The sequence below is a fragment of the Niallia sp. CD-39 genome (genome assembly GCF_059874745.1).
This window is the reverse complement of sequence record NZ_JCBCPS010000003.1, coordinates 173,015-230,685: the sequence shown is the minus strand read 5'-3', so window position 1 is coordinate 230,685 and position 57,671 is coordinate 173,015. Positions and strand designations below refer to the sequence as shown.

The window sequence follows — 57,671 nt, the reverse complement described above, 5'->3', positions numbered from 1 at the left end:
TTACTTTTTCCATGTTTTCGAGCCATTCATTCATGGGTACGGAGGAATCTGACACAACGCTATGATAGAGAACTTCAGCAGTTCCTCTAGCTGTATCAATTGTTTCAAGCATCTGGTTGCGGATTACAGCTTTAGTTTGATCCATCTGATCATCTGTAAAATTACCATTTCTCATCTCTTGTAATTGCTCTTCAATAATCTTAACTGCTTGATCATATGCATTATTGTCTATACCTGACATAACCATCATTAACCCTTTATGACTCTCTAAACGACTTGCGACATAGTAGGCAAGGCTCGCTTTTTCTCGGACATTTATGAATAGCTTCGAATGAGAAAATCCACCAAAAATACCATTCATCAATTGCAATGCATAGTAGCCTTCATCCCCATAGTAAATATTAGTTCGATATCCTATATTCAGCTTCCCTTGTTTTAAATCTTGCTCTTCACGTACAATATGTGGAGTTTCTTTCTTTTTCAGATAGGATGTTGCCTTTTCTCTCTTTTTCACTTCATTCCTAAAGATGAACAACTCTTTCGCATATTCTTCCACTTCTTTTACATCCACGTCTCCAATGACGTAAAAGTCAATCTGGTCGTTAGCTAAGGAATCTTCGTAATAGGAGAATAGATCCTCTGTAGTAATACCATCCACCTCATCGAAATTTCCATTAACGTGTAATGCATATTCTTCTCCTTGACACATTTCTTCAACGAGGCGAAAGTTTGCATATCGCATTTTGTCATCTTGCAACGCTTGAATTTTTTGCTTTAACGTTCTCTTTTCTTTTAAAACGGTTTCTTCGTTAAATGCTCCATTTGCTGCATTTGGATTTAACATAATTTCAGATAAAAATGAAAATGCTCGCTTTAAAAGCGGTGTTGTATCAGACAAGTATTTTTCATTTGCGATTTCTACACTTGCTGATAAAATATGTTCTTCACCTTTTTTTGAAAGGTCAGTGAAAAAAGATGCACCATAGCATTCATCTAAGTATGATCGTAATGAGGCTGTAGTCGGATACTTTAAACTATTTGCTTGTAATACCTGTGTTAATAATGCTCGCTTTGTCACATTTTCGTGATTTAAAGGGGCGCGCATTTTCCATACCAATAAGTTGGTTTTATACTTCTTCGTATCAATTACATGTAGAGTTAGTCCATTCGCTTCTATAATTGTTTCATTCAACAATGACATCTGCCATCCTCCTTTTCATCCTTCCGTATTATTATATGAAATAACGGTCATCCTTATTTTTCACATGTTCAATTCATTTCAATCATATGCTAGCCATTCCCAGCAATCAAGCAAATAGTTTTTTGGAAAATTGATTATGATTCTCTTGTAAACAATATGTAAAAGCAATTCAACTACCTTTGATATTTTCAGTTGTTACTGTCTGAATAGAATTCAACAATACATAGATTAATAACCTATAAAATAACTCTTTGACCATTCCACAACTATACTATGGACTCTTGTCGATTAAAAAAGACCTTAGACGGTTTGTCTAAGGTCTTTCAAAAATTAACGGCTTCCTTTAATGTATGGTACACCGGATGCTTTTGGAGCATCTGCTCGTCCGATAAAGCCTGTCAATGCGATGATTGTTAACGCATATGGTGCAATGTGCAAATACACATTCGGAATATTTTGTAAGAAAGGCAATCCCGAACCGATTATACTTAGACATTGAGCAAATCCAAAGAATAACGCTGCTCCCATAGCTCCAAGTGGATGCCATTTACCAAAAATCATTGCTGCTAAAGCCATAAAACCTGAGCCGCTGATCGTTGAATGTCCAAAGAAGGAAGAAATCGCTTGTGCGTAAATTCCGCCACCAATTCCACCAAGAGCTCCAGAAATGATAACAGCTATATAGCGCATTTTCGTTACATTTATTCCCATCGTGTCAGCAGCCATAGGATGCTCTCCGACAGCCCTTAAACGAAGTCCAAATGGCGTTTTGAAAATCACATACCATGCAACAAACGCTACAGCAATCGCAAAGAATGATGTATAATACGTGTTCGAGAAGAACATTGGTCCTATAATTGGAATGTCACTTAAAAATGGCACATCAACTTTTCTAAAGCTATATTGAATGTTGTCTGTTTGGCCTTTACCGAAAATTAATTTAACTAAAAACATTGCTAAACCGACAGATAAAAGGTTAATTACAACACCTGATACCGTTTGATCTGCCCGGAATGTAATCGCTGCAACAGCATGAATTAGTGAGAAAAGTGCACCGACAACCATTGCTGCAAGTAAGGCAACCCAAGGGGTCATACTTCCAAAAGTACTTGCAAAGAAGAGGTTAAACACGATTGCTGTAAATGCGCCGATTACCATTAATCCTTCTAATCCAATATTAACGACACCTGATCGTTCAGAGAAGGTACCACCTAAAGCTGTCAGTATAAGTGGAGCTGCCCAAAGTAAAGTGGCTGGTACAATTAAGTATAAAACTTCCAAGAAGCCCACTTACTTCACCCCTTTCTTGCTAATGCGCTGAATAAAGAGACGAATCATATAACTTGCTGCAACGAAGAATACGATAAGTGCAATAATGATATCAACTAGTTCATTTGGAACACCCGCATGTAATGGCATATTTAACGCCCCTACTTTTAAGCTTCCAAAAAGAATCGCTGCCAATACAATTCCGATTGGTGCATTTGCACCTAGTAAGGCGACGGCAATCCCATCAAACCCTATTCCAGTAAATCCACCTTTGACAGCTGCATACCCGAAGGTTCCAAGACCTTCCATAGCACCAGCTAATCCCGCGAAACTACCAGCAATCACCATTGATAAGACAATATTTTTCTTAACATTCATACCTGCATATTGAGAAGCATGTTGATTGAATCCGACCGCTTTCAACTCAAAACCACGTGTCGTTTTCTCCAATAGGAACCACATAATAAATACACAGATAATGGCAATGAGAATTCCCCAGTGCAATCTTGAATAATCTGTTATGCTCTCTAAAAATGGAGAGCGAAGTGAAGCCGTTTCTTCAATCCGACCAGTACGATCGCTTCGATCAGAAAGAACTGTTCGGATCAAGTAATTTGTTAAATGCAATGCAATATAATTCATCATGATGGTTACAATTACTTCGTGCACTCGAAACTTCGCTTTTAAAATACCAGGAATAAATGCCCAAAATGCTCCAGCAAGTGCAGCCGCTAAAACAGCCATCGGCAGGTGAATAAGCTTCGGTAAATCGTCAAAAGCTACACCAACCCATACAGCAGCTAACCACCCAACAATTAGCTGACCCTCAACACCAATGTTAAAGAGGCCTGTACGAAATGCAAATGCCACAGATAGCCCTGCTAAAATATATGGGGTAATCTGACGAATGGTTTCACCAGTGAAATACGAATCTCCAAATGCTCCATCCCATAAGGCAGAGAATGCAGCTATTGGATTATATCCTGTTACAAGCATAATAATCGTTCCTGCGACCATCCCAAGGACAACAGCAATGAGCGGTATTAGTATATTGGTTAATCGATTAGACATGTTCTTTTTCACCTTCCTTATGTGTCGAACCAGCCATAAGTAGCCCTAATTCTTGTTCTGTAGTTTCTTTAGGATTAACGATCGCTACGATTTGTCCTTCATAGATCACGGCAATTCTGTCACTTATATTCATAATTTCATCTAATTCAAACGATACGAGCAGAACAGCTTTCCCTTTGTCTCGTTGTTCAATTAAACGTCTATGAATAAATTCAATTGCTCCTACATCCAATCCACGAGTAGGCTGTGCTGCTATTAAAAGGTCCGGATCACGGTCAACTTCCCGCCCAATAATTGCCTTTTGCTGGTTTCCACCTGAAAGTGCACGTGCCTTTGTGAATTCACTTGGTGTACGTACATCAAACTCTTTAATTAAGCTTCTAGCTTTCTCATAAATTTCTTTGTAATTTAATATTCCTGACTTAGCAAATGGTTTTTGATAATAAGTCTGCAGAACCATATTTTCAGCCATTGGATAATCCAATACAAGTCCATGTTTGTGTCGATCCTGAGGAATATGACCTACCCCTGACTCTGTAACTTTTCTCGGAGAAAGGTGAGTAATTTTTTTACCATTCATTTGGATAGATCCACTTTCCACTTTACGTAGACCTGTAATAGCTTCAATTAATTCCGATTGACCATTGCCATCTACCCCTGCAATTCCGACAATCTCACCAGCTCTAACATCTAAATTTAAGTCGTTTACAGCTGTTACACCACGAGAGTCCTTTACATTTAAACCTTTAACAGAAAGTACTTCTCCTTGAGGTGTTGCATCTTTTTTCTCTGTTTTGAAGAGGACTTCGCGTCCAACCATTAGGCTCGCAAGTTCATTTGGATTCGTTTCTGGAACATTCACCGTCCCAATACCAACACCCTTGCGAATGACTGTAACGCGGTCACATACTTCCATGATTTCTTTCAATTTATGTGTGATCAAAATAATCGATTTTCCCTCTTTGATCAATGTGCGCATAATTTGGATTAACTCTTTGATTTCTTGCGGAGTTAATACAGCCGTCGGCTCATCAAAGATTAGTATTTCAGCACCACGATATAACGTTTTTAAGATTTCTACCCTTTGTTGCATCCCAACTGATATGTCTGCTATCTTTGCCTGAGGATCGACTTTCAAGCCATATCGTTCAGAAATTTCACGAACATCTTGCTCCGCTTTTTTTAAATCAATCTTTCCTTTAGATGTCGTTTCTTTTCCTAGAATAATATTTTCAGTCACAGTAAATTTCTCTACTAACATAAAGTGCTGATGGACCATTCCAATACCCAGATCATTGGCAACATTCGGGTCAGTAATATGAACCTTTTGGCCATTAACTTTAATCTCTCCTTGCTCTGGCTGGTAAAGACCAAAAAGAACGTTCATTAAAGTAGATTTTCCAGCACCGTTTTCACCTAAAAGCGCATGGATTTCACCCTTTTTTAACTGCAACGTAATATTATCATTTGCAACAATGCCCGGGAATTCTTTACGAATATTTAGCATTTCAATTACATAATCCATCTCTACACTCCTCCATCCATCGATTAGGGGATCATTCTTATAGGTAGTAAGAGGTCAGACCTCTACTACTCTTATAAAAGCTCGGTATTCACCAAGCTGAAGTTTCTTTTAAATTTAAACTTCTACTAAAAGAGCAAATGCTTTTCTTTGCACCTTTAGTAGGAGTTTAAGATTTCTTCAAATATTAACGAATCATCAAGTAGCTTTAATACACCCTTGTCTTTAAAAAAAGAATAAGGGGTTAATAGCACACCCCCTTATTCCTTTGTAATATTACTCAGCTGAGAAAGTTTCAAGTTCTGCAAGAGTTCCAGGTGGTTCTAAACCGCCTTTGATCTTTTCAATCCACTCATTTACAGCTGTTTCGATGTCTGCTTTGTTACTAACTTGATCGTTGATTGGTGCAAGGCCTACACCTTCATCATTCAATGTATAAACGATCGTTTCGCCACCAGGGAAGTCGCCGTTTAATGCTCTAGTTGAAATATCGATTACTGCATTGTCAACACGCTTTAATGCAGAAGTTAACACTACATTATATTCTCCGATTACACCTTCATCTGTTTGATCAGAGTCAACACCAATTGCCCAGATGTTTTGGTCAGGATTCATTTCCTTACGGTCTTTTGCTTCTTTAAATAATCCGCCACCAGTACCACCTGATGCATGGAAGATTACGTCAATTCCTCTTTGGTACATTACGTTTGCAATTGCTTGTCCAGCAGCTTCGTCTTCAAAAGATCCAGCATATTGTACATCAACTTCAATTGAATCATCGATAGCTGCTACACCTGCTAAGAAACCTGCTTCAAAACGCTCGATTACTGGAATTTCCATTCCACCAAGGAAACCTATTTTCTTAGACTCACTAGCTAATGCTGCTGCTACACCTGCTAAAAATGCAGCTTCTTGCTCTTTGAAAAGAACGCTTGCAACGTTATCCTCTTCAACAACTCCATCAATAAGTGCATAGTTTGTATCTGGTTGTTGTTGTGCAATTTCTTGGATTGATTCTTCCATTAAGAAACCTACACCAAATACTAAGTCAAAGTTTTGACGAGTTAAGTTGTTCAAGTTTGTAGCATAATCTGCATCAGATTGAGATTGTAAGTAATGGTATCCACCTACACCTTGGTCTAAACCATTGTCTTTTCCAAATGCTTGAATTCCTTCCCAAGCAGATTGGTTGAATGATTTATCGTCAATTCCACCAACATCAGTTACCATCGCAACAGAGAATTCTGCAGATTCATTGCTGCCTTCATCTCCGCCACCGTTGTCTGTGCTGTTATTATCATTTGATCCACATGCACTTAAAAACGTACCAGCTGCTAGCATTAAAGATAATGCTAAACCAAATTTGCGCTTTTTCAAGGTATTAACCCCCTAAAGTTTTTGTTTGCTAACACTTAGTAGGTTAAGCGTTAACAAATGATTGAATGCATACATCAAAAATATCTATACTCTTTTACGCAATACATGGAAGCTGAACTTATCCGCACGAAAGTAATTTACTGAGTAAAGAATCGGTTCATCCATCTCATCGAAATGCATTTGCTTTAAAACGAGGAGCGCTGTTTCAGGATCACATTGTAAGATTGGTGACACTTTTTCGTGATAACCAATCGGTTCAATTTGAGCAACAGCATATGTAATTTTTCTCCCCGCTGTCTCACTTAGCAAATCGAGTAACGATTCTTTATCTCTTGAAAAGCTTTCTGGCAAATAGCTTTCAGGAACTTTATCAACACAGTATACAACAGGCTCACCATTTGCTGTTCTTACACGTTCGATCACGGCAAATTCTTCTTCCACATCACATGAAAACCGCCTGCTGTCATCTTCAGTTGGTCCTTGCGTAAAAGAACTCAAGAAAATTGTACCGGGCTGCATTCCAGCTTGTTGAATCATGCTAGTCACACTATTCAACTGCTCAATGCCAGAAGTAAATAACGGCTTTGCATTTACAAACGTCCCTACGCCGTGCCGACGAATGATGATATTCTCTTCTTCAAGAATTCTCAATGCCTCACGTAAAGTAGCTCTGCTTACACCAAGCAATTTCGCAAGATCGAATTCTGAAGGAAGTTTTTCTTTTTCTTTATAAACTCCTGCTTCAATATCTTGCTTCAAGTGATCGATGACTTGTAAATATAAGTGCCGATTATCTGACTTAATGGACATTATGTGTTCCCCCAACCCGTTATTCAAGAGATCAGACCTCTGATGTTCAATCATTCCTACTAATCGAAAATACTATAACACTTTTTACCCAATTTTGAAATAGGATTTAGATAAAATGTCGAAAAAAGATATTTTTAACATAATTATCTGAATCATCCATTGGGCATAAAGTGAAATAATGTAATTTATTTATAATGAAAGCGTTTTCTATATCATTCACCCAATTAAAGCGTTAATTTTCCGAATGAAAACGTTTTTAATTGTATAACACATTTCATTTAAGCAGTTTTCTTTGAATTAAAGGAGTAATCTTCACTGAAGAAGGAGTGAAACATTATCGATTTCACTCCTTCTGAGTCTTTCGTGCTTCAGCTCTTAGTATCCGCAACCGTAGATTCACTCTAATAATTTATTTCATAAGAATAAATGTATCCAACTTATCGATTTCAACCTTCTTACTCTCCATACCTCAAAAAATGCTGACCGATTATCGGTCAGCATTTATGCTTAATTCATTATGATGTTTGTTCATCTGTTGCATTTTTCCCAACGAGTACAGCACGTGGTTTACTTCCTTCATAAGGGCCTACTACACCACGAGCCTCCATTTCGTCAATGAGACGAGCTGCTCGTGTATAGCCAACTCTAAAACGGCGCTGAAGCATTGATACAGATGCTGTTTGCATTTCAATAACTAACTCAACCGCGTCATCATATAATTCGTCTTCGACTTTTTCTGTTATTTCTGGAATATCATCTGGAATCATCTCTTCCTGATATTGTGCCTTTTGTTGCCCAATGACAAAGTTCACAATTTCCTCAACCTCATCATCCGATAAAAACGCACCTTGTACACGTATAGGCTTAGAAGCTCCAACAGGAAGGAATAACATATCCCCACGTCCTAATAGCTTTTCTGCTCCACCCATATCAAGAATAGTTCGTGAATCAGTCATTGAGGAGACAGAGAATGCAATTCTGGAAGGAATATTTGCCTTAATGACTCCTGTAATTACATCGACTGATGGACGCTGTGTGGCAATAATTAAATGGATTCCTGCCGCACGAGCCATTTGAGCTAGGCGCATGATCGCATCCTCAACATCAGATGATGCAACCATCATAAGGTCAGCAAGCTCGTCCACAATTACAACAATATATGGGAGCAAGGGCTGTTGTGCTTCACTTTCAGCGTTTTGTCGCTTTATAAATTCATTGTACCCTTCGATATTACGAGTTCCGGTATGTGAGAAAAGCTCATATCGTCTTTCCATTTCACTAACAACTTTTTTCAATGCTTGTGATGCTTTCTTTGCGTCGGTTACAACAGGTGCTAATAAATGGGGCACTCCATTGTATACATTTAGCTCGACCATTTTTGGGTCAATCATCATTAATTTTACTTCATGAGGCTTCGCTCGCATTAAAATACTTGTAATGATCCCATTTATACACACACTTTTTCCACTCCCGGTTGCACCTGCAACCAAAAGATGGGGCATTTTATTAAGCTCAGCTAAAACCGCTTCACCGGTAATATCACGTCCTAATCCTATAAGCAACTTTGTGTCCGGACGATTATTCGCTTTTGCCTCAAGCACCTCTCTTAAAGAAACCATTGCAATTTCTGTATTCGGGACTTCGATTCCAATTGCTGACTTCCCAGGAATTGGCGCTTCTATTCGAATATCTTTTGCCGCTAGTGCAAGCGCAAGGTCATCACTCAAACTTACAATCTTTGAGACCTTTACTCCAACATCTGGATGCACTTCATATTTAGTAACAGCTGGCCCCAAGTGTACTTGAGTAACCTTCGCTTTCACCCCGAAGCTTTGGAACGTTCTTTCAAGCTTAGCTGCATTCGCATGGATCAGCTCATACTCACCGCTTTGATCCGTCTGAAAAGGTACTTTAAGAAGCTTAATTGGTGGGAGTTTATAATCTTTATTCTCAACTTCCGTAAATGTGATTGGCGGTACAGGCTCATCCTCTCCCACATTTTTTTCTGAGTCATTTACTTTTTGTTTCTCTGGAAATTCCTGTCGATCTTCCAAATAAACTCTTTCTGTAAAGCTTGAAATAATCGGTTCCCTTTGATCGTCAGGTTCAATAACCTCAGGTTGATTATGTATTGGAACGATCGTGTCTTGTTCTTGATTTTGCAGCTTCTCTTTTTCTTTTTCATTTTTGCGTTCTTTGCGACGATCGTTTTGGCCAATTAGCCATTGTTTCATATCAGAAAGAAAAGCTTTCCATTGCCCTTTAACAAACTTTCCAATCGATGCTAACATTTTACCTGCTGTTTCACCAAACGTCTTACCTGTCATAAGAACAACTCCGACAATGACAAGCACGAATGCAACTATTGGTGTTCCAAGCTCTCCAAATAAAAAGTAGAATAAAGCGAAGAGAACCGCACCAATCATTCCGCCACCTAATTGATTAGTCGTTGTCTCTCCTCTCGCTTCCATCCAAAACATTTGCCATGTATTCAATACAACACTTGGATCACTAACTGCGTCTTTGGCAACGAGGTTTTCAAAGATTGTAATATGACTAAATAACAGCAATGCTGAAACGATAAAATAAAGACCAATCATTGGTCGATAAAATAAATACGGTGTTTCACGCTTCCACATCAAATAAACTGCAAATGCAAACAATCCAATCAAGCAAAGAATATGCCATTCTCCCATAAAGAAACGGAAAAAAGACACTGTTGCCTCCCCGACTGCACCTAAACGTGCCATAGACAAGACAGAGAGCGTAATCAATGTTAAGGCTATCAATTCATATTTTAACGTTTTTTTCATCGATTCTTTTGATCGTTTTTTTCTTCTTTTCCTTTTCACCATTACTATCACCTAATTAATTTAAAAATAGATCAACTTGAACGAAGAAAGCAGCCGTATTGGCTGCCTAAACTACGTTACCGTTTATTATAACATAATCCACATCTGGTAAGTCATGCTAGAGGAATTTTTGTTCCTGGTGGAAAACGATTGTCTAAGAAGTGTGCTGGATCGGTACTTATCACGCGCTGGACAGTCCATTCTTGACGCGACTGTCTCTCCACTAATAATGGCACTCCTTCATGTACAATAACCTGCTGAGTCTCTTCATAGCTCTTATCATATGGAAAAACCAGCTCTTCAGGCATCATCGTATAAATAATCATTGAACTAAACCTTCTTTGTCATTCTTATTTACCTCAATTAATTCATTTAGTTTCTTCATTGCTTGTCCAATACCACCAACTGCGTCAATTAAACCATATTGTACCGCATCTGATCCAACAACATTTGTTCCAATATCACGAGTTAAATTACCTTTAGCAAACATTAAATCTTTAAATTTCTCTTCACTTATATGTGAATGCTTTGTAACAAAGTTTATTACTCTTTCTTGCATCTTATCTAAGTATTCGAATGTTTGTGGTACCCCGATTACAAGCCCTGTCAAACGAATTGGGTGGATTGTCATCGTTGCTGTTTCTGCCACAAAGGAATAATCACAAGAAACTGCAATTGGTACTCCAATAGAATGTCCACCACCTAAAACTATCGAAACTGTAGGCTTTGAAAGAGATGCTAGCATTTCAGAAATAGCCAAACCTGCCTCAACATCGCCACCAACTGTGTTTAAGATAACGAGTAGTCCCTCAATCTTTGGATTCTGCTCAATCGCCACTATTTGAGGAATCATATGCTCATATTTCGTTGTTTTATTTTGGGGTGGAAGTTGCAAATGCCCTTCAACTTGCCCGACAATAGTTAAACAATGTATTTTCGAATCTTGAGAAAGCTGCGGAACATTCGTTTGTCCAAGTTGCTGAATCTTTTCCATGAGAGGTGACGGTTTATCATCCTTCGGCATTTCTTGAGGTTGCTCATTGCTTTCTAAATGTTCCATAAGTAATCCCCCTATTTAAAAAATCTCTATAGGTAGTATTAACAGTGTATGGCTTTTCATTCAAAACAGCTCTACAAATCCCAAAACAAAAAACGATGAGGATAGAAGAATATCCGCATCGTTTGATTTTTAAGCTTCCATGATGATTGGTAAAATCATCGGTCTACGCTTTGTTTGTTCATAAACAAATTGATTTAAGCTTTCACGCATATCTTGTTTAATTGATGACCAATCAAATGAATCCTTTTCTAGGTTTTTTTGAACAACGTCTCTGACGATATTCACAGCGCGATCGAGAAGTTCTTCTGACTCGCGCACGTAAACAAAACCTCTCGTAATGATTTCTGGTCCTGCAGAGATCTTCCTCTCCTTTTTACTCAATGTTACAACGACAAGTAGGACCCCGTCTTGTGATAAAAGCTTTCGATCTCGTAATACAATATTTCCGACATCTCCGACACCACTACCATCAATTAGAACATTACCTGCAGGGACTTTCCCAGCTGGTCGTAATCTACCTTCAACGAGCTCGATCGTTTCACCCTTGTCGGGGATATGGATGCTTTCATCAGGTAAACCACAGCTTTTGGCTAATTTCGCATGAGATTTAAGCATGCGGTATTCACCATGGATAGGCATAAAGAATCTCGGATTCATTAAATTGATCATAAACTTTAACTCTTCTTGTGAACCGTGGCTTGAAACATTAAACTTCCCTTTGCCTGAAATCACAGTAGCTCCTGCCCTATAAAGCATATCAACTGTTTTTCCAACAAACACTTCGCTACCGCGTATTGGTGAAGTAGTCAGAAGAACTGTATCGCCTTGTTGTATATTCACTTGACGATGCGTTCCTTTCGCCATTTTTTGTAGTGCTTCGATCGGTTCACCTTGTGAGCCAGTAGCTAAAATGACCACCTCGTCATTAGCAAAGTTTTCAATTTCTTTTATTTGAATGATAAGATCCTCATATACTTCAAGATATCCTAATTGGACGGCAATATGGTATACCTGTTGCAAACTTTTTCCAACAACAGCAATCTTCTTCTTCGTATTTTTTGCAGCATCAAAAATATGTTGTAATCGAATTAAATCCGATGCAAAAGAAGCAGCTATAATTCGCCCTTTAGCAGTATAGAAAACTTTGTTTAGCTCTTGGGAAACCAATGCTTCTGATTGAGTATATCCTGGCTTCTCAGCTTCTGTACTATCTGATAACAGACATAGGACGCCTTCCTCACCAATTGCTGCCATCTTACCAATGTCAGCCTTGTATAGTTTACTTGCTGCTTGATCAAACTTAAAGTCTCCTGTAAAAACAATGTTTCCTTCAGTCGTATGTATACAAATACCCACACTATCAGGTATGCTATGATTCGTACGGAAAAATGAGAGCGTGACATCGCCAAATTCTAATCTTGTATCAGAATCAACTTCTACTAAGCTTGTCTTCTTTAATATTCCTTCTTCCTTTAATCTCACTTCAGCTAAAGCTAGAGTAAGCTTCATACCATACACCGGTACATTTAGATCCTTTAAAATATATGGAAGTGCTCCGATATGATCCTCATGCCCATGAGTTAAAAAGATGCCTTGTATCCGTTCTTTATTCTGTAGTAAATAGGTGATTTCAGGGATTACGATATCAATCCCCAGCATTTCATCTTCTGGGAACATTAGTCCCGCGTCGATGATAAAAAGATCTCCGTTCACTTCTACTACATGCATGTTTTTACCAAGTTCTCCTACTCCCCCAAGTGCGGTTAACTTGATATTTTCATTCTGTCTGTTCAATGTATGTTTCCTCCTAAGTATCGTTCAGCCGATCAAGATCAGTTATCCATATTATACTTGAACAATGAAATCAATGACAACCAAATTTATGCAAAGCTTTTCGAAATGAAACATTGGTTGTGTATCAATTTTCATTATGAAGCTTTGCATATTAAAAAAATGACTGGAAAATGTATTCCAAGTCATTTTTTCTATTTATGAAAGTCCAAGTAAGGTTGAAAGCTCCAGGCGTTCATTTTCAGTTAGCGGCACCATTGGTAGACGAATGCTTCCAACATCTAATCCTTTTAATTGTAAAGCAGTTTTTACAGGCACTGGACTTGGCGCTTTAAACAGACCTTCCATGACCGGCAGAATCTCTTGGTGAAGCTTTGCTGCCTTCTCACGGTCTCCTTTTAAGTATGCCTCGATCATCTCTTGCATTTCATCACCGATAATATGTGATGCTACAGACACAATACCAGTACCTCCAATTGCCATGACCGGAAGTGTTAGTCCATCATCCCCACTGTAAACATCAAAATTATTATCCGTTCCTGCAATAATTTTAGTCATCGCACTTAAATCTCCACTTGCTTCTTTTGCTGCGACAACATTAGGGATCTCAGCTAAACGAATTATCGTTTCAGGTTGAATGTTTACTACTGAGCGTCCAGGAATATTATACACCATTACAGGCAGCTTTGTGCTTTCAGCAATTGCTTTGAAGTGAAGGTACAATCCTTCTTGATTTGGTTTGTTATAATATGGCGCAACAATCATAATTGCGTCTACACCAATTTGCTCTGCCTTCTTCGTTAATTCTATTGAAGCATACGTATCATTTGAGCCTGTTCCAGCTATCACGGGAACGCGCTTATCTACAACCTTTACCACATGCTGAAACAATGCAAGCTTTTCTTCTTTTGATAATGTAGGAGATTCGCCCGTTGTTCCTGCAACAACTAATGAATCCGTACCATGTTCGATTAAATGGTTAATTAATTGTGTTGTTTTTACAAAGTCAATATGTCCTTTGCGATCAAATGGTGTAACCATTGCTGTTGAAACTCGGCCAAAATGTGCCATTCTTCCACTCCTCCACACTATAGTCCTTTGCGATCAAATTCAATACTTTCTTTTTCTAAATGAAATGCATCATGTAGTGCATTTACCGCTTTTTGTAGATCCTCTTGCTTCACTAAAACCCAGATTGTCGTATGACTATCTGCCGATTGTAAAATTCGTATGCCTTCTTCTGATAATGCTGTAACAATTTTTGAGGCAACTCCTGGCACTCCTTGCATCCCTGCTCCGACAACCGAAACTTTTGCACAGCCCTTTTCAATAATAGGCTCATGGCCTAAGTCACGTAATATTTCTACAGCTTTTTCAGTCATTTCTTCAGTGACTGTATAGTTGACTCCATTAGGATAAATATTGATAAAATCTACACTAATGCCATCGTTAGCCATAGCTTTAAACACTTCTGCTTGTAAGTTGTATTGATCTTTCTTAGCAAGCACTTTAATTTGGGTTACATTCGGAACATGTGCAATTCCTGTTACCGGTCTTTCTTTAATATCGACTCCACGACTATCTTTATTAAGCGTTGTCACTAACGTACCAAGTCCATCACTATACGTTGAGCGAATTCGGATGGGAATCTTCGATTGCATTGCAATTTCCACCGCACGTGGATGAATCACTTTCGCACCTTGGTAGGCCATATTGCATACTTCTGTGTATGTGACGACTGACAGAGGACGAGCATTTTCAGCAATGCGAGGATCGGCAGTCATGATCCCCTCAACGTCTGTAAAAATATCAATCCATTCAGCATTCAAAGCTGAACCAAGTGCTGCTGCTGATGTGTCACTTCCACCTCGTCCTATTGTGGTCATATCCCCATTTTTAGCCGCTCCTTGAAAACCAGCAACAACAACCACATCATGGTATTGAAGCTCTTTTAAAAGACGATCACATTTCATTTCAACAATTTTTGCATTCGTATGATCATAATTTGTTTTGAACCCAGCTTGGGCACCTGTTAACGATGTAGCGGAGATATTATTTTCTAGTAGCATATTCGTGAATACGACACTCGATATAATCTCTCCAACAGATAATAGTAGATCTGTTTCTCTTTTATTAATTTTACTTTTTGTATGATTGATCAGCGAGAGGAGTGTATCCGTTGCATAGGGGTCACCTTTTCTTCCCATTGCTGATACGACAACAACTACCTTGTAGCCTTCATGTACCGCTTTTTGAATGTGCTTAAAAGCGTGCAAACGGCTTTCTTCATCTTTTACTGAAGTTCCACCGAATTTTTGTACGACGATTTTCATGAAAACACCTCAAATACTCTCTTGAAATTCTAGGAGGTTACCTACGTTTGTTCTAGGAATCATTTTACAAGTCCAAGCTTGATTAAACTTTCAGCAATTTGTACAGAATTCCATGCAGCACCTTTTAGAAGGTTATCAGAAACAACCCACATATGGAAGCCTTTAGGTTCATCCAAATCCTGTCTAATTCGACCGACAAAAACATCATTTTTACCGACACAATCAGCCGGCATAGGGTAAATTTGTTGTTCTGGTATATCCTGTAGAACAACACCTGGAGCAGATTTTAGCAATGCTTGAATGTCAGATACGCTTGCACCTAATTGTCCGATTTCGATGTAGAGCGATTCTGAATGCCCGGTTGCTACAGGTAAACGAACACAAGTTGCAGCTACCTTTAGTGATTCGTCATGCATAATTTTCTTCGTTTCATTGATCATTTTCATCTCTTCAAATGTATAACCGTTTTCTGTGAACAAGTCAATTTGAGGAATCGCATTAAAGGCAATTTGATAATGTTTTTTGTCCCCTTTAACCGGCAAAAGTGCTGGTGTAAAGTCTGCTTCTTCGACAATTGCCTTGGTTTGAGCATATAATTCTTCAACAGCTTGTGCTCCTGATCCAGAAACTGCTTGATATGTGGATACAACAATTTTCTCTAATCCATACTTTTCTTTAATCGGCTCGAGAGCGACAACCATTTGGATTGTTGAACAATTTGGGTTAGCAATAATACCGTTATGTGTAAGTAAATCTGCTTCATTAACTTCTGGTACAACTAATGGAACATTTTCATCCATTCTAAATGCACTTGTATTGTCAACAACAATTGCACCGCGCTTGACTGCTTCAGGTGCTAATTGCTTTGATACACTTCCTCCAGCGCTAAACAACGCAATGTCTACACCTTCAAATTTGTCAGGAGTAGCCTCCATTACAGTATATTCAGTGCCATTAAACTTGACTGTTGATCCAGCGGAACGAGCTGAAGATAATAATGTTAATTGTGAAATTGGGAACTGTCTAGACTCCAATGTTTTTAACATTTGCTGTCCAACTGCGCCTGTTGCTCCAACGACTGCTACGTGAAATGCTTTCTTCTGATCCATTCTTCATTCCCCTTTTCAAAAATAAAACTCTAGCAAAAGATTTCTTTAATTTTTATTCATTCACATGGAATCGCTCATCGAATTTATCATCCGATGAGCCATTTTTTCAGTTTACCTTCTAAATCATTCCTGTAAGTAAAGGATCCATAAGTAGTGATATATTTCCACGTTTAAAAATCTTCCTCTATTTTATCATATCCTCGACAATTTAAACTAACCTTTTGCTAGAATTAATCTACCTGGATTAATCTTTGTACTTTTCTACTAGAACAGGTTGCAATTGTTTTCCTAGTATTGCTTGTTCAACCGTATCCGATAAAAGACTCATTTTTGCGACCAATGAATTCGGCTTTTTAAATGGATCGTCTTGACCGTATGGAATGAAGTATATATTTTTTGTAGCCATTAACCGCATTAAATTAACTCCGTTTAAGCCTAGTGCATCATTAGTAGAAATCCCTAACACAACTGGCCTTCCATTTCTTAATGTTGCTTTTGCTGCCATCAGCACTGGCGAATCTGTCAATGCGTTCGCAAACTTTGACATTGAATTTCCAGTTAAGGGAGCAATAATCATACAGTCAAGCGGCAACTTCGGACCTAATGGCTCAGCTCCAACAATTGAATCAATTGATTTATAGCCTGTCAAATCTTCAATTCTCTTTATCCAATCTTCCCCTTTTCCGAATCGAGTTGTCGTATTCTTCACCGTAAAAGTAACGACAGGTCGAACCTCAGCTCCTGCATTTACAAGCTTTTCAATCTCAGGAAACACTTCATCATACGTACAATGAGAGCCCGTTAAACCAAAGCCAATTCGTTTTCCGTTTAAATTCATGATGTTTTCCCCTTTCTTAATGTAACATCATCTTGAATAAGCTGTGAAAGAACATTTGCAAGAATTTTACCTGCTGTTTTTGGTGCAACAATTCCAGGTAACCCAGGGGCTAACAATGCCTTCACACCCCTTTTTTCTGCATAACGGAAGTCTGTTCCTCCAGGCTTTGTCGCGAGGTCGATGATGAGTGTATGAACGGGCATTTTTGAAATGACTGAAGCTGTCAACACTAAATGAGGAATCGTATTAATGCAAATATCTGTTTGTTCCACTGCTTTTTCAATATCATTCAAATGAAACGGTGTGAGTCCCATTTCTGTAATTCTTGCTAGATGTTCACTTCTTCTTGCACCAACATTTACTTTTGCACCTAAAGCGTTAAAGGCTCTCGCTGTACTCATTCCTGTTCTCCCTAAACCTAACACCGTAACTTTTGATCCATGGATTGTATAATCTGTATGTTGGATCGCCATCATAATCGCACCTTCAATTGTCGGAATCGAATTGTAGATGGCGACATCATCACGTTCAAATAGTTTTACTAGCTTTCTACCCGTATTCTCAGATAATTGATTTAAATAGTCATTTGAAATTCCAGAATAGATTACACAATGAGGTGGAGTCTTCATCACATCTTCTTCTCTTAAAAACACTTTTTCATTTGAAAAAATTGTCTCAACTTGACCTTCTAAACTTAGACCTGGTACAGGAAGAATAATAACATCTATAACGCTAAAGTCCACTTCATCCATTTTTTCCTTTGAAGCCCCCGAAAAGGCATGATCTAATTGCTCAAAACCAATTAAAGAAAGCTTAGCATCCAACTCTGTCAGCTTTTTAATGATTTCTAGCTGCCGTGCATCTCCGCCGATTACTGCTATTTGTATTTCCGTCAGCATGCAACACTCACCTTCTTTTTATGAACCAAGAAAATGGTTCTTGAACTTGAACTACTTCAACATTCTATGTAAACATTCTGAGATCGGTGAGTTTTCCAAGTGGATTTACCGTCTTAAATAAAAAGAAGAATGTCTAATCATCGATTGACCTTTTTGAAGGACACTTTCACTCTAATCGATTCATTATTTGACAAAATGAATCAAGGAGTGCCCGACACGCTCTAAATAAGCTTCATTTTAAAACAACAAGGTATTCTAGAGGATTTCTATTGGAAGGGAGGTAAATGACATCGTTCATTCTCTCTTAACAAAATGGGCTATTAATGCATAAAGCATAGATTGATTAATACAATGGGCGAAGGCTTCTTGAAAATGCTCTATGCATTTCTTGTGTAATATTTTTTTGCCGATGAATTCCTTCTATTGCTTGAAAGCGTGGAATTACGAGGCTGATGCCTCGAGTTAACGTGGCTCAGCCCATGCCTAAAGGGTTAATATCTTTCCTTCAAATTTAATCGATAAAAGACCGTATACAAACTAAATTAATGGTTTGTATACGGCCTGACCCTCTATTCAAAATAGGTGTTCTTTTAATCCTCTATTTGCAGTTCTTCATAATTACTATAATCCTCAGGTATGTCGACCATGATCATATCGTTGCCGATGGTGTGTATATATTGCCATAGAATAGTCGTTTCCACAGTTTTTTTTCTCAGCCCAAACCATTTTGTTGTTGGTAAATGGATCGCATGCACTTTACCTGACCTCGGATCAAATTCAATATCGGCTTCATCTAATACCCCAATTCGCTCGGCCCTTTTCATATCGACAATTTCTTTTCCAGTCAATTCACTTATACGCATAGAACGATCCTCCCCTTCTCTTAGAGAAAAGGCTCAGCAGATAATCTGCTAAGCCCTTTCTACTTCACTAACAATTTTTTGGTAATTCTCCTGTAGGGCTAATAAGTGAAACCGAATAGTGATCTGTAAAGATTCTTTTTGCCATTTCATCGACGCCTTGTTTGTTCACTGCATCAATTTCTTCGACAATTTCATCTAATGAGCGATGACGGCGTAATAATAATTCATTTTTTCCATTACGACTCATTCGACTATTCGTGCTTTCTAAGCTCAACATTAAGCTTCCCTTTAATTGTTCTCTGCTATTCTTTATTTCCTTCTCCGTAACGCCATCACGTTTTAAGTTTGTTAATGTGTTTTGGATCGTATCATATAATACATCAAGTTGCTTTGCTCCAGTGCCTGCATATAAGGTGACAATTCCACTATCTTGATAAGAGGAATGGTAGGAGAACACTGAATATGCAAGTCCCTTATCTTCACGAACGTCCTGGAATAGTCTACTGCTCATACTGCCGCCCAAGATGTTGTTTAAAATAATTAATTCATAAATATCTTTATGTCCTACCTGTAATCCTTCAAAGCCAATACATAAGTGAGCTTGCTCTGTTTCCTTTTTTCGTGCTAATTGATTTGCATGAAATATAGGTTTTTCAGTTCCTTTAACCTCTTTGCTTGCTTCATATGAGCCGAAAAGCGCTTCAACTTCTTTCATGAAGATATCTTCAACGTTCCCAGCTATTGAGATGACTACGTTCTCAGGAGTATATGCCTCATGCATATATTGCTTTAATGTGTCCCCATTAAATTTCGACAAAGTTTTTTCTGTCCCTAAAATTGGATAGCCAAGTGGATGTTTTTCATATACTGCTTCGCTTAAAAGGTCATGAACAATATCATCCGGTGTATCTTCATACATTTTTATTTCTTCGTATACAACATTCTTCTCTTTTAAAAGTTCTTCATCATCAAATGTTGAGTGAAAAAACATATCGCTTAGCACTTCTAAAGCATAGCTAGCATGAGTGTCTAACACTTTTGCATAATAGCAAGTGTATTCCTTTGAAGTAAAAGCATTGACCTGACCCCCAATGCTATCAAAGGACTCAGCGATTTCTCTCGCTGTTCTTGTTTTTGTTCCTTTAAAGAACATATGCTCAAGAAAATGTGAAATACCATTATTTACTGAATTTTCATTTCGTGAGCCTGTACCAATCCATACGCCAATCGCTACAGATCGAACAGTTGGAATGTTTTCTAGGACGATTCTTACTCCGTTTTGACAAGTATATTGATTAATCAATGATTAGCCTCCTGTTCTACAAAAAGATGCCTTTTACCACTGTAACGAATTCTTCACATTTTAGCAAAAATTTTACTCCATCTCACAGTTTATCCTATTCTGAATGTTTTTCCAAACCTTTGTTGCTATTTTTTGTTCTTTCTTCACTCACGAGCTCTGAAACTGTACCAACGACCAATCCTTTTTCATCCAAACTCGTTAGCAAGGAGTCCATCGCCTTCATTGTTGATTCTGTAGGATGCATTAAAATAATCGCTCCGTTATGCACTTTAGAAAGAACCCGGTTCAATAGCACTTCTGGTGTTGGCTTTTGCCAATCAATCGTATCTACTGTCCACATTACTGTTTTTAAGTTATTTTCTGCTGCAATCTTTACCGTTTCATCACGAAAACTTCCACTTGGAGGTGCAAACCATTCAACCTTCTTTTCAGTTATTGCTTCAATCACTTCATTTGTCTCTCTAATTTCGGATATCGTCTTTTGTGTTGAGATCGATTTCATATCCGGGTGTGAATAGGAATGGTTACCGATTTCATGGCCAGCAGAAGCAATCATTGCGGAAAGCTTTGGGTTATTACGCGCCCATCTGCCTTCTAAAAAAAAGCTTGCGGAAACACGATGATTTTTTAAAGTAGCTAGAATGTTAGGTAAATACTCATTTCCCCAGGCAACATTAATAACAAACGCGACCATTTCTTTATCCGGATGCCCTCTATATACAGGCAAAGGTGGCAAATCATCTAGATGAACCTCCGGCTTAACCTCATCATACGCTAGTTTTTCCTCATTAAATTGCTTTTCTTCCTTCATGTTCTCAAACGATTTCTCTATATTCACCTTTCGTCCATTCAAACCAGGCATCGCTTTCCAAACCCTATCATTCTTCGCATCCATAGGTGGTATGTAATATTGATTTGCTTTATCAGTAATTTCTTTATACAAAGGATCTATTTTTTGAGCGACTGACACAGAATCATTCTTTAACACATTAATATAATGATTCGTAAATGGATTTGAGATGACAATCACGGCGAGCAAAAAAGTGAATAGCAATGGTATGATTTTTTTCATACTAAAACATGCCCCCTTCTTAGTAAAAAATATGTTTTAAAAGGACATGCTAGAACGTCGATAATCGAATTTTAAAAATCAAAATTCATACTTTGCATGGATTTTTCACGACTAGGTTAATGTAGTTAAAATAATCTTGTTTTAAATTTTAAGGGAAAGGAGGTGACTCCGTCTCAGAAAAGTTATAAAACAGTCAAACGGTATCCTCATGATCTAAGTGAACTAGAGAGAAAAACACTTTGATAATAAAAAAAGCGTAGAGAAGGTGAGATCACCATTTTCTACGCTTTTTTCGTTTAAACTTTTTTTACTTTTGAGCACTTTCTTGTTGTTGGCGTTGCTCTTTTATTACGGCTTTTCTTGATAGATTTACTCGACCCTGCTTATCGATCTCAGTAACTTTTACCAATAGCTCGTCCCCAAGTTTCACAACATCTTCCACTTTACCAACACGCTCTTCCGCAAGTTCAGAAATATGAACAAGACCATCTTTTCCATTGAATATTTCAACAAATGCACCGAACTTTTCAATTCGTTTTACTTTACCTAAATACATTTGTCCTACTTCAACTTCACGTACGATGTCTTCAATGATTTGTTTTGCTTTTTGGTTCATCTCTTCATTGGTAGAAGAGATAAAGACTGTTCCATCTTGCTCAATATCAATTTTCACACCAGTTTCTTCAATAATCTTATTGATTTGTTTCCCGCTTGGTCCAATTACATCACGGATTTTATCTGGGTTGATTGACATCATTAAGATCTTAGGAGCATATTGAGAAAGTTCTTTATTTGGCTCAGAAATTGTAGCCAGCATAGATTCTAAAATCTGCATGCGTCCTACTTTTGCCTGCTGCAATGCTTCTTCCAAGATTTCTCTTGAAAGACCCTCAATTTTAATATCCATTTGTAACGCTGTAATACCTTTTGCAGTTCCTGCCACCTTAAAGTCCATATCTCCTAAGTGGTCTTCCATTCCTTGAATATCAGTAAGAATAGAATAATGTTCTCCTGTTTTAATTAAGCCCATTGCAATTCCAGCTACAGGAGCTTTAATTGGAACACCTGCGTGCATCATTGCTAATGTACCAGCACAAATACTTGCTTGTGATGAAGAGCCATTTGATTCTAATACTTCTGATACAAGACGCACTGTGTATGGGAAATCCTTTTCAGAAGGAATAATTGGATCTAAGGCGCGCTCTCCAAGAGCTCCATGTCCGATTTCACGACGACCTGGTCCACGAATCGGGCCCGTTTCACCTACACTAAAGTTAGGGAAATTGTAATGATGCATGAAGCGCTTTTCTTCTTCAATGCCTAAGCCATCAAGAATTTGAACATCTCCTAATGCACCAAGTGTACAAATGCTCAATGCTTGTGTTTGTCCACGTGTAAATAGTCCTGAACCATGTGTACGTGGAAGTATTCCAACTTCTGATGACAGTGGACGAATTGCTTCTAAACCACGACCATCTGGACGTACTTTATCTTCAGTAATTAAACGGCGAACTTCACCTTTAACAATTTTATCTAAAACTTGTTTCACTTGTTTTAAAAGATCATCATCTGCTTCTTGCTCTTCATAATGGGCAAGCACTTTATCTTTTACGACTTTAATTGCCGCTTCACGCGCATGCTTCTCTTGAACTTGGATTGCTGGAATCATATCTGCTTCACATTGCTTACGAACTTCAGCTTCTAGTTCTTGGTCGATTTGATAAAGAACGATATCCATCTTGTCTTTACCAATTTCACTTGCAATTTGTTCTTGGAATGCAATTAAACGTTTAATTTCTTCATGTGCAAACATAATTGCTTCTAACATTGTTTCTTCAGGTACTTCATTAGCCCCTGCTTCAACCATGTTAATTGCATCTTTTGTTCCTGCTACAACTAAATCCATATCACTTTTCTCTGCCTGTTCAACAGAAGGATTAATAACAAAGTTGCCATCAATACGACCAACCGTTACACCAGCAATTGGACCTTCGAATGGAATATCGGATACTGATAACGCAAGTGATGAACCAAACATTGCTGCCATTTCTGACGAACAGTCTTGATCGACACTCATCACCATACTTACTACTTGTACATCATTTCTGAATCCATCAGCAAATAGAGGACGTATTGGACGGTCAATTAAGCGGCTCGCTAAGATTGCTCGTTCACTTGGACGTCCCTCTCGCTTGATAAATCCTCCTGGAATCTTACCAACTGCATATAAACGTTCTTCATAGTTTACTGTTAATGGAAAGAAATCTAAATTCTTTGGTTCTTTTGATGCTGTTGCAGTACTTAAAACTGCTGTATCACCATAACGAACGAGTACTGAACCGTTTGCTTGTTTTGCAAGTTGACCAAGTTCAACTGTTAGCGTGCGACCAGCCCATTCTATACTGTAGACATGTTTATCTTGTCCCATTATTTGTTTACCCCTCTCTGCCATTTCACTTTTAAAGTGGCATCGTTTCATGCTTGTATGATGAATAAAAGCCAAATGCTGAATATTTTAGAATTGATAATACTAGTATGTACACGTTTTCTATGTTATAAAAATAAAATCATTATGTAAATGATATCATTGCACATTATTTTACTCACATAATCTATTTGTATCTGCTTTTTGCGTTTACAATAGGTGAATTCGATGACTGAATTCTTCAATATGAATGTTGAATCAGGGTTCAATTTACACTTTCTGATGCATTAAAAAAGCGGGAAAAATCCCGCTTTCTCTTCTTATCGACGTAAACCAAGTTTGTTGATTAACTCACGGTAACGTTGAACATCTTTGTTACGTAAGTAAGTTAATAGGTTACGACGCTTACCTACCATTTTCAAAAGACCGCGACGTGAGTGGTGATCTTTCTTATGAGTACGTAAATGACCATTCAAATTGTTGATTTCTTCCGTAAGGACAGCGATTTGAACTTCTGGAGATCCAGTGTCGCTTTCATGAGTTTTGAACTCATTGATTAGCTCATTTTTACGTTCTTTTGTGATTGCCATCCGATTCACCTCCTAATCATATATCCCCTGCCACTGAGCAAGCGTCGGTGAAGTCGCATTGCCAAGCGAAGGTTCTTTTTAGTACGTTAATAAGAATACAACTTTTCATTAGAAATTGCAAGGAATAAAGCGTGAATTTTCTAGTTTGACTCGATGAACGTTTCAAAATAATTTATTGTTTCATCCTTGTCGATGCTTATTTGTTTAGTTAAAGCATCAATTCCTGAAAATTTCTTCTCGTTACGTATACGTTTATGCCATTCAATTACAACAGTTTGTCCATATATATCGGCATCGAAATCGAAGATATGAACTTCAACACTCGGCTTTTCCTTCTTTGCCTGAAATGTCGGCTTATATCCAATGTTACACACACCGTTATGCCACTCATTGTTTACATTTATTCTTACAGCATAGACGCCGACTGGTGGTACAATATAACCGTCCTCAACATCGGTATTCGCCGTCGGAAAACCAATCGTTCTCCCTCTTTTATCTCCGTGGACAATCACACCACTTGTTGTATAAAATCGACCGAGTACCGGGGGAATTTTGACAACTTCTCCATTGCGGATATACGCGCGGATATTTGTTGAGCTAATCTTCTCATCTCCACTTTCTAATTTTGGGATGATGCTTTGAGTAAATTTTCCTCTAGAGTGGAATGGCATAGTTTCCATTGTTCCTCTGCCCATTCTTCCATATGAATAATCAAAGCCTGCTGTCACATGCTTTACATGGAGATTGATTAAATAGGAATCAACAAACTCTTGTGGAAGAAGACTAGCAAACTCTTTCGTAAAGTGAACGATGAATACGTAATCGACATTCAACGTTTTCAACTGCTCAATTTTTTGTTCAATTGGTGTAATATACTGAACTTCATTTGCTTTTGAGCTAAGTACAACAGATGGATGCGGATCAAAGGTCATTACCGCACTTTTTAAACCTTTTTCATTTGCCGCTTCAATTGCACCATTGATTACCTTTTGATGCCCTAAGTGGACACCATCAAAAAAACCAAGTGCAAGTGAAAGTGCTGGTAAGTCTTCTTTATGTAAGCGATGAGGATGCTCGATCTTAATTACTTTCATGTTGAATCACCTTTTTCTCTAAACAAGTTCATTCATTACGCAAAACTTTTTTCGGCTTCATCATCCCAGACTTATCAGGATGGTGCTGATAAATCGCTAATGCTTGTTCATTATAATAAACTGCAATTGGATTTGTTTCAGTTTGTAAAAATGCTGGAATAGTTAAGATTGAGCCGTTTTTCACTTTCTCTGCTAATGTATCATTTATTTCATATTTCGGCAAATAGGATATCCCGTATTCTAGTGGATACAATGCGTTTTCAAGTGTTAATTCGTCCATTCTCTTTTCCACTTCATCTAATGTTAAACATTCAGCTTCAGTGAAGGAGGCAGATTGGACTCTAGTTAGTTCAGACATGTGAGCTGGATATCCTAAAGATTCTCCGATCATTACTGCGAGTGTTCGAATATATGTACCTTTCCCACATTCAACATGGAATCGGAACGAAATGGCTTCTCCAAAAAAATCTTCACGATCATCAAGTAATTCGATGTTGTATATCTCAACATTTCTTGTCGGTCTTTCGACTTCAATACCTTTTCTTGCGTATTCATATAAGCGCTTTCCATTCACCTTTACAGCTGAATACATAGGAGGTGTTTGCTGAATTACACCAACAAAACGATTCAACACTTCAATAATTTGTTCACGCGTAAAATGTTCAGTTACTATTTTTTTAGCTATGACCTCTCCTGAGGCGTCTTCCGTTGTTGTTGCAGTGCCAATCGTAACTTCTGCCTCGTACGCCTTCCCAGCATCAGTAATATATTCAGCTACCTTTGTTGCTCTACCTAAACAAATAGGTAAGACCCCATCAACATCCGGATCTAGTGTGCCTGTATGACCAATCCTTTTCATACGGATTATTTTTCGGAGTTTAAATACACAATCATGTGAAGTGACTCCTTTTGGCTTCCATAATGGCAAAATTCCTTCCACAAATCTCACTCCATTTCTTCTTAATAAGCTCTTTTTGCAGAAAAAATGGATAGACATTTGTCTATCCATTATCCTTATCTGTAGAGCGATCTTTTTCATGAATTTGGCTTAGTAATGATTCAATTCTGTTTCCGTAATCAATAGATTCGTCAAACTCGAATAGCAGCTCTGGTGTTTTACGCAAGCGAATACGTTGGCCAATCTCAGAACGGATAAACCCTTTTGCCTTTGCAAGGCCTTTTAACGTATTTTCACGTTGCTCTTCATCACCAAGAACAGAAATGTATACTGTTGCTTGTTGAAGATCACCTGTTAATTGCACATCCGTAACCGTTACAAATCCAATACGTGGATCTTTAATTTTTCGGCCGATGATTTCACCGAGCTCTTTCTTCATTTGCTCACCGATTCGATTAGCTCTTAAGGTCATTTATTGTCACCTCTTTATTACGTAACCCGAGTTGTTTCTACAATCGATTTATAGAAATTCAATCGTTGTTTTTGTGCGCTCGATTTCTGGAAAGGAATCGAGGAAAGATAATGTTTGTTGCAATGTTTGCTCAACTGGAATTTTTGCTGAACCGACTGAGACAATTGCAAGTTCAGTTCTTTGCCATAAATCCTGTGCACCAACTTCTGCGATCGAAACATTAAATTTCTGCTTCATTCTAGTAAGCACCCTTTGAAGAACAGATCGTTTGTCCTTCAAAGAGTGTGCATCATAGATGAAGCATTCACATGAAACAAACCCGATAATCATTTACGTTCTATTTCCTGCATAACGTATGCTTCGATAACGTCGCCTTCTTTTACATCATTGAAGTTTCTAATTGTAATTCCACATTCATAGCCTTGTGCAACTTCTTTCGCATCGTCTTTAAAACGTCTAAGAGCATCAACTTCTCCTTCGAAAATAACAACTCCATCACGAATTAGACGAACACCACTATCGCGAGTGATTTTTCCATCAGTTACATAAGAACCTGCAATTGTTCCTACTTTAGAAACTTTGAATGTTTGACGAACTTCCGCTTGACCAATAATTTTTTCTTCAAATTCTGGATCAAGCATTCCTTTCATCGCCAACTCAATCTCTTCGATTACATTGTAAATAATACGGTGTAATCGAATATCAACATCTTCCGCTTCAGCTGCACGCTTTGCGTTCACATCCGGTCTTACGTTAAATCCGACAACGATTGCATTAAAAGCTGCAGCTAACGTAATATCCGATTCGTTGATTGCACCAGCACCCGAGTGAAGTATTCTGACGTTAACACCTTCAACATCAATTTTTTGAAGTGCAGCTGTCAACGCTTCAGCAGAACCTTGAACATCTGCTTTCACAACAACGTTAATATCTTTCATTTCACCTTGCTTCATTTGTTCAAATAAGTTATCAAGGCTAACACGTGTTTTTTCACTACGCTGAGCTTGTAACGCTTGTGTTGCTCTTGCTTCACCGATTTGACGAGCTGTTTTCTCGTCTTCTAAAACTGCGAAGCGATCCCCAGCTTGTGGTACTTCATTTAGACCAGTGATTTCAACAGGTGTAGATGGGCCAGCTGTTTTAACGCGACGCCCTAAATCATTCACCATTGCACGTACACGTCCAAATGTATTACCAACAACGATTGGATCACCTACATTTAGTGTTCCGTTTTGGACTAGAAGCGTTGCAACAGATCCACGGCCTTTGTCAAGCTGTGCTTCAATTACAGTTCCTACGGCATTACGGTCTGGGTTTGCTTTATATTCTTCTACCTCACCTACAAGAAGAATCATTTCAAGCAATTCGTCAATTCCATCACCTTTAATCGCTGAGATTGGTACGAAAATTGTATCTCCACCCCACGCCTCAGGAACTAAGTTATGCTCAGTTAATTCTTGCATAACACGGTCCGGGTTTGCCGCTTCTTTATCCATTTTATTCACAGCTACGATAATCGGTACTTCTGCTGCCTTAGCATGGTTAATCGCCTCAACTGTTTGTGGCATAACACCATCATCTGCTGCAACAACTAAGATCGTAATATCAGTGATACTTGCTCCTCGTGCTCGCATTGTTGTGAAAGCTGCATGTCCTGGAGTATCCAGGAAGGTAATCTTTTTACCGTTATTTTCGATTTGATACGCACCGATATGTTGTGTGATTCCGCCTGCCTCACCAGCGGTCACTTTCGTGTTACGGATGGAATCAAGCAATGTTGTTTTACCGTGGTCAACATGCCCCATGATTGTAACAACAGATGGACGTTCAACTAATTTTGTTTCATCTTCTTCTGCAAAATAAACTTCTAGGTCTGTCGTATCAATCTTAATTTCCTCTTCTACTTCCACACCATATTCTGCAGCGATTAACTCGATCGAATCCTTATCAAGCTCTTGGTTAATTGTTGCCATAACGCCAAGCATGAAAAGTTTCTTGATGATTTCTGAAGGCTCACGGTGTAACTTCTTCCCTAGTTCTGCAACTGTTAAAGATTCAGTGAACGTGATTTTCTCAGGAAGTTCCTTCACTTTTTTAGGGGCTGGTGGAGTTGATTGTTGCTTGCCTCTATTTTGATTTTGTTTGTTATTTTTATTCTTGTTTTTGTTAAAAGGCTTATTACCTTTTTGATTATTTTGGTTAAAGCCACCTTGTTGCTTAGGAGCATTTGTGTTGCTTTGACCCTTCGGTTTTGCACCTTCCGCCTTTTTTGCAGATGGCGCATTTTGAACTTGAGGTTTCTGCCCTCGATCGTTTTGTTGTGGCGCAGTTGGCTTCGCTGCTTGAGCCTTTTCGGATTTATTGTATAATCCATCAAGCTTAGCAACAGCTGATTCTTCGATTGTTGTCATATGGTTTGAAACCTCGATTTTCATTTCTTTTAATTTCGCAATTACGTCTTTGCTTGAAACATTTTGTTTTTTTGCATATTCGTATACGCGCATTTTACTCATGTTTTCACCCCCGCTAGAATTAATCGAGCAACGTCAACAGCTTCCGAGCAAATCCATTGTCTAAAACGGCGACTACAACACGAGCCTCTTTGCCAATTGCTTGACCTAATAGCTCGCGATTATCGACGATTTTACATGGAACGTTATAAAACTTACATTTATCTGTAATTTTCTTTGCCGTATTATCAGATGCATCATTTGATAATAAGACTAACTTTGCTTTGCCATTTCTTATTTCTTTTACAGTGAGCTCTTCACCCGAAATCACTTTCCGTGCCCGATTGGCTAAGCCAAGCAATGACATCCATTTGTTTGTATTCATTTGGATGACCGTTTCTCCTTCTCTATTAGAGCTAGTAGCTCGTCATAGACTGTTTCTTCTATTTTAACTTCTAAGTGGCTTTCAAGAGATTTCTTCTTTTTTGCCAATTCAATAGTTTCAACTTCTTTGGATAAGTATGCGCCTCTACCCGACATTTTACCAGTAGGGTCAACAGATACTTCTCCTTCTTTTGAGCGAACGATGCGAACGAGTTCTTTTTTCGGCCTCATTTCACCGGTAACAACACACTTTCGCATTGGAACTTTTTTGCGGTTCATCACCATTCACCTCTTCTTACTCATCTTTAAAATCATACGCATCTTCATCGTATTGATCGTCATCATTAAATTGCAGCAGTGATTCTTCACGTGGGTATATATCAGCAGCGCGAGCATCTGTTTCAGATTTAATGTCAATCTTCCAACCTGTAAGCTTAGCTGCAAGTCTTGCATTTTGTCCACGCTTCCCAATAGCAAGTGATAATTGATAGTCAGGTACAACGACTGTCGTTGCCTTTTCTGCTTCGTTAACGATTACATCTAGTACCTTCGATGGGCTAAGTGCGTTCGCAACGAATACAACTGGATCTTGTGACCATTTCACTATGTCAATTTTTTCACCTTTAAGTTCGTTTACAACCGCTTGTACACGGGTTCCTTTAGGACCAACGCATGAGCCAACTGGATCAACATCCTCTTGTTCAGAGTGAACAGAGATCTTCGAACGGTCTCCCGCTTCACGTGCAACAGATTTGAGTTCAACTGTACCATCATAAATCTCAGGAACTTCAATTTCAAATAATCGCTTTAATAATCCTGGGTGAGTTCTAGAAACGTAGATTTGAGGACCCTTCGTTGTTTTTTCTACCTTTGTGATGAATACTTTAATTCGATCATGTGGTTTGTATTGTTCATTTGGCATTTGCTCGTTAGCTGGCAAGATCGCTTCAATCTTTCCAAGGCTTACATAAATAAATTTTGAGTCTTGGCGTTGAACAATACCTGTCATGATATCTTCTTCACGGTCAATAAACTCAGAATAGATAATGCCGCGTTCAGCTTCACGTACTCGTTGCGTAACGACTTGTTTCGCAGTTTGAGCTGCAATACGACCAAAGTCTTTAGGTGTAACTTCAAGTTCTACGATATCTTCGACTTGATAGTTTGAATGGATTTTCTGTGCATCTTCAACAGAAATTTCAAGTCTTGGGTCAAAAACCTCATCGACTACTTCTTTTCTTGCAAATACTCTCATTGTTCCAGTACCTAAATTCAAATCAATACGCACATTTTGCGCTTGATTAAAGTTCCTGCGATATGCGGACACCAACGCTGCTTCAATCGCTTCAATAATAACATCGCGAGAAATTCCTTTTTCTTTTTCAAGCAATGTTAGAGCATCTAAAAGTTCACTGCTCATGAGTAATTAATCCCCCTTTTTTAAAAGTAAAGCAACCCGCACTAAACAATGCGATCCTAAAAGCTTCTTTCTAAAAATCAATAAAGAAATGGCTCCTATTTGCTTGTTTATGAAAATACAATGGCCAGACGAGCACTTGCGACCTTATCATAAGGTAGTTTGAACGTCTTTTTACGTGTTTTAATTTTCACTTCAATTTCTACTGTTTCACCATCAAATCCTACAAGTAATCCTTCAAATGTTTTCTCTCCATCAATTGGCTCATATGTTTTCATAAACACATTCTTTCCAATTGCTTTATGGAAATCTTCACTCTTTTTTAACGGTCTTTCTGCACCAGGTGAAGAAACTTCAAGAAAATAGTTATATGGAATAGGATCAACTTCATCAAGCTTCTCACTTAAACGTTCACTTACAATTCCACATTCTTCAATATCTACGCCACTGTCTTTATCGATAAAGACTCGTAAAAACCAGTCACGGCCCTCTTTCACATACTCAATTTCAACCAATTCTAACTGTAAATCCTCTAGTATAGGGACAACCAGCTGTTCAACCTGTTCTGTAACCTTGCTCATCTAATCCCTCCTTTAATGAGCATTCTTAGAAAAAATGTCCAATTAAGAATACGAAAAAAACGCAGACAATAACGAAAGAGTGGGTTTCCCCACTCTTGTTTGCGAAGTTATCTGTTAGTATTTCCAATAAAATAATACCATAACCAAAATTTTAATGCAAACACGAAAAGCGGATGGCACCTGTCTTTCGGCGACAAGCACAAGAGGAGAGACCAGATGGTTGTTCTTTAACCCTCTGAGCGGATTCACTTATGACCTCGAGCCGATGGTGCATGAAGCTAGACAACACGAAAAGCGGAGGTGGCTTGTACAGCGTCGTATGGCCTGGAGAGTTTTTTCTGAGATATAGGAAACACGATGAACGACAGTGAATCGATGTTGACTTATCGTAGAGAAAAAATCGAAGGGCACTAGACGCTAGTCACCGCAGCTAGACAACACGAAAAGCCGAGGGCACCTGCCTATCGGCGACAAGCACAAGAGGAGACGACCAGATGGTTGTTCTTTAATCTTCTGAGCGGATTCACTTGTGACCTCGAGCCGATGGTGCATGAAGCTAGACAACACGAAAAGCGGAGGTGGCTTATACAGCGTCGTATGGCCTGGAGAGTTTTTTCTGAAATAAAGGAAACACGATGAACGACAGTGAATCGATGTTGACTTATCATAGAGAAAAAATCGAAGGACACTAGACGCTAGTCACCGCAGCTAGACGACGCGAATAGCTAATGGCGTCTGAAACTATCCAAGTACTTAAGGTTATCAATCCTTCTTCGAATAGATCATCATTTTACAATATATCTATTCATTATCACCTCGGTACTGACACCCCTAAATACAACTATCTCTACAAAAAGTGCAGTGACCCAAAGTAGATTTGTATTAGAAATAACTACAACGATTAGATATTGAAAAAAAGCAGGAGATTTCCCCCTGCTTTTTCTATTTAAAACAAGCTTAATTGATTTTGGTCTGGTAAGCCTTCTAGGCATCCGTGGTTATCAAGATATTCAATGATTGTTTTTGATACTTTCCCTCGTTGTTGCAAGTCTTCCTTCGAGAGGAACTCTCCGTCTTCTCTTGCTTTTACGATATTAAGAGCCGCGTTTGTTCCTAGACCTGGAATTGAATTGAATGGTGGGATTAGCGTATCTCCTTCAATTTTAAATTCCTTTGCATCCGATTTATAAAGATCGACTTTTTTAAATTGAAATCCTCTTTCATTCATTTCTAATGAAAGCTCTAATACGGTTAAGAGATTCTTCTCTTTCGTCGAAGCATCCAAACCTTTCTTGTTGATGTCATCAATGACTGCGCGAATGGCTTGTGAGCCTTTTACCATTGCATCGATATCAAAATCTTCCGCACGGACTGTAAAGTAGGCCGCGTAATAGAATAATGGATGATGTACCTTGAAGTATGCAATACGCACTGCCATTAATACGTATGCGGCAGCATGGGCTTTTGGGAACATGTACTTGATCTTCTTACACGAATCAATATACCATTCCGGCACTTCGTTTTTGCGCATTTCTTCTTCCATTTCATCTGTAAGACCTTTCCCTTTACGTACAGATTCCATAATTTTAAATGCAAACGCTGGGTCTAGTCCTTGATAAATTAAATAAACCATAATGTCATCACGACAACCAATTACTTCACTTAAGGTACAGATATTATTGTGGATCAATTCTTGCGCATTTCCTAACCATACGTCTGTACCATGCGATAATCCAGAGATTTGCACAAGCTCTGAAAACGTTGTTGGCTTTGTATCTTCGAGCATTTGACGAACAAATCGTGTACCGAACTCCGGAATTCCAAGTGTTCCTGTTTTACACATAATCTGTTCCTCTGTCACTCCTAATGATTCCGTACCACTGAAAATCTTCATAACCTCAGCATCATCGGTTGGAATGGTCTTCGGGTCGATGCCGCTTAAATCTTGAAGCATCCGAATGACTGTCGGGTCATCATGTCCAAGTATATCTAATTTCAACAAGTTATCATGGATTGAATGGAAGTCAAAATGAGTTGTTTTCCACTCTGAATTGCGATCATCCGCTGGGAACTGGATCGGCGTAAAATCATAAATGTCCATATAATCCGGTACTACAATGATTCCACCAGGATGCTGACCAGAAGTACGCTTTACCCCAGTACATCCAGAAGCCAATCGGTCTATCTCCGCCCCACGCATTTGTAAATTGTTGTCCTGCTGATACGCCTTTACATAACCGAACGCCGTTTTATCAGCAACCGTACCAATTGTACCTGCTCGATACACATACTCTTCTCCGAATAACACTTTTGTATAGTTATGCGCTCGTGGTTGGTATTCTCCTGAGAAGTTCAAGTCAATATCGGGAACCTTGTCCCCTTTAAATCCAAGGAATGTTTCGAACGGAATATCATGACCATCCTTTTTATAAGCGATTCCGCAATCCGGACAGTCTTTATCAGGTAAATCAAAACCAGATCCAACTGATCCATCATCAAAGAACTCAGATTTCTTACATGTTGGACAAACATAATGGGGAGGCAATGGATTCACCTCTGTAATTTCCGTCATCGTCGCAACAAATGACGAACCAACCGATCCACGCGAACCAACAAGATAGCCATCATCTAACGACTTCTTAACGAGCTTGTGGGAAATTAAATAAATAACAGCAAATCCGTGACCGATGATACTTTTTAATTCTTTTTCTAAACGAGCCTCAACGATTTCTGGCAATTCTTCGCCATAGATTCTTCTTGCCATACCATAACTCATTTCACGCATTTCATCGTCAGCGCCTTCAATCTTTGGCGTATATAAATCATCTTTGATCGGCTTAATTACATCAATCATGTCGGCAATTTTATTCGTGTTCGTTACAACGATTTCCTTCGCCTTTTCATCATCTAAAAATGAAAATGACTTTAGCATTTCATCCGTCGAACGGAAATGAACATCAGGTAAATTATGACGATTTAATGGATTCGCACCACCTTGAGAATTCACTAAAATCTTTCGATAGATTTTATCATTTGGATTTAAATAATGCACATTCCCAGTTGCAACAACTGGGATCTCGAGCTTATCCCCTAAAGCGACTACCCTAGAAATAATCTCTTTCAATGCTGTTTGATCTCGTACAAGCTCGAGCTCTAATAAATGAGAGTAAACCTCTTTTGGAAGAACCTCAATATAATCATAAAATCGAGCTGTATCTTCTACTTCCTCGGGAGATTTTTGCATCATCCCCTCGAATACTTCTCCCTTGTCGCACCCTGAACCAACTAAAATTCCTTTGCGATGCTTCTGCAGAACTGAGCGAGGAATCCTCGGAACACGATAGAAATAATCAATATGTGAGATCGAAACAAGTTTAAATAAATTCTTCAAACCTTCTTCCGTTTGCGCAAGGAGTGTGCAGTGGTAAGGACGTGCGCGCTGATAAGCGTTGCTGCTTCCCATATGATCATTAAACTGATCGTGGTATTCAATCTCCTTACCTAGTGCGTCTTTTAACATTTTTATTAACAAATAACCAGTTGCCTCAGCATCAAAAATGGCACGGTGATGCTGCGTCAGTTCAACATCGAACTTTTTTGCTAATGTATTCAATCGGTGGTTTTTCATCTCAGGATACAAAAACCTAGCCAGCTCTAACGTATCAATGACAGGGTTCTCTGCTTTTCCAATACCAAATTTCTTATAACCGACATTAATGAAGCCCATATCGAAGGAAGCGTTATGAGCGACAAGAATTGCGTCTGCTGCCCAAGCTTTAAAATCTTTTAATACTTCTTCAACCTCAGGAGCATTTTCAACTAAATCATCAGTAATTCCGGTCAAATTAATCGTCGTAGCAGAGAGTTTATGATGAGGGTTAGCAAATGATTCAAACCGATCAATGATTTCTCCGTTATGAATTTTTACTGCCGCAAGCTCAATGATCGTATCATAGTATGCTGATAACCCTGTCGTCTCAACATCAAATACAACATATGTATCATCTGTGAGTTTCCGGTGAGCGTCGTTATATACAATTGGTACGCCATCATCGACTAAGTTTACTTCAACACCATATAAAATCTTTACATCATTTTTCTTTCCAGCGCTAAACGCCTCTGGAAACGACTGAACAACGGCATGGTCTGTAATGGCAATCGCCTTATGACCCCATTTTTTCGCTTGTGCTACGAGTGAACTTACTGAGCTAACAGCGTCCATTTGGCTCATCGGGGAGTGTAAATGCAGCTCCACACGCTTTTCGCCTTCTGGTGCATGATCCTGTCTCTCTACCGGCTTGATTTCATTAATATCATTTCCGATCATAACAAGGTCGCGAACGAAAGTATCATTCTGCACACTTCCTCGCACCTTGACCCACATTCCCTTACTCACTAAACCGAATAGGGCAGCATCTTCTTTATCACGTGAAAACATTTTCACCATGATTGAGCTTGTGTAGTCCGTAATCTTAAAGGTTAATAATGTACGACCACTGCGGAGCTCCTTTGTTTCAGCTGAGAAAATATATCCTTCAATGGCAACACGTCGCTCTTCATCAACGATATCATTAAGTCTACGAAATTCATTATCATCCTTAATTGTCAATCCAATCGTAAGTGGACCTTTTGGTAAATCTGGGCCACCAGCTTCGGCTTCAGCTTCCTTCTTCTGCATTTCAATTGCAGCTTGAAGCCCGCGCTCATGATCCTCTTTTCGTTTCGCCTCTAAAAATCTTTCATACTCATCATTTGTTTTGTCAACCGTTGAAGTCGTATCAATCGTTAACGCTGGAAAACCAAAGGATTGATAAATATGATTGATCATCTGTGCATATTTATTTTTTATTGTTAACCCTTCCATGTCATTACGAACTGTTAAAACGAGTTTATTTCCTTGTATAGAAGGTGTTTGTTCGTTTAATAATTTTAAGAGTGGAGGAGCAATCCCTTGCATTTCTTTTATGCAATGATGCCAATAGTCCAATATAAGCTTTTCATCAAATTGCTGATTTCGCACCTCTAATGCAAACGAAACTGTCGCAATGTGAGAAAATGTCTTTTGAAGCTGTTCAGCAAATCTTGTAAATACGGTACATGGGAGAATATTGTCAAAAACGAGTTCAAAATGCCAACGTCGTTCTTTTTTCTCCAATAGTACTTTCTTTATTTCTGCATTTATAAAATATGCTTGCAAAGCATCTTCTGTTAATTGCAATTGCTGAAGCAAGACTTGGAATCTTTCTCTATTTCCATTGTAATCACTCATGCTTCATCCCCCTAACTTTTTCACTCGATCACTTAATCTGCAAGTCCTAATTATATCATAATGGGCATGATCGTTTCAGTGTAATAATTGGTTTTATAGCTTCAAAGATCACTCTTTATCAAATCATAGAGGAAATCAATATTTCCTCGTTCCTATAGAAAAAACTCTCGAGAAGTGACTTACTCGAGAGTTTGGCTATTTATAAGCTTTTCATTAAAGTAGTGATCACATTACTTAGTTCTGACACATGAACGTCTTGTTGGTCACCTGATTGTCGAACTTTCACTTCAACAATACCTTCAGCAGCTTTCTTTCCAACTGTGACTCGGATTGGCAAACCGATTAAATCTGCATCCGCAAACTTAACCCCCGCCCTCTCAGCACGATCATCAAATAACACACCATACCGCTCTTGTTTTAATTGATTATAGATTTCTTCTCCTAATGAAGCTTGCGTGTCGTCCTTCATATTCAAGGAAATGACATGAAGATCGTAAGGTGCTGCCGTTGTTGGCCAAATGAGTCCGTTATCGTCATTGAATTGCTCTGCAAGCGCTGCAAGTAAACGCGATACCCCAATTCCATAGCACCCCATAATCATTGGTTGAGTTCTTCCATTCTCATCTAAGTAAACAGCATTCATCGCTTCACTGTAGCGAGTTCCTAGTTTAAAGATATGTCCAGCCTCTATTCCTTTTGCAAACACAATTTTGCCTATTCCATCAGGAGATGGATCGCCTTCTTGGATCATACGAATGTCTGCATATTGAGAAATAGAAAAATCGCGATCAGGATTTACTCCTTTAAGATGATGGTTTTCTTCATTCGCTCCACAAACCGCATTGACCATCGCTGCTACTGCATGATCGGCAATTACTGTCACATCATTTAAACCAATCGGCCCAACATAGCCCACTTCAGTTCCAGTGACTTCTTTTATTTCATTAGATGTAGCCAATTCAACAGAAGCTGCATCCAATAGATTTTTCACTTTAATATCATTTACTTCATGGTCACCGCGGACGAGAACTGCTACAAACTGATCATCAACTTTGAATAGTAGCGTTTTTATACACTCTTCTTTTGAAACTGATAAATAATTTGCAACCTCTTCAATTGTCTTCTGATTAACCGTTTCTACCTTTTCTAGCAATTGTTCTTCTTCGTCTTTTTTTGTATATGACACTACAACTGGAGCCATTTCAACATTTGCAGCAAAATCAGATTGATCGGAATAAGCGATCGTATCTTCACCAACCTCAGATAAGATCATAAACTCATGTGTATCTTTCCCACCCATTGCACCTGAATCTGCAATAACTGCACGATAATTTAACTTTAAGCGAGAAAAAATGTTAGAGTAGGCTGTATAAAACTTATCATACATTTCATCTAAGCTTTCTTGACTTGAATGGAACGAATAAGCATCTTTCATAATAAATTCACGACCTCGTAAAACACCAAATCGCGGTCTCTTCTCATCACGGAACTTCGTTTGGATCTGATATAATGCTAACGGCAATCGCTTATAAGATTTTACTTCATCTCTTACCAGGCTTGTAATGACTTCCTCATGTGTTGCTCCTAGAGCAAAGTCGCGATCATGTCGATCTTTCATTCGCATTAATTCAGGTCCGTATGAATACCAACGTCCTGATTCTTGCCATAATTCAGCCGGAGCCATTGCAGGCATTAATAATTCTGCCGCGCCAGCCGCCTCTAATTCTTCACGAATAATTTGCTCAATTTTTTTCAAGACTTTGTTCGCGAGCGGCATATAGCTATATATCCCACTTGCGTTTTGTCGTATAAAGCCAGCTCTTAATAAGAGCTGATGGCTCTTTATTTCCGCATCAGCAGGAACTTGTTTCATAGTAGGAATAAGCGTCATAGTTTGCTTCATATCATGTACACCTTTCTATTCATCATCAATTTTTATTAAGTGAATCAAGTCCAACATTCAATCATTCTTGTCAAAGAACGAACATTAACTGTTTTTATACAAATAATCTTCAAGTATTGTTTCAGACGACGCTTTCCAAGGAGTAGCCGTCTTTCACTGTAATCTATAATCATTCGACTCTCATAGAGTGAAATCTATTTATGAAATGACTCAAGTAAAAATAGAATCGCTCAGGAAAAGTTTTGCCTATTCCTGAGCGATGCGATTCGTTCTTATAGGAATATTCGTTGAATATCGTTCCATGTTACAACAAGCATTAATAACATTAACAGAGCGAAACCAATGAAATGGACCATTCCTTCTTTATGTCGATCGACTGGCTTTCCACGTACAGCTTCAATCGCGAAGAACAGCAATCGTCCACCATCTAGCGCTGGAATAGGAAGCAAGTTCATAATTCCAAGATTAATACTCAAGATTCCAGCCCACTTCATTAGATTATAAATACCAGTTTGAGCTACAACATCTATGGATTCATATATCCCAACAGGACCAGCAAGAGCATCAATCGTAAAGGATCCAGTTAGTAATTGACCTAAAATGACAAAGATTTGTTTTGTCCAAAAATAGGTTTCTGTTGCTCCATACACAATCGATTGAACAGGTGACTTCTCCATCGGAGCGTAAACACCAATCATTCCCCGTTGTCCATTTTCATCTTCATGTAAATCTGGCGTTACAGGAATCTCCATTGTCTGTCCATCACGATTAACAACAAACTCTAGCTCAGTGTTCGGGTTTTCACGAATGATTTCAACAACATCTTCCCAGCTAGAGATTTCTGCACCTTCAATTGAAAGGACTGTATCCCCTTCCTGTAAACCAGCTTCCATCGCAGATCCGTCTTCGGTTAGTTGACCAAGTTCTGGATCATTTGTTGGAATTCCTTGCATTAAAGCAATAATGACGAAAACGACAAAAGCGAGTACAAAGTTCATCATTGGACCAGCAATAATTGCCATTGCACGCCGTGGCAATGTTTTTGATGCAAACTGACGGTCATATGGTGCGATCAATGTTTCTTGTCCATCCTGTACTAATACCGCTCTACGATCAACAACAAAACGCTGAATTTCTTCTTCTTCTCCTTCAACATATCCTTGAACAAATAGATCACGCTCTAAGTCAATACTCTCAACTTCGATGATACGTGCATTAGAATATTTATCTTTATTATTTAAGACGATTTTTTCAACTACGTCATCTTTATTTAAGATGAGGCCAAGTCGATAACCTGGCTTGATTTCCACCATTTCAGGATCTTCCCCAGCCATACGAACAAAACCACCAATAGGCAATAAGCGAATTGTATAGACCGTATCGTTTTTAACAAAGGAAAATACTTTGGGCCCGAAGCCAATTGCGAATTCGCGGCATAGAATTCCAGCTCTTTTAGCAAAAATCAAATGCCCTAATTCGTGAAAAAAGACAAGTGCCCCAAAAATGACAATAAAGGATATAACTGTCTCCAAAGATTCAACCACCTTTTCTATACAATATAAATGAAGAGTCAATCACTCTCCTCAAATCAATGTTGATACATAGTTTCTTGTTTCTCGATCGATCGTTTTAATCGCATCCAAACTAGGATGAATTACTTTTTCATGATGAGATAGCGCTTTTTCTATGCATTCTTCGATTTGCAAGAAAGATATTTTTTCTCCTAGGAACAAGGCAACTGCCGCTTCATTTGCAGCATTCAACACAGTCGGAACACTTCCACCTTGTTTCCCTGCTTCATACGCTAGTGCCAAACAACGAAACCGATCAAAATTCATTTCTCTAAAATGAAGCTTTCCAATTTCAGCTAGATTTAATCGCTTCGCATTGGTTAATGGCGCTCGATCTGGAAAAGTTAATGCATATTGAATAGGTACTCTCATATCCGGTGTTCCAAGCTGCGCCATGATGCTGCTATCATGAAATTCAATCATTGAATGGATGATGCTTTCTTTATGTAGTAACACATCAATCTTTTCATAAGGCATATTAAATAGCCAATGTGCCTCAATAACTTCTAAGCCTTTATTCATCATTGATGCAGAATCAATCGTAATCTTTGCACCCATTGACCAGTTTGGGTGATTTAATGCTTGTTTGACAGTTACATTTTGTAAGTCCGCTCTTGTCAAATCGCGAAAACTTCCACCTGATGCTGTTAAAATGAGCTTTTCAATATTTTTTTCTTTCTCACCTTGTAACGCTTGAAAGATTGCCGAATGTTCACTATCCACTGGTAATAGTGCAACTTGATGTTGTTTAGCAGCCTCCATTACAAGGTGACCTGCTGTTACAAGTGTCTCTTTATTCGCAATGGCGATTGTCTTTCCTTCAGCGATTGCTTGCAATGTCGGTTCAAGCCCTACACTACCTAGAACAGCATTAACGAGTACATCTGCTTTCGCGTAAACAGCAACTTCAGTTAAGCCAACGTGTCCATATGTAAATTGTATGCTAGGAAATTCGGCTTTAAGAACTTCCATATCTGTTTTTTCTACAACCGATACAAGCTCAGGTTGATGTGCAGTTATAATCTTTCTTCCTAAAGTTATATTTCTTCCAATGGACATGGCAACGAGCTTAAATTGATCTTGATTGCCATGGATGACATCAAGTGTTTGAATACCTATTGACCCAGTCGCCCCCATTAAACTTATGTGCTTCAAGTAAGTCAACTCCTAATCATTAAGAAAAGCATTTAGCACATGCCTATTGGCGTGCTGGTTATATCACAATTGCTAATAAAAAATGCAAGATTGGCCAAACGAATAATAAACTATCAAAACGGTCAAGTACCCCACCGTGTCCAGGTAGCAGTTTACCTGAATCTTTCACACCATAGTGGCGCTTAAAAGCTGATTCAGCTAAATCTCCAACTTGTCCAAAAATAGATAATACTACCGTGATTAAAATAAGTTGAATGGCCGTCGCTGGTATATCTGTAAAAACTAAGAATCCAATTGCAACGATAACAGCACAAACAATCCCACCGATTGAACCTTCAATAGTTTTGTTCGGACTAATTTCCGGCCATAATTTACGCTTTCCTGTTGCTTTTCCAATAAAGTAGGCACCTGAATCAGTAGCCCAAATGATAAACATGGAATAGAAAAGGAATAAAAGGCCTTCATCCATAAAGCGAATTTCTAAAAAATAGTGAAAACCTAATCCTATATACAGCACGGATAGCATTGAAAATGCTGCATGGTCAAACGTGTATTCATTTTTAGTCACTACTGTATAGGTTAATAGCAATAACGCAAAGACCAATGCCCATTCTAATTTAGTTAATGGGATTGTTTCTAGAAAAGGTACATATTCTTTTGGCCATAAAAACAACCAAAGTAATAATAAAGAAAGTATACCAGATATTGAAGCAAGGCGCATATTTCGCATACGGTATAATTCAAACAAACCAACCGTTGCTAAAAAATATGCTAGGATCATGATCGGAGCGCCGCCTAGGAAAACTGCACCAATTAACACAATCGCAAAGATGGCACCAGTAATAATTCGTTCTTTCATAAAGTTAGTCAACACCTTTAACGCTTACATTTTATAAGCTTATTCTATTTTTATTCATTAATTTATTTTTCTATAAAACATTGCAGTGGGGGAAATGTCACTGAATTATGATTTTAAACTCCACCGTATCTTCTTTGACGGTTTTGAAATACTTCAATTGCTTCAACCAAATGTTCTTCTTTAAAATCTGGCCAAAGTACATCCGTAAACCAAAACTCTGAGTAGGCGATCTGCCAAAGCATGAAATTGCTTAATCGAATCTCACCACTTGTTCGAATTAACAAATCAGGATCTTTTAAGCTTCCCGTCATTAAATATTGTGAGAACAGCTCTTCCGTAATATGTTGACTGCTGATCTTACCGTTTTGTTGGTCAAGAACGATACGCTTCGTCGCTTCTACAATTTCTGTTCTACCGCCATAATTCATCGCAAAATTCAATATAAGTCCATCATTGTTAATCGTTTCAATCATCGCTTTTTCAATCGAATACAATGTATGCTTAGGCAGGAGATGCTTATCTCCCATCATTGTCACTTTTACATTTTCTGAAACTAGCTCAGGTAAAAATGAGCCTAGGAATTCTTCCGGAAGTTTCATTAAGAAATCAACTTCTGTTTTCGGTCTTTTCCAGTTTTCAGTTGAGAATGCATATAAAGTTAGTGCTTTTACACCTAATTCATTCGCCATTTTCGTTATTTTTCTTACACATTTCATCCCTTCATGATGACCAGCGATTCTTGGTAAGGAGCGTTTTTTCGCCCATCTCCCATTTCCATCCATGATAATCGCTATATGCTCAGGAATCTCGTGTTTTTTTATATGAACAATACGCTCATTTAAACCTAATTGAGCGTTTGAGTTTTTCCAAATTTTCATTTTATCAAACATACGTTTACTCCTTTAAAATAGGATCTGTTTGTACATAAGTGCACACGCAAATCTGCTATTACAATAAGTAGTAGGAAGTTTATCTTCTTGCTGTTCTAATCATACCAAAAAATCCGGAAGATATCTCTATAAAACATAACGAGTGATTAGTTGTTCCATCACCTATTTGATCCTGTAGATTTAGATAGTTAAAAGAACTCTCTACTTCAATAGAGAGTTCTACAGACTGCCCGCAAACGCTCGCATACGTCGTTGTTTGTCTCACTCGTCCCCTCAATTCGGGTCTTAATTCAACTGCACACTTAGTCTGACAAGCTTTTTAAAGACAGTCTGATGGTTTATCTTATTTTTAAAATCTCTCTAAAAACATGTAGACAAAGTCGACTTTAGACTTTGTCTACATTCTCAAGAACTCTCTTCTTCAATAGAGAGTTCTAAATAAGGTTTTTTATTAAACCTCCATTATTTCTTGCTCTTTATCCTTTGTAATGGAGTCAATCTTTTGAATGTACTCATCTGTAATTTTTTGAATATCATCAGCGTAACCACGAAGATCATCTTCAGTGATTTCACCATTTTTCTCAAGCTTTTTAAGATCATCATTCGCGTCACGACGAATATTACGTACTGCCACCTTAGCCTCTTCAGATTCCTTCTTCACTAACTTCGCAAGCTCTTTACGTCTTTCTTCTGTTAACTGAGGAATCGCAAGACGAATTAAATTCCCATCATTTGTTGGAGTTAATCCGATATCTGACTTTAGAATCGCTTTTTCAATCTCACCTAATACTGACTTATCATATGGTTGGATAACAAGTAAACGCGCTTCAGGAACTGTAATTCCTGCTAATTGGTTAACAGGTGTTGGTGCTCCGTAATAGTCAACCGTGATTCGGTCTAGCAATGAAGCGTTAGCTTTACCTGCACGAATGCTTGCTAATTCTCTCGTATATGATTGAATCGCTTTAGTCATACGTTCTTTTGTTGTTGAAATTACTTGTTTTGGCATGTTTATTTCCCCCTTACAATTGTTCCAATTGGTTCTCCCATTACGGCACGGTTAATATTACCCTCTTCCATAATCGAGAACACAATTAGTGGAATATTATTGTCCATACATAATGATGATGCTGTTGAATCCATGACTGCTAAACCTTCTTTTAATACATCTAGATATGAAAGTTCATCATACTTTTTCGCATTCTTATCTTTTAGAGGATCTGCTGAGTAAACCCCATCAACATTGTTCTTCGCCATTAATATAACTTCTGCCTCAATCTCTGCTGCTCTTAATGCCGCGGTTGTGTCAGTAGAGAAGTAAGGGTTCCCAGTACCAGCTGCAAAAATGACGACTCTCTTCTTTTCTAAATGACGGATGGCACGTCTACGAATATATGGCTCTGCCACTTGACGCATTTCAATTGATGTTTGCACTCTTGTTTCAATTCCAAGTTGTTCAAGGCTATCTTGAAGAGCTAATGAATTCATTACTGTAGCAAGCATTCCCATATAGTCTGCATTTGCGCGATCCATGCCCATCTCTTCTCCGATTTTACCTCTCCATATGTTGCCGCCACCTACTACTACAGCAACCTCAACTCCAAGCCCAGCTAGATCTTTCACTTGCTCAGCAACTGATTTAATTACTGATGGATTGATACCGAAGCCTTGTTCTCCAGCTAATGCTTCTCCACTTAATTTTAAAACAACGCGTTTATATTTTGGGCTGCTCATTGGAACCTCCATATGTAATATAGAAAAATTCGATAGTTTTCGCAATGAAATTACTGTGAATTTAGATATTTTCTTATCTTGAAAAATAGGGAACACAATGAGTGTCCCCTATTTTATATCTGCTCTAAAAGAACAGTTCATTATTTTTTCACTTGGCTCATAACTTCTTCAGCAAAGTTGTCTTCGCGTTTTTCAATTCCTTCGCCTACTTCAAAGCGAACAAACTCACGGATTTTTCCGCCTTTAGATTCAACATATTTCCCAACTTTGAAGTCAGGGTTTTTAACGAAAGCTTGATCATTTACACAAACATCTTCGAAATATTTGCTTAATCGACCTTCTACCATTTTTGCAACGATGTTTTCTGGTTTACCTTCGTTTAATGCTTGTTGAGTTAAGACTTGACGCTCACGCTCAACCTCTTCAGCAGATACTTCATCACGAGAAACATACTTAGGATTTAATGCAGCAATGTGCATAGAAACATCTTTCGCAGCTTCTTCATCCGTAGTACCTTCTAATACTGTTAATACTCCAATGCGTCCACCCATGTGTAGGTATGCACCGAATGCATCTGCATCTGTTTTTGTAACAACTGCAAAACGACGAAGAGACAATTTCTCACCGATTTTTGCAATAGCGCTGTTAATATGTGATTCAACAGTAGCACCGTTAGACATTGTTTGAGTAGCAGCTTCTTCAGCAGAGGCAGGCTTGTTCGCTAAAACATGCTCAGCTAATTCTTTGACAAGTAATTGGAAACCTTCGTTTTTTGCAACGAAATCTGTTTCAGAGTTTACTTCAAGAATTACAGCTTCGTTCCCTTCAACTTTAACAGCAGTTAATCCTTCAGCAGCAATACGATCACCTTTTTTCGCAGCTTTCGCAATTCCTTTTTCACGTAGGAAGTCAACCGCTTGATCCATATCACCATTAGTTTCTTGAAGCGCTTTTTTACAATCCATCATACCAGCGCCAGTTTTTTCACGTAATTCCTTAACCATTTGAGCAGTAATTGCCATGGGAATTTCCTCCTTAGAATCAAGTATGTACATTCTATCTTTACCATAAAAGGTTGTTTAAAAAACGTAAAAAGCTGTTCTTTTCTTGAAAAAAGGTGATAAAAGAGTAGTCCCTCTTATCACCTTTCTAATACATTCAATAAAGTGTAAGCACCTAAGTGTCTACTCAGTTTTGCTTTTATTCAGCGTCCGCAGCTACAGGTGCAACTTCCTCGCCTTGTTTAGCTTCAAGGATTGCATCTGCCATTTTACCAGTTAGTAATTTTACTGCACGGATTGCATCATCGTTTGCAGGAATAACTACATCGATTTCGTCTGGATCACAGTTCGTATCAACGATTCCTACGATAGGAATGTGTAACTTATGCGCTTCAGCTACTGCAATGCGCTCTTTGCGTGGGTCGATGATAAATAATGCATCTGGTAAACCTTTCATATCTTTAATTCCGCCTAAGAATTTCTCTAAACGCTCTTGTTCTTTTTTAAGTTGAACAACTTCTTTCTTAGGAAGAACTTCGAAAGTACCGTCTTCAGACATTCTTTCGATATCTTTTAAACGTGCGATACGTTTTTGGATTGTTTCAAAGTTAGTTAATGTACCACCTAACCAACGTTGGTTTACATAGTACATACCAGAACGAATTGCTTCTTCTTTAACAGAATCTTGCGCTTGCTTCTTAGTACCTACGAAAAGGATTGTTCCACCGTTACCAGCTAATTCTTTAACGAATTTGTAAGCTTCTTCAACCTTTTTCACAGTTTTTTGTAGATCGATAATGTAGATGCCGTTACGCTCAGTGAAGATGTATCTCTTCATTTTTGGGTTCCAACGACGAGTTTGGTGTCCGAAGTGTACACCAGCTTCAAGTAATTGTTTCATTGAAATTACTGACATTTGTTCTTCCTCCTAATGGTTTGATTTCCTCCGCCTACATCATTTTTAACGAGAAACTGAACAATTCAGCACCAACTCGATAAATTAATAGACGTGTGTAATAACACCATGAACAAATATAGCATATAGAAAGCTCATGTTCAAGGTTTTTCTTGAGAATTTTGTTGAAATTTTAGTAGTAACTGTATTTCGGTTTTGCCTTTGCCTAGTTTTTTTGCTATAGCAGCCACAGATAATCCTTCTCTATGAAGGAGCTGGATTTGTTCTAATTCACTAAGCTCAATTTTTTTTGTTTCGTTGGATGGCTCAGTATTTACTTGTCCACCTTCGCTGTTGATTGCTTTTTTATATTGACTAGACATATTCTTATACGCATTTGCAGCTTTTGTAACCGTTTTCGTTTGAATCCGAAATATCGCCTCTTCTGCCTGTTTGCTCTCTTCAAGTTGAACAGTTTTGTTCGGTTCAGATGCTTCTGGCTTGATCTCCTGATGCTCAGTTGCTTCAATCTTGCTGAGCCTGTCAATAAACTGATCATTTTCTTCCTTCATTTGAGTGAGGTATGCAGCAATTACATCCTCCATTTCTTGAAGGGTGCCTTTCATGCTTTTTTCTGCCTCAACTAAACGATTCTGTCTCAAAAACAATAGGATAATCGCTAAAATCGCGATTATATTTAATAAAATGCTTATAAACATTAAATACTCCACAATTTTTTACCCTCTATCCACTAAAATCAATATGATTGCCCTTGTAAGGATGATCGATCTTTTCAATTGTCGATTCTTGTTTTTTTGCTTGATGATGATTCTCGTTGTCCTTTTCGTTTTGTTCTTGCTGTTCTTTTTTAAAATTGGTTTTTTCAGTTTCTTCGTTTTTCATGACTGATGTACGTTTCTTCTCTTGCTCATTCTGAGTTGATTGGGCAGCAAAGTCTGATATGTTTTGTCCTCGTTGTTGTATTTGTTCTTGAATTTTCCCTGCATCCTGTGTCCTTGGTATAGCCACTTGAAGCTCAATTGTTTTTAAGCTCATGGCGTTACACTTCCTTTCAATTATGACACTGGTATTTTTAGGTATTACGCCGGTTCAAAAGTGATTTCATTTTTCTTTGTATAGAACTTAACATTTTTATGTGGTTTTTTCAGCACCCTTGCATATTTACCGAAAGTAAGACGTGTGTTCGGATGTGCATTTGCAAAGATTGTAATGGCTGCATTCCTTTCATCATGAACAACTTGTTCTATTTCTACAAGCTCACCTTCCACTTCTGAAAGCCTAGCCTTTATATGCTCCATTGTCTTTTTTTGCTTTAATAATGTCGTTCTCTGTGAAATTGTTAGCTCATCAGGACGTTTCACCGATTGCAAAATTCGAACCTGGAGCATCTCCAGTTTAGCAAAAGTATCCTTCAATTGCTTTAACTCTGCTTTAAGCTCTTTTTCTTGATTGACAACTTCACCATTATAAGCGGCATACAATTCCGTCTTAACGAATAAATCATTGCCAGCTTCTTTTAAGTAAATACTTTTTCCCGCTTGGATTTTTCCACCGATTGCCAAACCGTTCGCACAATAAATCGATGCCTTCGTCCATACTTGACTATGTAAAATAGATTTCTTAACATGAATGTCTTCACCAGCTTCAACGTTTGCTTGATTCATAAAATTCACATGAACCTCGCCCTTTGCCTTTACATAACCTTTGTTTGCTCCAGTTATACCACCACTTATTAACACATTGCCTTCTGAAATGATTGTTGAAGCTTCAACTAAACCATGAATCTGAATATCGCCTCCCGCTTTGATTTCATATCCAGGTGGTACGTTTCCATGAATGACTATATTCCCAGCAAAATCGATGTTTCCTACCTTTAAATCAACATCGCCTCTAACCTCAAATACGGGATTTACTGCGATTTGCTTCTTAGTTAAACTTACCTGTCCGTCAATAAGCGAGAAGAATTGATTTCCGTTTTGAAGAACATTTTTTCCAGTTCTAACCGACAAAGACTTTCCATCTCTTCCCTTTATTTTATTGCCTAAAATGTCGTTTCCATCTGTACTTGGAGTAGGAGGAATGATAGTAGCTAGGAGGTTGCCACAAGTTACATTGGGGATGTTCAGAACATGCCTAAAGTTTAGTTTCTCTCTCATTGGCTGTTCTTCAGTTTTTATTTCACTTAACAAATAAGCATCTGTGCCATCTTTTGCTGCACGGCCAATCGCAATTGTTTGAGGATACGGGAGTGCAAATGGATTCTCACAAATGCGATCAATCAGTTCATATTGTATGCCATAGGTAATCTTATGTTTTTCAAGTAGCTCATTTAAATCTTCTCTTATTTGATCTAGGTTCTCTTTAACGTCCGAAGATTCTAATAATTCGACTTGGGCTGATAATCGATCATCAGCAATTTGTAAGTAAAAACGATTAGCCATTTCGCTACGCCTTCTTTCACTTAACTTTCAACAATGTTTACATAATTTTTTCAAGCGATTTTCTTAATTTAAAGATGGCTTTCGAATGAATCTGTGAAATTCTCGAAGTCGACAGACTCATAATTTCACCAATTTCAGTTAATGTTAGCTCTTCTTTATAGAACAAGCTAAGAACCAGCTGCTCATTCGCATTTAAAGTTTCTATCAGCGAAGTCATTTCCTCAATCAATTCATCTTTTATGACTTTTTGTTCAGGTATCAATGCTTTTTCATCACGTATGACAACAGAATGGCCTTCATGCTCCTCGTCGTTCAACTGTTCATCGATCGATAATAGATTGGAGAAAAAATGTTCATTCATCGATGAGTGAACTTCACGGGTAGAAAGACCTAGTTCAATCGCTACTTCAGAAACAGTTACATTTCGCATATGCTTTTGTTCAAGCTGCTCTATCACAGCTTCTATTCGCTTCGTCTTTTCTCTTGTACTACGGGGAAGCCAATCCTCTTTTCTAAGACCATCAATAATAGAGCCTCTTATTCTAAAAGAAGCATATGTATCAAATTTCAAATCCCTTTTAGGATCAAACTTTTGAAGGGCATCGTATAGGCCCATAAGTCCTAAACTTTTAAGATCATCTCTATTAACACTTTTCGGTAAGTTAACAGCTATTCTCTGGACATGATAGTGAACAAGCGGCATATATTTACTCACTAAAAAATCTCCTGCTGCAGAATCACGCGAACTTACCCAATGATGCCAATTCAATTGCTCTTCGGTTACTTGTTGTGCCATCACGATCCCCCCTTAAACCTAGTAATCTATTATTCTCAATTCTTTAAATTCATTATAGCAAAGATATACTCTCGCCTAAACAGATCAAGGTGTTGTTCTTATCCTACTTTTGGTCTATTTATATTTCTATTAGTTCTTAATGCTTATTATATTATTTGCTCCCCACAATTCACCGTTCGAATCTTCAACTGTGAATTTTCAGGAGTAAATTCTATGGTTCTTCCATTGCTTCCACCGACATCCTCACTAAGAATTGGAATGTTCAATAATTGCAATTGCTGACGAACAGCTTCCACATTTCTTGGTCCAATTCTCATTAAGTCACTTGTAGAAGAAAATTGAAACATTTGAGCGCCGCCAGCTATTTTTGCATGTAAACCACTTTTTCTTGCCCCTTCTTTTAAGATAAGAGAAACGAGATCGCCTATAGCAGTATCTGCGTATTTTGCTCGATTCAGTTTCACAGCACGAGCTAAGGATGATTCGGGTAACATGACATGTGCTAAACCAGCGATTTTTTTAAGTTCATCAAATATTACGACCCCTACACAAGAGCCAAGGCCCGAAGTACGTATCGAACCTGGTGCTTTAACTATATTCAAATCAGCAATGCCTACTTTAACAATTTCAATCGTTTCATTCATTTGCAGATACACCTAATGCTTTAAATAGAGTTGTAAAAGATGGCGGATCTGGCAGCAAAAAGAAGTGCCCATTTAAACATGATTTCATTGCATCCTTCTCTTCTGTTAATACAGCATCTACAACAATTGCATCATCACTGACTTGCGATAGTTCTATTAAACCGTAATTAAGCATTGCTCCAACCATATCGATTGATAGTGCGGGTACAGTAGGCATAATCTTTAAGTTCGTAAAATCTGAAAGTGCGGATAAGTATGTGCCAGAAATAATATTGCCTAACTCTTGCAAAGCAGACTTCGCCAAATCATTATTCATCCAATCATCGATCGTCGATAGTTTAGCATCAATCATATCTTCAACAAATGACCTTGCCTGCTTTAACGGTAATAGGAAATACATGCTGCCAGTTAAATCACCTTCAAAACGTAAAAACACGCCAGCTACAATCGTTTCTGGCCCCCCTGCTAAGTTTCTCATTTCATCAAACGATACAACTTTCACAAGGGGCACTTGCATATGAATTGTTTTATTCAAAAGGGTCGAAAGTGCCGTAGCAGCATTTCCCGCTCCAATATTCCCAACTTCTGATAATAAATCAAGATGGTCAGCTGTAATTTGCAGGAACTGATTCATTCCCCATCCCTCTCTCTTATTCGGTCTCTTTCCCATCTTCAACTAGGACTTTTTCCATATCGATTAAGATTAACAACCTCTTGTCTATCTTTGTAACACCTTTAATATACTCTGCATGAATTGAGCCAACAATTTCTGGCGGTGGTTCAATTTGCGATTCTGATATATCGATAACATCATTGGCTGAATCAACAATAAGACCAACTTCCTTATCTCCGATTGCAATGATAATCACTCTTGAATGTTCTGTGTAATCACTTTTCTCGATTCCAAAACGGCTTCGCAAGTCTATAATCGGTGTAACAATTCCTCTTAAATTGATTACACCTTTAACATATTCTGACGTTCCTGGTACCCTTGTAATATGAAGGACTTTTTCTATTGAAAGCACTTCGCTAACAGGAATCGCATACTCATTATCTTTTAATTGGAAGACGATTAACTTAAGATTAGCTACTTCCATATCGTTCATATAGCCACACAATCCTTTCATTAAAAAATCGATCTATTTAATTAATGCATTACAGTCAACAATTAAGGCAACTTGTCCATCGCCTAAAATTGTCGCACCGGAAATGGCAAACACGTCTGTTAAGTAGCTACCTAAAGATTTTAAAACAATTTCTTGCTGCCCAATAAACGAATCGACAACTAACCCTGCCATTTTATCCCCTTTACGCACAATAACGACCGATAATTGTTCATGCTTTTCCTCAATTGATGGAACTTCGAAAATATCCTTAAGGAAGAGTAATGGAACCACTTTGCCTCTAAAATCAATCACTTTTTGATTATGTGCATTAAAAATATCACCTGTCTCAATCATCGCTGTTTCAATGATTGATGAAAGCGGAATCGCATACTTTTCCTTCTCAATCTCAACAAGCATTACTGAAATAATCGAAAGTGTTAATGGTAATTGAATGGAGAAGATAGAACCCTTCCCTAAAGTTGAATCAATTGTTATGGATCCACCTAATGATTCAATTGTACTTTTTACAACATCAAGACCTACCCCACGCCCGGAAACATCTGAAATGACTTCTGCAGTTGAAAAGCCTGAGTGGAAAATAAGATCATAGATTTGCTTATCGGATAATGCTTGCGCTGTTTGTTCTGTAATAAGGCCTTTACCAAGAGCTTTCTTCAAGACTTTGTCTTTATTTATACCTGCTCCATCATCTTCAATTTCGATGAATACATGATTGCCGCTATGATACGCTTTAAGAAGGACTGTTCCTTCCTCATTTTTCCCAGCTTTTTTACGATCCTCTGGTTTTTCGATTCCATGATCAAGTGCATTTCGCAATAAATGAACGAGAGGGTCCCCAATCTCGTCAATCACTGTACGATCAAGCTCGGTTTCGGCACCAGAAATTTGCAAATCAATTTTTTTATTCAAGTCTTTAGCTAATTGGCGCACCATACGCGGGAAGCGGTTGAAAACAGTTTCTACTGGCACCATTCGCATGTTTAAGATGATATTTTGTAAGTCGCCAGAAATTCTTGACATATGTTCAACTGTTTCTTGTAGCTCTGGGTTGCTCATTTCACGGGAAATTTGCTCTAATCTACCTCTATCAATCACAAGCTCCTCAAATAAGTTCATGAGAATATCCAAACGTTCAATATTGACCCTGATCGTTTTGTTATTATTTTGTTTTTGCTGTCCTGATGCAGGCTTCTTGTTATCCTGTTCTCCTGAATTTGGAGTGGATGGTAAGCTAACTACTGTCGCTTGGAGCTCTTGTTTTCCTTCTTCACTTTCTTTTAATTGATCTAACTGTAGCTGAATAACCTCAACAACTTCTACTTCAGAAACCTTTTTTAAAGTTGATTGAATTTCATCAATTGGATTTTTTGAAACAAATGAAATCTTAAACGAAGAATCAAATTTTTCTTCCTCCAATTGGTCAACTGATGGATTTGACTTGATAACCTCACCCATCTTTTCAAGTGCTTCAAAAACCATATAAACTCTTGCTGCTTTTAATAAACAGTCTTCTCTTAAACTCACCTTAATTTCATATACTGAAAATCCTTGTTCTGTTGATTGCTCAATCACTGTACGTTCGAATTCGTCGTAAGTTGTCGCTTCCATCGAACTTTGAGTTGCTTCAACTGCGACTGCAACCTCTGAAAAACTAGCAGACAGGACTGGACTTTCACCCTTTTCAATCAATGCTAATTGAGCAACTACTTGCTTAACATCTCTTTTACCATCGCCACCAGCTGAAATCGATTCTACCATTGCTTCCAAATCATCAACAGCTTGGAAAACAACATCAAATAGATCAGATGTTACAATGATTTTTTCATTACGAATTGCATCTAAGACATTTTCCATTTGATGTGTAAGACTCGCTAAGTCTTCATATCCCATCGTTGCAGACATTCCTTTTAACGTATGGGCCGAGCGAAAAATCTCGTTTACGATTTTCAGGTCCTGCGGGTTTTGCTCAAGTTGCAACAAATGCTCGTTGCATGCTTGCAAGTGCTCTTTGCTTTCTTCAATGAAAACTTCTAAATATTGGTTCATTTCCATGCACATGCACACCTTTCATACTAGACATATTTCATGATTGTTTTCCAAATTTCTTGCAACGGACGAATTTCATCCACTAATTTAGTTGCGACTGCTGATTTTGGCATTCCATAAACAATAGAGGTTTCTTCTGATTCAGCAATCGCAAACACATTGCGCTCTTTTTTTAAAGCAATCAGTCCGTTCGTACCATCTGAACCCATACCAGTTAAGATCACAGGGAGCTTCTTCTTGATATTCAGTTGACTAATTGATTCGAATAAACGATCCACACATGGTCTATGACCCTTAATCGGATCTAATTGATCTAGTTTACTTACTAGCTTTGTTCCTTCATGCACAACGGTAAGGTGATAGCCACCTGGCGCAATATAGGCACAACCATGCTGTAATTCCTCACCATCTTCAGCTTCCTTCACTTCAATTGATGATAAATGATTTAGGCGATCTGCCAATGAACGTGTAAATCCAGGTGGCATATGTTGAACAATCACAATCGCTGCATCTATATCATGAGGCAATTCAGGTATAACTGCCTGTAACGCCCGTGGTCCACCAGTTGAAGTACCAATACAAATAATTTGCTTTTGGAGTGTTCCAACCATCTTCCGTGACTTCTGATCCACATCATACCTTGGTTCTATTTTACTATAATTTACTCGTGACGAAACTACTAATTTGTCATTCTTCGACAATTCTTTCAGTTGCTTTACTCGAACTTTACTTACATTAACAACCTTTTCAATTAACTGTTCCTTGATTTTATGAAGATCAAGAGAGATAGCTCCTGATGGTTTAGCAATAAAATCAATCGCTCCATTCGCAATAGCATCTATCGTTGTATCTGCACCTTCTCTTGTTGTACTAGATAACATAATGACGCGGGTTGGACTACGTTCCATAATGAGCTTCAATGCTTCAATCCCGTTCATAATTGGCATCTCCACATCTAACGTAATTACATCTGGTTTTAATTCAAGAGCTTTTTCTACCGCTATTGCTCCATTTCGAGCTGTACCAATAATCTCGATACGTGGATCTGATGAAAGAAAATCGGTAATTAGCTTTCTCATAAACGCTGAATCATCGACAACGAGGACTTTAATTTTCTTCATCCATTACACTACCTTTCAAAAAGAAATTTCCTTAGCTTTGTAACAAAAGGAGAAAGTAGGTTAGATTCACGTTCATTTCCTTCTTGCAAAAATTCATTTCTAATCCTCTCTATAGCAATTGCTGGCTTGCTTTTCGGATTGATTAAGGTAAAGGGTTCTTGCCTTTTTACAGCCTTCTTGACTATGGGATCATCTGGTACGTACCCTAGAAAGCGTGCATCCCGTTTTAAGAAACGGTTCAAAGCGTCATTCAATCGCTTGTAAGTACGAAAACCTTCCTGCTCATGCTCCACTCGGTTTAGTACTAGTGAAAATGGAATAGCCTCATCCAATAAATGAACATGTTTGATTGCAGCATACGAATCTGTAATCGAAGTTGGTTCCGGTGTTGTGACTACAATAATTTCATTTACAGAAAGGATGAAGTTTGCCGATTCAGGATTAATTCCAGCTCCCATATCAAAAATACAATAGTCATATTGATCCAGCATCTCTTCTAGTTGAGTCAAAAAGTGTTGAATACTTCCATAATCCATAGAAACAAACTGATTTAGTCCTGTTCCTCCAGCAATATAATGCAATTGTTCAGGACCAACCATTATCGTTTCCTTTAATGGTTTTCTTCCTTGGAAAAAGTCAGCAATGGAAACTCCTGAAGCTGTTCCCATTAAAATCTCAATATTGCCCATTCCAATATCCAAATCAAAAAGCAGTACCCTGAATCCTTTTTTTCTTAAGGAAATCGAAAAGTTCAATGCAATATTTGACTTCCCGACTCCCCCTTTTCCACTCATAATAGCTATTGTTTTTACGAGCTTTTTATTTTCTGACTCATGATTTAAACGTTGTCTTAGTCTTTCTGCTTGATCAAACATAGCGTCGATCTCCTAGTAGCAGTTCTATTGCCTCGTTAGGACTAACCGTTTTAATATCATCGGGTACATCCTGTCCAAATGTAATATAGGATGCACCCTTTTGAAAGGTGTCCACCATATTGAATAAGGCACCGTAGGTGGACGTTTCATCTGCTTTAGTAAAAATAAACTGATCAATTTGAATGAGTGAGAATTGTTCGTATATATCTTTCATGTCTCTCTCTTTCGATGTTAAAGCAAGCACAAGGAAAGTTTGCATATCTTTTGTGAAATCAATAGATTCCTTTAAGTCTTCCACGTACTTTTGATTGCGAAAATTCCTGCCAGCTGTATCGATAAAAATTGTGTCGTATACCGCAAACTCCTCACAGCTTTTTTTGAAATCATCTACAGAATAGCAGACTGCAATCGGTACATTTAATATTTTTGCATATGTTTTAAGTTGATCAATTGCAGCAATTCTGTACGTATCTGTTGTAATAAAAGCAACTTTCTTCTGGTGCGTAATCACAGCCTCAGCAGCTAGCTTTGCAAGTGTTGTCGTCTTACCTACGCCAGTTGGACCAACAACATTCATATACTTCTTACTAAAGTCCATCGCATCAAAAGTAATTGGTCTCAGCCTTTGTAATAAACTTTGTTTGACCCATTCTTTTATCTGGTTTTCAGATTGCTCGGTTATGTCATTCTTATACCATTTTTCTAATAACCTTTCTTTGATAAACAATCGAATTGACTCAGATACCTCTTGATTTAATAGAACATGATCCCAATATGTAATTGGCGCAGGAAGCAATACATCTTGCTGTTTGGATTCCAACCTATTAATAAGTTGCTTCATTTCATTTACTTGCTTTATTAGTTGATCATTTGATTGATCGATTGCAGACGGTTGTATAATACTATTCGGTACGATCTCCTGAACTAATTTTTTCTTCGGCGAAGCCTGAACCGGTTTTTGATTAGGTTGTGGATCGATTGCAGCAAGCACCTCAATCGACTTCTTCTTAAATAACCCTAAGAATCCACCTGATTCTACTTCTTTTGAGTTTAGTATGACCGCATCATCACCTAAATCTTCTCGTATTCGCTTCATTGCATCAGCCATCGTTTGTGCTGTATATTTTTTTACCCTCATTCAATATTCACCACACCTACACTTTGAACTTCGGCATTAGCCTCTAGCTCATTATATGATAAGATTGGAACTTGCGGAAAATATCTTTCAGTCATTTGTCTAACATACATTCTTACCGCTGGTGAACAGAGAACGATCGGTGTTTGTTCCATTAAAGAAAGCTGCTCAACTTGAGATGCAATCGATTCTAATATCTTTTGAGAAACCGTTGGATCAATAGATAAGAAATTCCCATGCTCCGTTTGCTGAATACTATCAGCAATTTGTTTTTCAACTCTTCCTGAAACGGTCACAACCTTTAATGAATCTCCTTGTTGATAATACTGATTCGTAATCTGTCTAGCCAATGCTTGCCTTACATATTCTGTTAAAACATCTGTATCACTTGTTGTCTTTCCAAAATCAGCCAACGTTTCAAAGATAATCGGTAAATTTCGAATCGAGATATTTTCTTTAAGCAATTTTGCTAAAACCTTTTGTATTTCACCAACTGATAATGGAGTA

At 38.1% G+C, this 57,671-nt stretch carries 51 protein-coding genes (2 of these 51 running past the window's edge); all 51 read right to left on the bottom strand.

All coding sequences use genetic code 11. The features are described from left to right. Positions 1–1,201: the 5' portion of an EF-P 5-aminopentanol modification-associated protein YfmF gene (gene yfmF / locus AC6F34_RS09495; protein ID WP_500771412.1), read on the bottom strand. Its footprint begins 80 nt before the window's first position; 1,201 of the gene's 1,281 nt are visible here — the first part of the coding sequence; its start codon is at positions 1,199–1,201; its stop codon lies beyond the left edge, outside the window. A gap of 330 nt (positions 1,202–1,531) precedes the next feature. Next, positions 1,532–2,491: an ABC transporter permease gene (locus AC6F34_RS09490; protein WP_500771410.1), complete on the bottom strand. Its 960-nt coding sequence runs from the start codon at positions 2,489–2,491 to the stop codon at positions 1,532–1,534. Further along, complete coding sequence (locus tag AC6F34_RS09485; RefSeq protein ID WP_500771408.1) at positions 2,492–3,541, bottom strand: ABC transporter permease; 1,050 nt, start codon at positions 3,539–3,541, stop codon at positions 2,492–2,494. Continuing rightward, positions 3,534–5,066 (bottom strand): ABC transporter ATP-binding protein, encoded by a 1,533-nt coding sequence (locus tag AC6F34_RS09480; RefSeq protein ID WP_500771406.1) that lies wholly within the window; start codon positions 5,064–5,066, stop codon positions 3,534–3,536. The genes AC6F34_RS09485 and AC6F34_RS09480 overlap by 8 nt, the downstream gene beginning before the upstream one ends. 273 nt (positions 5,067–5,339) lie before the next feature. Then, a complete protein-coding gene (locus AC6F34_RS09475) occupies positions 5,340–6,440 on the bottom strand; it encodes a BMP family lipoprotein (RefSeq protein WP_500771404.1) in 1,101 nt (366 codons plus the stop codon). A gap of 84 nt (positions 6,441–6,524) precedes the next feature. Continuing rightward, positions 6,525–7,250 carry a GntR family transcriptional regulator gene (locus tag AC6F34_RS09470; protein WP_500771402.1) on the bottom strand — a complete coding sequence of 242 codons (726 nt, stop codon included), beginning with the start codon at positions 7,248–7,250 and terminating at the stop codon, positions 6,525–6,527. Between the two features lie 515 nt (positions 7,251–7,765). Next, entirely contained in the window at positions 7,766–10,105 is a 2,340-nt protein-coding gene (locus AC6F34_RS09465; RefSeq protein WP_500771400.1) for a DNA translocase FtsK, read from the bottom strand. A gap of 110 nt (positions 10,106–10,215) precedes the next feature. Further along, a complete protein-coding gene (locus AC6F34_RS09460; RefSeq protein ID WP_500771398.1) occupies positions 10,216–10,428 on the bottom strand; it encodes a YlzJ-like family protein in 213 nt (70 codons plus the stop codon). Then, positions 10,425–11,126, bottom strand: a complete 702-nt coding sequence (locus tag AC6F34_RS09455; RefSeq protein WP_500771742.1) for a ClpP family protease — start codon at positions 11,124–11,126, stop codon at positions 10,425–10,427. The genes AC6F34_RS09460 and AC6F34_RS09455 overlap by 4 nt, the downstream gene beginning before the upstream one ends. Before the next feature lie 165 nt (positions 11,127–11,291). After that, positions 11,292–12,956 carry a ribonuclease J gene (locus AC6F34_RS09450; protein WP_500771396.1) on the bottom strand — a complete coding sequence of 555 codons (1,665 nt, stop codon included), beginning with the start codon at positions 12,954–12,956 and terminating at the stop codon, positions 11,292–11,294. A 195-nt stretch (positions 12,957–13,151) separates the two neighbouring features. Continuing rightward, positions 13,152–14,024, bottom strand: a complete 873-nt coding sequence (gene dapA, locus AC6F34_RS09445; RefSeq protein WP_500771394.1) for a 4-hydroxy-tetrahydrodipicolinate synthase — start codon at positions 14,022–14,024, stop codon at positions 13,152–13,154. 17 nt (positions 14,025–14,041) lie between these two features. Beyond that, on the bottom strand, positions 14,042–15,286 hold the full coding sequence (gene dapG, locus AC6F34_RS09440) for an aspartate kinase (protein ID WP_500771392.1): 1,245 nt from the start codon (positions 15,284–15,286) through the stop codon (positions 14,042–14,044). 59 nt (positions 15,287–15,345) lie between these two features. Further along, a complete protein-coding gene (gene asd / locus AC6F34_RS09435; RefSeq protein ID WP_500771390.1) occupies positions 15,346–16,395 on the bottom strand; it encodes an aspartate-semialdehyde dehydrogenase in 1,050 nt (349 codons plus the stop codon). 244 nt (positions 16,396–16,639) lie between these two features. Beyond that, positions 16,640–17,236, bottom strand: coding sequence for a dipicolinate synthase subunit B (gene dpaB / locus AC6F34_RS09430; RefSeq protein WP_500771740.1), 597 nt, complete (start codon positions 17,234–17,236; stop codon positions 16,640–16,642). Next, positions 17,230–18,132: a dipicolinic acid synthetase subunit A gene (gene dpaA, locus AC6F34_RS09425; protein ID WP_500771388.1), complete on the bottom strand. Its 903-nt coding sequence runs from the start codon at positions 18,130–18,132 to the stop codon at positions 17,230–17,232. The genes dpaB and dpaA overlap by 7 nt, the downstream gene beginning before the upstream one ends. A 590-nt stretch (positions 18,133–18,722) precedes the next feature. Next, positions 18,723–18,995 (bottom strand): YlmC/YmxH family sporulation protein, encoded by a 273-nt coding sequence (locus AC6F34_RS09420; protein ID WP_500771386.1) that lies wholly within the window; start codon positions 18,993–18,995, stop codon positions 18,723–18,725. A gap of 67 nt (positions 18,996–19,062) precedes the next feature. Then, positions 19,063–20,298, bottom strand: coding sequence for a M16 family metallopeptidase (locus AC6F34_RS09415; protein WP_500771384.1), 1,236 nt, complete (start codon positions 20,296–20,298; stop codon positions 19,063–19,065). A gap of 94 nt (positions 20,299–20,392) precedes the next feature. Next, positions 20,393–21,370, bottom strand: coding sequence for a polysaccharide deacetylase family protein (locus AC6F34_RS09410; protein ID WP_500771382.1), 978 nt, complete (start codon positions 21,368–21,370; stop codon positions 20,393–20,395). A gap of 307 nt (positions 21,371–21,677) precedes the next feature. Beyond that, positions 21,678–23,798 (bottom strand): polyribonucleotide nucleotidyltransferase, encoded by a 2,121-nt coding sequence (gene pnp, locus AC6F34_RS09405; protein ID WP_500771380.1) that lies wholly within the window; start codon positions 23,796–23,798, stop codon positions 21,678–21,680. A 317-nt stretch (positions 23,799–24,115) separates the two neighbouring features. After that, a complete protein-coding gene (gene rpsO / locus AC6F34_RS09400) occupies positions 24,116–24,385 on the bottom strand; it encodes a 30S ribosomal protein S15 (RefSeq protein ID WP_307474376.1) in 270 nt (89 codons plus the stop codon). A 140-nt stretch (positions 24,386–24,525) separates the two neighbouring features. Beyond that, positions 24,526–25,479, bottom strand: coding sequence for a bifunctional riboflavin kinase/FAD synthetase (ribF, locus tag AC6F34_RS09395; RefSeq protein ID WP_500771378.1), 954 nt, complete (start codon positions 25,477–25,479; stop codon positions 24,526–24,528). 28 nt (positions 25,480–25,507) lie between these two features. Continuing rightward, positions 25,508–26,419 carry a tRNA pseudouridine(55) synthase TruB gene (gene truB, locus AC6F34_RS09390; RefSeq protein ID WP_500771376.1) on the bottom strand — a complete coding sequence of 304 codons (912 nt, stop codon included), beginning with the start codon at positions 26,417–26,419 and terminating at the stop codon, positions 25,508–25,510. A gap of 61 nt (positions 26,420–26,480) precedes the next feature. Further along, positions 26,481–26,849, bottom strand: coding sequence for a 30S ribosome-binding factor RbfA (gene rbfA, locus AC6F34_RS09385; protein WP_500771374.1), 369 nt, complete (start codon positions 26,847–26,849; stop codon positions 26,481–26,483). A gap of 48 nt (positions 26,850–26,897) precedes the next feature. Continuing rightward, positions 26,898–27,179, bottom strand: coding sequence for a DUF503 domain-containing protein (locus AC6F34_RS09380; RefSeq protein ID WP_500771372.1), 282 nt, complete (start codon positions 27,177–27,179; stop codon positions 26,898–26,900). Next, complete coding sequence (infB, locus tag AC6F34_RS09375; protein WP_500771370.1) at positions 27,176–29,362, bottom strand: translation initiation factor IF-2; 2,187 nt, start codon at positions 29,360–29,362, stop codon at positions 27,176–27,178. Before infB ends, AC6F34_RS09380 begins: the two co-directional genes overlap by 4 nt. A gap of 19 nt (positions 29,363–29,381) precedes the next feature. Further along, a complete protein-coding gene (locus AC6F34_RS09370; RefSeq protein WP_500771368.1) occupies positions 29,382–29,684 on the bottom strand; it encodes a YlxQ family RNA-binding protein in 303 nt (100 codons plus the stop codon). Beyond that, entirely contained in the window at positions 29,681–29,965 is a 285-nt protein-coding gene (rnpM, locus tag AC6F34_RS09365) for an RNase P modulator RnpM (protein ID WP_500771366.1), read from the bottom strand. The genes AC6F34_RS09370 and rnpM overlap by 4 nt, the downstream gene beginning before the upstream one ends. Before the next feature lie 13 nt (positions 29,966–29,978). Further along, positions 29,979–31,103: a transcription termination factor NusA gene (gene nusA / locus AC6F34_RS09360; RefSeq protein WP_500771364.1), complete on the bottom strand. Its 1,125-nt coding sequence runs from the start codon at positions 31,101–31,103 to the stop codon at positions 29,979–29,981. Positions 31,104–31,210: 107 nt separating this feature from the next. After that, positions 31,211–31,681 carry a ribosome maturation factor RimP gene (gene rimP / locus AC6F34_RS09355; protein WP_500771362.1) on the bottom strand — a complete coding sequence of 157 codons (471 nt, stop codon included), beginning with the start codon at positions 31,679–31,681 and terminating at the stop codon, positions 31,211–31,213. Positions 31,682–32,627: 946 nt separating this feature from the next. After that, a complete protein-coding gene (locus AC6F34_RS09350; RefSeq protein ID WP_500771360.1) occupies positions 32,628–36,950 on the bottom strand; it encodes a PolC-type DNA polymerase III in 4,323 nt (1,440 codons plus the stop codon). Between the two features lie 199 nt (positions 36,951–37,149). After that, entirely contained in the window at positions 37,150–38,853 is a 1,704-nt protein-coding gene (locus AC6F34_RS09345; RefSeq protein WP_500771358.1) for a proline--tRNA ligase, read from the bottom strand. A gap of 272 nt (positions 38,854–39,125) precedes the next feature. Further along, a complete protein-coding gene (rseP, locus tag AC6F34_RS09340) occupies positions 39,126–40,385 on the bottom strand; it encodes an RIP metalloprotease RseP (RefSeq protein WP_500771356.1) in 1,260 nt (419 codons plus the stop codon). Positions 40,386–40,436: 51 nt separating this feature from the next. Further along, complete coding sequence (dxr, locus tag AC6F34_RS09335) at positions 40,437–41,579, bottom strand: 1-deoxy-D-xylulose-5-phosphate reductoisomerase (protein WP_500771354.1); 1,143 nt, start codon at positions 41,577–41,579, stop codon at positions 40,437–40,439. Between the two features lie 58 nt (positions 41,580–41,637). After that, a complete protein-coding gene (locus tag AC6F34_RS09330; protein WP_500771352.1) occupies positions 41,638–42,438 on the bottom strand; it encodes a phosphatidate cytidylyltransferase in 801 nt (266 codons plus the stop codon). A 113-nt stretch (positions 42,439–42,551) separates the two neighbouring features. After that, on the bottom strand, positions 42,552–43,328 hold the full coding sequence (gene uppS / locus AC6F34_RS09325) for an undecaprenyl pyrophosphate synthase (protein ID WP_500771350.1): 777 nt from the start codon (positions 43,326–43,328) through the stop codon (positions 42,552–42,554). 451 nt (positions 43,329–43,779) lie between these two features. Next, positions 43,780–44,337, bottom strand: a complete 558-nt coding sequence (gene frr / locus AC6F34_RS09320; RefSeq protein ID WP_500771348.1) for a ribosome recycling factor — start codon at positions 44,335–44,337, stop codon at positions 43,780–43,782. 2 nt (positions 44,338–44,339) lie between these two features. Next, complete coding sequence (pyrH, locus tag AC6F34_RS09315; protein ID WP_500771346.1) at positions 44,340–45,062, bottom strand: UMP kinase; 723 nt, start codon at positions 45,060–45,062, stop codon at positions 44,340–44,342. Positions 45,063–45,202: 140 nt separating this feature from the next. Continuing rightward, the gene (gene tsf / locus AC6F34_RS09310) at positions 45,203–46,084 is read right to left on the bottom strand and encodes a translation elongation factor Ts (protein ID WP_500771344.1); all 882 of its coding nucleotides are present in this window, start codon (positions 46,082–46,084) and stop codon (positions 45,203–45,205) included. 178 nt (positions 46,085–46,262) lie between these two features. Beyond that, positions 46,263–46,979: a 30S ribosomal protein S2 gene (gene rpsB, locus AC6F34_RS09305; RefSeq protein WP_500771342.1), complete on the bottom strand. Its 717-nt coding sequence runs from the start codon at positions 46,977–46,979 to the stop codon at positions 46,263–46,265. 140 nt (positions 46,980–47,119) lie between these two features. After that, positions 47,120–47,677 carry a helix-turn-helix domain-containing protein gene (locus tag AC6F34_RS09300; protein ID WP_500771340.1) on the bottom strand — a complete coding sequence of 186 codons (558 nt, stop codon included), beginning with the start codon at positions 47,675–47,677 and terminating at the stop codon, positions 47,120–47,122. Between the two features lie 25 nt (positions 47,678–47,702). After that, the gene (locus AC6F34_RS09295) at positions 47,703–48,014 is read right to left on the bottom strand and encodes a hypothetical protein (protein WP_500771338.1); all 312 of its coding nucleotides are present in this window, start codon (positions 48,012–48,014) and stop codon (positions 47,703–47,705) included. Between the two features lie 44 nt (positions 48,015–48,058). Beyond that, a complete protein-coding gene (locus tag AC6F34_RS09290) occupies positions 48,059–49,420 on the bottom strand; it encodes a flagellar assembly protein A (RefSeq protein WP_500771336.1) in 1,362 nt (453 codons plus the stop codon). A 37-nt stretch (positions 49,421–49,457) separates the two neighbouring features. Next, complete coding sequence (locus AC6F34_RS09285) at positions 49,458–50,216, bottom strand: FliA/WhiG family RNA polymerase sigma factor (protein WP_500771334.1); 759 nt, start codon at positions 50,214–50,216, stop codon at positions 49,458–49,460. Positions 50,217–50,362: 146 nt separating this feature from the next. Further along, positions 50,363–50,860 carry a chemotaxis protein CheD gene (locus AC6F34_RS09280; protein WP_500771332.1) on the bottom strand — a complete coding sequence of 166 codons (498 nt, stop codon included), beginning with the start codon at positions 50,858–50,860 and terminating at the stop codon, positions 50,363–50,365. Continuing rightward, on the bottom strand, positions 50,853–51,494 hold the full coding sequence (locus tag AC6F34_RS09275) for a chemotaxis protein CheC (RefSeq protein ID WP_500771330.1): 642 nt from the start codon (positions 51,492–51,494) through the stop codon (positions 50,853–50,855). Before AC6F34_RS09275 ends, AC6F34_RS09280 begins: the two co-directional genes overlap by 8 nt. Positions 51,495–51,510: 16 nt before the next feature. Further along, positions 51,511–51,966 carry a chemotaxis protein CheW gene (locus tag AC6F34_RS09270; RefSeq protein WP_500771328.1) on the bottom strand — a complete coding sequence of 152 codons (456 nt, stop codon included), beginning with the start codon at positions 51,964–51,966 and terminating at the stop codon, positions 51,511–51,513. A gap of 33 nt (positions 51,967–51,999) precedes the next feature. After that, positions 52,000–54,039, bottom strand: coding sequence for a chemotaxis protein CheW (locus tag AC6F34_RS09265; protein WP_500771326.1), 2,040 nt, complete (start codon positions 54,037–54,039; stop codon positions 52,000–52,002). 20 nt (positions 54,040–54,059) lie between these two features. Further along, positions 54,060–55,154, bottom strand: coding sequence for a protein-glutamate methylesterase/protein-glutamine glutaminase (locus AC6F34_RS09260; RefSeq protein ID WP_500771324.1), 1,095 nt, complete (start codon positions 55,152–55,154; stop codon positions 54,060–54,062). An 8-nt stretch (positions 55,155–55,162) separates the two neighbouring features. Further along, positions 55,163–56,029 (bottom strand): MinD/ParA family protein, encoded by an 867-nt coding sequence (locus tag AC6F34_RS09255; RefSeq protein ID WP_500771322.1) that lies wholly within the window; start codon positions 56,027–56,029, stop codon positions 55,163–55,165. Continuing rightward, positions 56,022–57,167, bottom strand: a complete 1,146-nt coding sequence (flhF, locus tag AC6F34_RS09250; protein WP_500771320.1) for a flagellar biosynthesis GTPase FlhF — start codon at positions 57,165–57,167, stop codon at positions 56,022–56,024. Before flhF ends, AC6F34_RS09255 begins: the two co-directional genes overlap by 8 nt. Further along, a protein-coding gene (gene flhA, locus AC6F34_RS09245) for a flagellar biosynthesis protein FlhA (RefSeq protein WP_500771318.1) crosses the window boundary here: on the bottom strand, positions 57,164–57,671 show its final stretch. The gene runs 1,529 nt beyond the window's last position; 508 of the gene's 2,037 nt are visible here — the last part of the coding sequence; the start codon falls outside the window, past its right edge — the gene reads right to left on this strand; its stop codon occupies positions 57,164–57,166. The genes flhF and flhA overlap by 4 nt, the downstream gene beginning before the upstream one ends.

Excerpts from the sequence above, each read along its gene's own strand:
- AC6F34_RS09275 (WP_500771330.1), bottom strand. The coding sequence starts at position 51,494 with ATGAATCAGTTCCTGCAAATTACAGCTGACCATCTTGATTTATTATCA.
- ribF (WP_500771378.1), bottom strand. The coding sequence starts at position 25,479 with ATGAAAGTAATTAAGATCGAGCATCCTCATCGCTTACATAAAGAAGAC.
- AC6F34_RS09265 (WP_500771326.1), bottom strand. The coding sequence starts at position 54,039 with ATGGAAATGAACCAATATTTAGAAGTTTTCATTGAAGAAAGCAAAGAG.
- AC6F34_RS09280 (WP_500771332.1), bottom strand. The coding sequence starts at position 50,860 with ATGAATGAAACGATTGAAATTGTTAAAGTAGGCATTGCTGATTTGAAT.
- AC6F34_RS09285 (WP_500771334.1), bottom strand. The coding sequence starts at position 50,216 with ATGGCACAACAAGTAACCGAAGAGCAATTGAATTGGCATCATTGGGTA.
- tsf (WP_500771344.1), bottom strand. The coding sequence starts at position 46,084 with ATGGCAATTACTGCTCAAATGGTTAAGGAATTACGTGAAAAAACTGGC.
- AC6F34_RS09295 (WP_500771338.1), bottom strand. The coding sequence starts at position 48,014 with ATGAGCTTAAAAACAATTGAGCTTCAAGTGGCTATACCAAGGACACAG.
- AC6F34_RS09370 (WP_500771368.1), bottom strand. The coding sequence starts at position 29,684 with ATGAATACAAACAAATGGATGTCATTGCTTGGCTTAGCCAATCGGGCA.
- AC6F34_RS09300 (WP_500771340.1), bottom strand. The coding sequence starts at position 47,677 with ATGTTTATAAGCATTTTATTAAATATAATCGCGATTTTAGCGATTATC.
- rimP (WP_500771362.1), bottom strand. The coding sequence starts at position 31,681 with ATGAGCAAGGTTACAGAACAGGTTGAACAGCTGGTTGTCCCTATACTA.
- rpsO (WP_307474376.1), bottom strand. The coding sequence starts at position 24,385 with ATGGCAATCACAAAAGAACGTAAAAATGAGCTAATCAATGAGTTCAAA.
- infB (WP_500771370.1), bottom strand. The coding sequence starts at position 29,362 with ATGAGTAAAATGCGCGTATACGAATATGCAAAAAAACAAAATGTTTCA.
- AC6F34_RS09345 (WP_500771358.1), bottom strand. The coding sequence starts at position 38,853 with ATGAAGCAAACTATGACGCTTATTCCTACTATGAAACAAGTTCCTGCT.
- dpaA (WP_500771388.1), bottom strand. The coding sequence starts at position 18,132 with ATGCTGACGGAAATACAAATAGCAGTAATCGGCGGAGATGCACGGCAG.
- dapA (WP_500771394.1), bottom strand. The coding sequence starts at position 14,024 with ATGGCACATTTTGGCCGAGTTTCAACAGCAATGGTTACACCATTTGAT.
- AC6F34_RS09410 (WP_500771382.1), bottom strand. The coding sequence starts at position 21,370 with ATGAAAAAAATCATACCATTGCTATTCACTTTTTTGCTCGCCGTGATT.
- dapG (WP_500771392.1), bottom strand. The coding sequence starts at position 15,286 with ATGAAAATCGTCGTACAAAAATTCGGTGGAACTTCAGTAAAAGATGAA.
- AC6F34_RS09460 (WP_500771398.1), bottom strand. The coding sequence starts at position 10,428 with ATGATTATTTATACGATGATGCCTGAAGAGCTGGTTTTTCCATATGAT.
- frr (WP_500771348.1), bottom strand. The coding sequence starts at position 44,337 with ATGCCAAAACAAGTAATTTCAACAACAAAAGAACGTATGACTAAAGCG.
- AC6F34_RS09270 (WP_500771328.1), bottom strand. The coding sequence starts at position 51,966 with ATGAACGATATGGAAGTAGCTAATCTTAAGTTAATCGTCTTCCAATTA.
- AC6F34_RS09420 (WP_500771386.1), bottom strand. The coding sequence starts at position 18,995 with ATGCGTATAAGTGAATTGACTGGAAAAGAAATTGTCGATATGAAAAGG.
- AC6F34_RS09350 (WP_500771360.1), bottom strand. The coding sequence starts at position 36,950 with ATGAGTGATTACAATGGAAATAGAGAAAGATTCCAAGTCTTGCTTCAG.
- asd (WP_500771390.1), bottom strand. The coding sequence starts at position 16,395 with ATGGATCAGAAGAAAGCATTTCACGTAGCAGTCGTTGGAGCAACAGGC.
- rbfA (WP_500771374.1), bottom strand. The coding sequence starts at position 26,849 with ATGACCTTAAGAGCTAATCGAATCGGTGAGCAAATGAAGAAAGAGCTC.
- AC6F34_RS09380 (WP_500771372.1), bottom strand. The coding sequence starts at position 27,179 with ATGATTATCGGGTTTGTTTCATGTGAATGCTTCATCTATGATGCACAC.
- AC6F34_RS09455 (WP_500771742.1), bottom strand. The coding sequence starts at position 11,126 with ATGCCGAAGGATGATAAACCGTCACCTCTCATGGAAAAGATTCAGCAA.
- flhF (WP_500771320.1), bottom strand. The coding sequence starts at position 57,167 with ATGAGGGTAAAAAAATATACAGCACAAACGATGGCTGATGCAATGAAG.
- AC6F34_RS09480 (WP_500771406.1), bottom strand. The coding sequence starts at position 5,066 with ATGGATTATGTAATTGAAATGCTAAATATTCGTAAAGAATTCCCGGGC.
- AC6F34_RS09465 (WP_500771400.1), bottom strand. The coding sequence starts at position 10,105 with ATGGTGAAAAGGAAAAGAAGAAAAAAACGATCAAAAGAATCGATGAAA.
- pnp (WP_500771380.1), bottom strand. The coding sequence starts at position 23,798 with ATGGGACAAGATAAACATGTCTACAGTATAGAATGGGCTGGTCGCACG.
- AC6F34_RS09330 (WP_500771352.1), bottom strand. The coding sequence starts at position 42,438 with ATGAAAGAACGAATTATTACTGGTGCCATCTTTGCGATTGTGTTAATT.
- pyrH (WP_500771346.1), bottom strand. The coding sequence starts at position 45,062 with ATGAGCAGCCCAAAATATAAACGCGTTGTTTTAAAATTAAGTGGAGAA.
- uppS (WP_500771350.1), bottom strand. The coding sequence starts at position 43,328 with ATGTTTGATAAAATGAAAATTTGGAAAAACTCAAACGCTCAATTAGGT.
- rpsB (WP_500771342.1), bottom strand. The coding sequence starts at position 46,979 with ATGTCAGTAATTTCAATGAAACAATTACTTGAAGCTGGTGTACACTTC.
- nusA (WP_500771364.1), bottom strand. The coding sequence starts at position 31,103 with ATGAGCAGTGAACTTTTAGATGCTCTAACATTGCTTGAAAAAGAAAAA.
- AC6F34_RS09260 (WP_500771324.1), bottom strand. The coding sequence starts at position 55,154 with ATGAAGAAAATTAAAGTCCTCGTTGTCGATGATTCAGCGTTTATGAGA.
- AC6F34_RS09470 (WP_500771402.1), bottom strand. The coding sequence starts at position 7,250 with ATGTCCATTAAGTCAGATAATCGGCACTTATATTTACAAGTCATCGAT.
- AC6F34_RS09290 (WP_500771336.1), bottom strand. The coding sequence starts at position 49,420 with ATGGCTAATCGTTTTTACTTACAAATTGCTGATGATCGATTATCAGCC.
- AC6F34_RS09485 (WP_500771408.1), bottom strand. The coding sequence starts at position 3,541 with ATGTCTAATCGATTAACCAATATACTAATACCGCTCATTGCTGTTGTC.
- AC6F34_RS09255 (WP_500771322.1), bottom strand. The coding sequence starts at position 56,029 with ATGTTTGATCAAGCAGAAAGACTAAGACAACGTTTAAATCATGAGTCA.